Source organism: Paraburkholderia sp. GAS82 (genome assembly GCF_050436285.1).
Lineage (GTDB): Bacteria > Pseudomonadota > Gammaproteobacteria > Burkholderiales > Burkholderiaceae > Paraburkholderia > Paraburkholderia phenazinium_B.
Genome location: NZ_JBNDLX010000007.1, coordinates 1 through 57,671 on the forward strand (window position 1 = coordinate 1; position 57,671 = coordinate 57,671).

47 protein-coding genes (1 of these 47 running past the window's edge) are annotated in these 57,671 nt (G+C 60.9%); 16 read left to right on the forward strand and 31 right to left on the reverse strand.

Annotated features, from left to right (window positions below):
* Positions 1-202: 202 nt before the first annotated feature.
* Positions 203-673, reverse strand: coding sequence for a hypothetical protein (locus tag P3T17_RS21935; RefSeq protein WP_429408864.1), 471 nt, complete (start codon positions 671-673; stop codon positions 203-205).
* Positions 674-694: 21 nt separating this feature from the next.
* Here P3T17_RS21935 and P3T17_RS21940 point away from each other — a divergent pair, with 21 nt between their 5' ends.
* Complete coding sequence (locus P3T17_RS21940) at positions 695-1,201, forward strand: hypothetical protein (protein WP_429408865.1); 507 nt, start codon at positions 695-697, stop codon at positions 1,199-1,201.
* 176 nt (positions 1,202-1,377) lie between these two features.
* Here P3T17_RS21940 and P3T17_RS21945 read toward each other — a convergent pair whose 3' ends face one another.
* The 4 genes from P3T17_RS21945 to P3T17_RS21960 form a co-directional block, all read right to left on the reverse strand.
* Positions 1,378-2,070, reverse strand: coding sequence for a hypothetical protein (locus P3T17_RS21945; protein WP_429408866.1), 693 nt, complete (start codon positions 2,068-2,070; stop codon positions 1,378-1,380).
* A gap of 183 nt (positions 2,071-2,253) precedes the next feature.
* Positions 2,254-2,787 (reverse strand): N-acetyltransferase family protein, encoded by a 534-nt coding sequence (locus P3T17_RS21950; RefSeq protein ID WP_429408867.1) that lies wholly within the window; start codon positions 2,785-2,787, stop codon positions 2,254-2,256.
* 238 nt (positions 2,788-3,025) lie between these two features.
* Positions 3,026-3,610, reverse strand: coding sequence for a hypothetical protein (locus P3T17_RS21955; RefSeq protein ID WP_429408868.1), 585 nt, complete (start codon positions 3,608-3,610; stop codon positions 3,026-3,028).
* A 99-nt stretch (positions 3,611-3,709) separates the two neighbouring features.
* Entirely contained in the window at positions 3,710-4,165 is a 456-nt protein-coding gene (locus P3T17_RS21960; protein WP_144156119.1) for a GNAT family N-acetyltransferase, read from the reverse strand.
* Between the two features lie 588 nt (positions 4,166-4,753).
* Between P3T17_RS21960 and P3T17_RS21965 the strand changes: the two genes are divergently transcribed.
* A complete protein-coding gene (locus P3T17_RS21965; RefSeq protein ID WP_429408869.1) occupies positions 4,754-6,112 on the forward strand; it encodes a hypothetical protein in 1,359 nt (452 codons plus the stop codon).
* A gap of 901 nt (positions 6,113-7,013) precedes the next feature.
* On the opposite strand, the gene P3T17_RS21970 is transcribed toward P3T17_RS21965, so the two are convergent.
* From P3T17_RS21970 to P3T17_RS21980, 3 genes are all read right to left on the reverse strand, one after another.
* Positions 7,014-7,532 (reverse strand): hypothetical protein, encoded by a 519-nt coding sequence (locus tag P3T17_RS21970; RefSeq protein ID WP_429408870.1) that lies wholly within the window; start codon positions 7,530-7,532, stop codon positions 7,014-7,016.
* A gap of 131 nt (positions 7,533-7,663) precedes the next feature.
* Positions 7,664-8,566, reverse strand: a complete 903-nt coding sequence (locus P3T17_RS21975; RefSeq protein WP_429408871.1) for a GIY-YIG nuclease family protein — start codon at positions 8,564-8,566, stop codon at positions 7,664-7,666.
* Positions 8,567-9,043: 477 nt separating this feature from the next.
* Positions 9,044-9,550 (reverse strand): winged helix-turn-helix transcriptional regulator, encoded by a 507-nt coding sequence (locus P3T17_RS21980; RefSeq protein ID WP_429287847.1) that lies wholly within the window; start codon positions 9,548-9,550, stop codon positions 9,044-9,046.
* A gap of 230 nt (positions 9,551-9,780) precedes the next feature.
* On the opposite strand from P3T17_RS21980, the gene P3T17_RS21985 reads away from it, so the two are divergent.
* From P3T17_RS21985 to P3T17_RS21995, 3 genes are all read left to right on the forward strand, one after another.
* Complete coding sequence (locus tag P3T17_RS21985; protein ID WP_429408872.1) at positions 9,781-10,875, forward strand: NmrA family NAD(P)-binding protein; 1,095 nt, start codon at positions 9,781-9,783, stop codon at positions 10,873-10,875.
* A 70-nt stretch (positions 10,876-10,945) separates the two neighbouring features.
* Positions 10,946-11,554, forward strand: coding sequence for a hypothetical protein (locus P3T17_RS21990; protein WP_429408873.1), 609 nt, complete (start codon positions 10,946-10,948; stop codon positions 11,552-11,554).
* Between the two features lie 70 nt (positions 11,555-11,624).
* Positions 11,625-12,830, forward strand: coding sequence for an alpha/beta fold hydrolase (locus P3T17_RS21995; RefSeq protein ID WP_429408874.1), 1,206 nt, complete (start codon positions 11,625-11,627; stop codon positions 12,828-12,830).
* A gap of 40 nt (positions 12,831-12,870) precedes the next feature.
* On the opposite strand, the gene P3T17_RS22000 is transcribed toward P3T17_RS21995, so the two are convergent.
* The 7 genes from P3T17_RS22000 to P3T17_RS22030 all read right to left on the reverse strand — a co-directional run bounded on the left by P3T17_RS22000 (position 12,871) and on the right by P3T17_RS22030 (position 21,194).
* The gene (locus P3T17_RS22000) at positions 12,871-14,232 is read right to left on the reverse strand and encodes an MFS transporter (RefSeq protein WP_429408875.1); all 1,362 of its coding nucleotides are present in this window, start codon (positions 14,230-14,232) and stop codon (positions 12,871-12,873) included.
* A gap of 133 nt (positions 14,233-14,365) precedes the next feature.
* Positions 14,366-15,007: a DsbA family oxidoreductase gene (locus P3T17_RS22005; protein WP_429408876.1), complete on the reverse strand. Its 642-nt coding sequence runs from the start codon at positions 15,005-15,007 to the stop codon at positions 14,366-14,368.
* A gap of 213 nt (positions 15,008-15,220) precedes the next feature.
* The gene (locus P3T17_RS22010; RefSeq protein WP_429408877.1) at positions 15,221-16,483 is read right to left on the reverse strand and encodes an MFS transporter; all 1,263 of its coding nucleotides are present in this window, start codon (positions 16,481-16,483) and stop codon (positions 15,221-15,223) included.
* Between the two features lie 20 nt (positions 16,484-16,503).
* The gene (locus tag P3T17_RS22015; protein WP_074267905.1) at positions 16,504-18,018 is read right to left on the reverse strand and encodes an ATP-binding cassette domain-containing protein; all 1,515 of its coding nucleotides are present in this window, start codon (positions 18,016-18,018) and stop codon (positions 16,504-16,506) included.
* On the reverse strand, positions 18,015-18,941 hold the full coding sequence (locus P3T17_RS22020) for a branched-chain amino acid ABC transporter permease (RefSeq protein ID WP_429408878.1): 927 nt from the start codon (positions 18,939-18,941) through the stop codon (positions 18,015-18,017). The genes P3T17_RS22015 and P3T17_RS22020 overlap by 4 nt, the downstream gene beginning before the upstream one ends.
* Before the next feature lie 13 nt (positions 18,942-18,954).
* Positions 18,955-19,830 (reverse strand): branched-chain amino acid ABC transporter permease, encoded by an 876-nt coding sequence (locus P3T17_RS22025; protein WP_429408879.1) that lies wholly within the window; start codon positions 19,828-19,830, stop codon positions 18,955-18,957.
* Between the two features lie 98 nt (positions 19,831-19,928).
* Positions 19,929-21,194: an ABC transporter substrate-binding protein gene (locus P3T17_RS22030; RefSeq protein ID WP_429408880.1), complete on the reverse strand. Its 1,266-nt coding sequence runs from the start codon at positions 21,192-21,194 to the stop codon at positions 19,929-19,931.
* A 328-nt stretch (positions 21,195-21,522) separates the two neighbouring features.
* Between P3T17_RS22030 and P3T17_RS22035 the strand changes: the two genes are divergently transcribed.
* Positions 21,523-22,191, forward strand: a complete 669-nt coding sequence (locus P3T17_RS22035) for a glutathione S-transferase family protein (RefSeq protein WP_429408881.1) — start codon at positions 21,523-21,525, stop codon at positions 22,189-22,191.
* 27 nt (positions 22,192-22,218) lie between these two features.
* On the opposite strand, the gene P3T17_RS22040 is transcribed toward P3T17_RS22035, so the two are convergent.
* Positions 22,219-23,139 carry a LysR family transcriptional regulator gene (locus P3T17_RS22040; protein ID WP_429408882.1) on the reverse strand — a complete coding sequence of 307 codons (921 nt, stop codon included), beginning with the start codon at positions 23,137-23,139 and terminating at the stop codon, positions 22,219-22,221.
* A 143-nt stretch (positions 23,140-23,282) separates the two neighbouring features.
* On the opposite strand from P3T17_RS22040, the gene P3T17_RS22045 reads away from it, so the two are divergent.
* The 4 genes from P3T17_RS22045 (at position 23,283) to P3T17_RS22060 (ending at position 27,832) form a co-directional block, all read left to right on the forward strand.
* Positions 23,283-24,662 carry an MFS transporter gene (locus tag P3T17_RS22045; RefSeq protein ID WP_429408883.1) on the forward strand — a complete coding sequence of 460 codons (1,380 nt, stop codon included), beginning with the start codon at positions 23,283-23,285 and terminating at the stop codon, positions 24,660-24,662.
* 54 nt (positions 24,663-24,716) lie between these two features.
* Positions 24,717-26,096, forward strand: coding sequence for an MEDS domain-containing protein (locus tag P3T17_RS22050; RefSeq protein ID WP_429408884.1), 1,380 nt, complete (start codon positions 24,717-24,719; stop codon positions 26,094-26,096).
* A gap of 121 nt (positions 26,097-26,217) precedes the next feature.
* Positions 26,218-26,985: a class II aldolase/adducin family protein gene (locus tag P3T17_RS22055; RefSeq protein WP_429408885.1), complete on the forward strand. Its 768-nt coding sequence runs from the start codon at positions 26,218-26,220 to the stop codon at positions 26,983-26,985.
* A gap of 370 nt (positions 26,986-27,355) precedes the next feature.
* Positions 27,356-27,832: a DUF2844 domain-containing protein gene (locus P3T17_RS22060; RefSeq protein WP_429287856.1), complete on the forward strand. Its 477-nt coding sequence runs from the start codon at positions 27,356-27,358 to the stop codon at positions 27,830-27,832.
* Here P3T17_RS22060 and P3T17_RS22065 read toward each other — a convergent pair.
* Positions 27,790-28,170, reverse strand: coding sequence for a hypothetical protein (locus P3T17_RS22065; RefSeq protein ID WP_429288137.1), 381 nt, complete (start codon positions 28,168-28,170; stop codon positions 27,790-27,792). The genes P3T17_RS22060 and P3T17_RS22065 overlap by 43 nt on opposite strands.
* Between P3T17_RS22065 and P3T17_RS22070 the strand changes: the two genes are divergently transcribed.
* Positions 28,076-29,164, forward strand: coding sequence for a DUF3443 family protein (locus P3T17_RS22070; protein WP_429409143.1), 1,089 nt, complete (start codon positions 28,076-28,078; stop codon positions 29,162-29,164). The genes P3T17_RS22065 and P3T17_RS22070 overlap by 95 nt on opposite strands.
* A gap of 15 nt (positions 29,165-29,179) precedes the next feature.
* Here the strand turns inward: P3T17_RS22070 and P3T17_RS22075 are convergent, their stop codons facing one another.
* The 9 genes from P3T17_RS22075 to P3T17_RS22115 all read right to left on the reverse strand — a co-directional run bounded on the left by P3T17_RS22075 (position 29,180) and on the right by P3T17_RS22115 (position 43,712).
* Positions 29,180-30,406 carry an HlyD family efflux transporter periplasmic adaptor subunit gene (locus P3T17_RS22075; protein WP_429408886.1) on the reverse strand — a complete coding sequence of 409 codons (1,227 nt, stop codon included), beginning with the start codon at positions 30,404-30,406 and terminating at the stop codon, positions 29,180-29,182.
* 5 nt (positions 30,407-30,411) lie between these two features.
* Positions 30,412-32,007, reverse strand: coding sequence for an efflux transporter outer membrane subunit (locus P3T17_RS22080; RefSeq protein WP_429408887.1), 1,596 nt, complete (start codon positions 32,005-32,007; stop codon positions 30,412-30,414).
* A gap of 3 nt (positions 32,008-32,010) precedes the next feature.
* Positions 32,011-32,991: a glycosyltransferase family 2 protein gene (locus tag P3T17_RS22085; RefSeq protein WP_429408888.1), complete on the reverse strand. Its 981-nt coding sequence runs from the start codon at positions 32,989-32,991 to the stop codon at positions 32,011-32,013.
* A 22-nt stretch (positions 32,992-33,013) separates the two neighbouring features.
* Positions 33,014-34,582 carry a DHA2 family efflux MFS transporter permease subunit gene (locus P3T17_RS22090; protein ID WP_429408889.1) on the reverse strand — a complete coding sequence of 523 codons (1,569 nt, stop codon included), beginning with the start codon at positions 34,580-34,582 and terminating at the stop codon, positions 33,014-33,016.
* Positions 34,579-35,883, reverse strand: coding sequence for a glycosyltransferase (locus P3T17_RS22095; protein ID WP_429408890.1), 1,305 nt, complete (start codon positions 35,881-35,883; stop codon positions 34,579-34,581). The genes P3T17_RS22090 and P3T17_RS22095 overlap by 4 nt, the downstream gene beginning before the upstream one ends.
* A gap of 14 nt (positions 35,884-35,897) precedes the next feature.
* Positions 35,898-36,467, reverse strand: coding sequence for a methyltransferase family protein (locus tag P3T17_RS22100; RefSeq protein WP_429408891.1), 570 nt, complete (start codon positions 36,465-36,467; stop codon positions 35,898-35,900).
* A 2-nt stretch (positions 36,468-36,469) separates the two neighbouring features.
* Entirely contained in the window at positions 36,470-37,390 is a 921-nt protein-coding gene (locus tag P3T17_RS22105) for an alpha/beta fold hydrolase (protein WP_074267889.1), read from the reverse strand.
* Between the two features lie 492 nt (positions 37,391-37,882).
* Positions 37,883-40,555 (reverse strand): sensor domain-containing protein, encoded by a 2,673-nt coding sequence (locus P3T17_RS22110; RefSeq protein ID WP_429408892.1) that lies wholly within the window; start codon positions 40,553-40,555, stop codon positions 37,883-37,885.
* Positions 40,556-40,604: 49 nt separating this feature from the next.
* On the reverse strand, positions 40,605-43,712 hold the full coding sequence (locus tag P3T17_RS22115; protein ID WP_429408893.1) for a diguanylate cyclase domain-containing protein: 3,108 nt from the start codon (positions 43,710-43,712) through the stop codon (positions 40,605-40,607).
* Between the two features lie 417 nt (positions 43,713-44,129).
* Here P3T17_RS22115 and P3T17_RS22120 point away from each other — a divergent pair, with 417 nt between their 5' ends.
* Positions 44,130-44,975: a TraB/GumN family protein gene (locus P3T17_RS22120; protein WP_429408894.1), complete on the forward strand. Its 846-nt coding sequence runs from the start codon at positions 44,130-44,132 to the stop codon at positions 44,973-44,975.
* Here P3T17_RS22120 and P3T17_RS22125 read toward each other — a convergent pair.
* Positions 44,972-50,422 carry an AAA family ATPase gene (locus tag P3T17_RS22125; protein ID WP_429408895.1) on the reverse strand — a complete coding sequence of 1,817 codons (5,451 nt, stop codon included), beginning with the start codon at positions 50,420-50,422 and terminating at the stop codon, positions 44,972-44,974. The genes P3T17_RS22120 and P3T17_RS22125 overlap by 4 nt on opposite strands.
* Positions 50,423-50,837: 415 nt before the next feature.
* On the opposite strand from P3T17_RS22125, the gene P3T17_RS22130 reads away from it, so the two are divergent.
* Entirely contained in the window at positions 50,838-51,662 is an 825-nt protein-coding gene (locus P3T17_RS22130) for an isocitrate lyase/PEP mutase family protein (RefSeq protein ID WP_429408896.1), read from the forward strand.
* An 83-nt stretch (positions 51,663-51,745) separates the two neighbouring features.
* Here the strand turns inward: P3T17_RS22130 and P3T17_RS22135 are convergent, their stop codons facing one another.
* Positions 51,746-52,675 carry a LysR family transcriptional regulator gene (locus P3T17_RS22135; protein WP_429408897.1) on the reverse strand — a complete coding sequence of 310 codons (930 nt, stop codon included), beginning with the start codon at positions 52,673-52,675 and terminating at the stop codon, positions 51,746-51,748.
* 172 nt (positions 52,676-52,847) lie between these two features.
* On the opposite strand from P3T17_RS22135, the gene P3T17_RS22140 reads away from it, so the two are divergent.
* Positions 52,848-53,552 (forward strand): SDR family NAD(P)-dependent oxidoreductase, encoded by a 705-nt coding sequence (locus tag P3T17_RS22140; RefSeq protein ID WP_429408898.1) that lies wholly within the window; start codon positions 52,848-52,850, stop codon positions 53,550-53,552.
* A 28-nt stretch (positions 53,553-53,580) separates the two neighbouring features.
* Here the strand turns inward: P3T17_RS22140 and P3T17_RS22145 are convergent, their stop codons facing one another.
* The 3 genes from P3T17_RS22145 to P3T17_RS22155 are packed head-to-tail and all read right to left on the reverse strand — an operon-like array spanning position 53,581 to position 56,010.
* Entirely contained in the window at positions 53,581-54,261 is a 681-nt protein-coding gene (locus tag P3T17_RS22145) for a DUF1028 domain-containing protein (protein ID WP_429408899.1), read from the reverse strand.
* A 10-nt stretch (positions 54,262-54,271) separates the two neighbouring features.
* Positions 54,272-54,709 (reverse strand): RidA family protein, encoded by a 438-nt coding sequence (locus tag P3T17_RS22150; protein ID WP_074267881.1) that lies wholly within the window; start codon positions 54,707-54,709, stop codon positions 54,272-54,274.
* The gene (locus P3T17_RS22155; protein ID WP_429408900.1) at positions 54,709-56,010 is read right to left on the reverse strand and encodes a flavin-containing monooxygenase; all 1,302 of its coding nucleotides are present in this window, start codon (positions 56,008-56,010) and stop codon (positions 54,709-54,711) included. The genes P3T17_RS22150 and P3T17_RS22155 overlap by 1 nt, the downstream gene beginning before the upstream one ends.
* 208 nt (positions 56,011-56,218) lie before the next feature.
* Between P3T17_RS22155 and P3T17_RS22160 the strand changes: the two genes are divergently transcribed.
* Together P3T17_RS22160 and P3T17_RS22165 are read left to right on the forward strand one after the other, a co-directional pair.
* The gene (locus P3T17_RS22160) at positions 56,219-57,145 is read left to right on the forward strand and encodes a LysR family transcriptional regulator (RefSeq protein ID WP_429288116.1); all 927 of its coding nucleotides are present in this window, start codon (positions 56,219-56,221) and stop codon (positions 57,143-57,145) included.
* A 123-nt stretch (positions 57,146-57,268) separates the two neighbouring features.
* On the forward strand, positions 57,269-57,671 hold the 5' portion of the coding sequence (locus tag P3T17_RS22165; RefSeq protein ID WP_429408901.1) for an aromatic ring-hydroxylating oxygenase subunit alpha. Its footprint extends 749 nt past the window's final position; the window shows 403 of its 1,152 coding nt (coding positions 1-403); it begins with the start codon at positions 57,269-57,271; the stop codon falls past the right edge of the window.

Below are 57,671 nucleotides of genomic sequence, written 5' to 3' on the forward strand. Positions count from 1 at the left end.
AGTTCAGTCGTAGAAAGCACGAAGCTGCGAAGGCGCAGCCTCACCAGTCGCTCGACAGACTGCCGGCTCACGCGTTTTTACACGGCCTCGGCCGACCTGTGCCTTATTTGGCCGGTTCGAATCAACACTGAGGAACGACCGACAACAGGCATACGGCTAGACAGTCGACTATCAGCGGCAAGGCTCACTTCCTTCGCCTGCGTCACGATGACGTGTGTATTTGAACGCTCGTCCAGTCGAGCCGAAGAAACCCGACTGAGATAGCGGGACCAGCGATCGGGAGCAAACAATACTCGACACCACCTGGCGCATGGCCCAGCGAGCCCCAATCCAACGAGATAAGCGTCCCCCATGAATAGTGATCGATCTTCACGGCGCCTCGCACTATCTTCTCGGGCAATCCTGACGTATTCGATCTAGAGAGGAGATACGCCACGACTTCCTTCTCAACATAGAGATGCGGCGACAGAATTCCGATCAAATGAGGACCAATCTGCGCAAAGCGTCCCGTTGAGCCGAATACCGTGGCCGACTGTTCATCTTGGACGATTTCAATTTGCTGCTGTGTATCGATCCAGTCCTCGTTCATCCAGTCATAATCGCCATTGCGCGGCACCTCGATTATCGCTTTCTCGAAATCAAGCCTGACAAGTCCCAGATCGATGGAATACATGCGTTGTCGCGAAATGAGGTGATGGGGCCGATTGTCGACGATTCCTGTTTCGATGTCGACCGTCCGCTCATGGCCGACTGGCGTCTCTCTAGCAGGTTCACACACGGGTTAGCCGAATGCGAACACAGATACAGCAACGCCGAGCACCACAAGACCGGCAAGAATGAAAAGCGTGCGGACCCGATGAGCGTCACGCCAAGCCGCTCGGCTTGCCTGTCTATCGCTCAGGGATTGCCAGCCGGTAAGATGCCCGCCAGAAACAACCGGGTATTCATCGGGATGGATCTTCTGCTCGGTGAGATCGGTCCCATCCCGATCATAGTCGTGGCCAGCGATCCTGCCTCCTTCTTCCTGTGCAGTGACCACGCCCGGCAAGCGATTGCCTGCGCCGTCATGAAGTGCATCTGCCTCGCCGCGACGACCATAGCGGCCAAATCCAGCGTCCTCGCCCCCGAAATGCGCTCCTTCTCCACCGCGGCCGCCAATGGCCATTGCATTGGCGGAAAACCAGAAGGAGGCCAGCAGTAGTATTGTGAGCGTCCGTCCGTCAAGTAAGTGCTGTCGATCAGCCATTATTCTCATTGCGTTCGTCTTGGCATCGAATCTTGAGATTATCAACGATTCGTGTGGCGGCGTCGAACGTCTCAAGACGGCCGAACCCTGAATTTGCGGACAGCGGCGACTAGCCTATCGCTACAGCGCGCTTATTCAGAAGTTCCGATATCGTTGTGACGCTGCCAGATTACCTGATGGTCAATTGCGTAGAGGTCGCACGCTTCCTTGGCAGTACTCCGGCAAAGATACAAAGCACGCTCGGATGCAGCGTTCGCACTGCCTTCCAGATCGGGTTTATCCGACGACGCTCCCCAACTCCCATCGGCCGAAATCGCAAACGCGCGATGCTCGCCATAGGTCAGCCATCGCCGATATCCGTCCTGGCCATGGTCATCGAGGTAAGGCACCGCACTGCCCAAATCAATGGAAGCCTGACTTGAGTGATCCGGAAGTGCGCGGCTGAGGGCATCGAGGACGATCGCCTCCCAATTCGTCGCGGTTATGTTTGTAGCCAATGAACGCTTCGATACGACTTCGACCCTTGTGCTCGATAAGTCTGCGCCCGGATCGACAAATATAGCTACGTTCTCACCGTACGTGAAAAGCCCTAAGCCACGCTGCGCCAATGCGTAACCTTCCAGACGGTTTCCGTCGACGTAATCAAGGCCTACGCCCTGCACGATGCCTGGCAGATACTTCCATACAACGTCCTGCCCGACGGGGTAGATACGCGATTGACCCGTCCCACGTCCCAGTTTCGCGTCGGCCAGTGTTGTACATCCAGCCATGGCTGCGCAAATGATCAACAGTAAACATGCCACGACGGAACGGCTTGCCTTCATTATGTCTGGTCCGTTTCTTAGGTATCAGGTGTTGATGTCGGAAAAATTCTCTCGCCTCGCTTTGTCATATCGGCACCGTGAGCGCGGACTTGAGGAGATGCTACGACGTTGCCGATTATCAACGACCCAGACGATCTGTCATGGACGATCTTGCTGAGACACTCAATGTGGCCGTTGCACGACCTATAACTTTGGGGATCGAATATCGCTGCCGACGATCGCCATCTGCACGATGTCCAGGACCAAATCGCCCTTCTTTAAGGCATGGCGCTTGACGCCTTCAACGCTGAAACCGGCGCTCTCATAGAGATAGATAGCCCCCGGATTATTGGCGGTCACCTCGAGTTCGATCCGTTCGACAGCAGGTGCTGCGCTTGCCCATCGGAGCGTGTGTTGCAGCAGCGCCCGTCCGACCCCCTGGTTTCGATACTCCTTCGCAACGTTGAGGCCGAGCGAGAGTGAATGCTCACGATTTGGCTGCTCAATGCGGCCGACGCCACCCCCGCCGATAAGCCTTCCTTCGTGTTCAGCGATGAATAAGACGGAGTGCTCGCTCCTTCGGCGTTTGAAAAACTCTGACCATTGCTCGTCCGTAGGTCCGGTGCCCCTGTCTGGAAGCACCGACAGCCCCTCTGCGAAAAGAGCCGTCATAAATTGTTTGTATGGGCCTTCGTCGACGGGGCGGACTACGTGGTATTCGACATTAGCTACGGACATTTCCTCTCCACGCACTACGGCTGTTTTCGATTGACAAGCGATCTCTGGTTTTCAGGATCGCCTACCGACGGACCCGCGTATTCAATTGTTGTCGCTCTAGCTACTGGCGTCGAACGGAGGTTCCTGGCCGATCCGTGCCCCATGCGGCCGGCTCATCTCGACCTCTCGACCCACTGGGCAGGTGGCCGCGCGAATGAACGAGCATTCGAGCCACCTATCGCCATACCATAGTCCAAGCTTATCTGAGGTTAAGTTGGCCGAGACGTGCATCACCGGTCCGCCACGTGTACGACCGACTCGTTCCGCCTTCGCAAGAGCCCGTAGTCGATGTCATAAACGTTGGCAGGGTCAAAGTCAATGATCCATCGTCGCTGATGCCCGAGACGCGAATACGTCGCACATCAACAGCGCAGCCGTCGCCAACCTCGGTGAGACCTGACAGCGCATAGTACGGAAACGAGGACTTCGGCCCCGGATCCGCAGGCGGCCCGAAGACAGCAAGAAACTGATGAGCATTGTTTCCGTCGCCGAAGCCTTCGATGATAAAGGATGCAATCGCGATGGTCCCGTGCTTCGGCACGACAACAAACTGCAATTGCCTGCCATGCGGCTTTTCCGCTGCATACTCATCCTGAATTACGGCGACTAGACGGTCGAGTTGCGAGTTGATCTGGTGCGCACGAGACGAGCGAACGTCCTCTGTCGCGTGCTGTCTCGCTAACGCCGGGAATCCGATAAAAATGGCCGCCAAAATCAAGGTGACGAGACAAGCGCATTCCGAGACCACGCGCGTCATCGGCAACTTTGCCTTCCCCGTTTTCATAACCTCGATCTCTATTGTTGCGTGCATTGTCGCCAATTCAGGTGGCCGTGGCGAATGTCTCATTGTGGCCGTTATCGTGCGACCGCACGAAGCCAAATCTCAGGCTGCGATGTGTTTCTGCATGAACACGCTCAGTGGGTCGTTCGTGTAGTCGCCAAATGGTCCCCGACGCTCGTAGCCGGCTGATGCGTACAAAGCCAATGCCTCATGTTGGTACGGTCCGGTTTCGAGCTTAAGCAAGTGACAGCCAGAGTCTTTTGCCCGTGACTCAAGCAGAGCTAGGAGCTTCTTGGCGACGCCTTGCCCACGTCCGCGAGGACTTACATACATGCGTTTGACTTCACCGAACTCACGGTTGAGGACTATTGCCCCACAGCCAATCGCTTGGCCCTCACGGTCCCGCGCAACAGCAAACAAGACATTGAGTTGCTTCAACGACGCCAGGTCCAAGGCGTGACGGCTCTCGGGCGGATACAAGGTGTCCTGATAGGCATCCAGATCGGCAATGAGGGTGATCACCTCGGGTTGATCGGGCGATTCGAAGGCGATATTCATAGCAGTAAATCGAGGCGAAAGGGAGGCTCAAGTACCGAAGGATAAAAAAAGACAGGTTGCGGTCGCAATCTGGCGCTCATTTTTGGATTGTCGACGATTCGCACGAAGTTGTCGAAGGTCCATTCCTGGCCGAACCCGGAAGTTCGGACATCTCACGTCAAATCACCGACCCAACCTCGGCGTGAACTTCCCAAGTCGACCCGAAGCGGCCTATCGCTGCTCTGCAAAGCGGACCGTCAATCCCGGCAATTTCCCACAGCCCAGGGCGAGATGGGCGATGTCGCCAGCTGGCCAGATACTGCAAGAAACGTCGAATGCAAGCCGCTCGCGTCCTTGCTCCCTCCCACAAAACGGCCGCACTTTGCGTTGCCGTTATAAAGTCGAACAACAAAAAAAGCGCGAAAGGCGGCGCCATTCTAATGCTTTAAAGCACCCCGGAAAACGACCGCATCCCGCCTTCAAAAGAGAAGTTCGCGTCGCCATTTTCAACGCTAAAGGAATAACTGCGCGTAGCAATTTGTCCTTCACTAAAGTACATCGCATTTTACGCCGTTAACCCGTAACAACAATTCTTCGCGTTTAGCAATCTTGAATTTTTCGTTTCCAACTATCGCATTTGCCGCCGTGATCGGCGTAGCTGGTTGCGCCAACGGGCCTGACTCGACAAGTCACGCCCCCACTGAAGTCACAGTTGACGGTAATCCGACGCCGGTCGAAGCGATCCAGCAAAACCAGCTACGTCGGAAACTAGTAGCAGCGGGCGTAGACCCGGACTCTCAACAAGGTCAGATACTGGCGCGTTGGATGACAAAATTCGCGGCTGATCCTGCTTGGCCGGCCGCAATGCGCCGCAACCAGACGGACCGGAACGCCCTTTTTGCGGCGCCACTCGGATCGGACGACAGACTACGAATGTTGGGGTTATTCAAAGATATCGCGACCGGGTCAGCATACGATTGTCGTGCGCTGATGCAAGGAGCCGATTTCATTGCAATGACGAAGTCGGCGTCGCCACGCACCGTCGAAGATGTCATGGAGATTTTCCAGATTGTGGTGGACGGCCCCACGTCGGAACATGTGGAAGAGCACTACAGTGATGTGACATTACTTGACGCCGATGCACTTCTCAATGCAACACCTCCAAAGCACGGGGCGAAGGAATATCCAAAGAACCCTTGCGAAATGCTCGCGTTTTCGGTCGACGCGATCAACGCGCTCCCTCCCGACTTACGTGGTCCTGCATCCTATGAGTTTCTTCGCACGTTGAGCCATCGCAAGAACATGGTTCAAATGACGCTCGACAATCCTTATGCGTACTTTGACGAATCGTTTGACGAGCGCCGGCTACCAGAAGAAATCCGCCGCCGTCTTCCTTCTGACGGCAGCCGTCCTCTCCCGTACTCGCGCGTCACGTTCGACGCCCGTTGGGTCAACAAGACAACGCCAGGAGACGACGCATCGTTCAAGGACGTCTTCGTCAATCGACGGAACAATGGCGTAGTGGCCGAAATGGTCACGTCAACCGGCTGGACGGACTACACGCTGAGTCTTGGTCTTGCAGATCTGCGCAAGCAGACTGTTGGAACCGGAACTTCGCTGACGAGGCTGGCCACACTACCATCTGACGCTACGATTGCCACCTTCGCTCACGAGCCTGCCTCCGGAGAAACAGTCGACATCATCCTTCCACAACCATCGAGTAACGAGGCAAATTCGACGCAGTGCAGAGTCGAAGGGACAGTACCTGCGTCAAAGGTCTTTCAGAAGTTTAGGGGCACTGCGGTCTCGCTAATATGCACGCAGCAGCAGAAGACAGGTCTGAGTCGTCGCTGGCATACAACGTTGTTGTTGGACTACGGAATTACGTGGACGGATTGGATCGACGACGAGGATGGCCGCACTACAGCAATTGTTCGAAACGTCACGATCGATGATCCTGTGGAATGACCTCGGTATGTAGGCAACCAGATCGGCAATGAGGGCGATCACCTCGGGCTGATCGGGCGATTCGACGGCGATCGAGGCGAACGGGAGGCTCAAGTATTGAGGGATAGAAAAACGACCGGTTGCGGTCGCAATCTGGCGCTCATTTTCGGATTGTCGACGATTCGCACGTAGTTGTCGAAGGTCCGAAACTGGCCGAATTGGGTCTCATGCGATGAGGCATAAATCGACTCCCAAGGAACGGGCGCGACTTGGAACCGGCCGTCGCGCTGCCGACAGCACGGAGATCGGTTGCCGCGCGGCAGCTTGCCCATAGGCGATTTTCCGGCACACTACGGGCAACGATTTTCGCTTCAAGACTGTTGACGGCCGCCTGACGCTGGACGAGGACGAGATGCGCCTGCTTTACGTGGCCGTGACGCGCGCACAGCATGTGCTGGACATCTCCGAGCTACGCGAGGAGCTTTTACGGCTGTTCAACTCGCGTCGGTGACCGCATAGGCCTGCTCCGCACAAGTGTGACTCTCAACGGCGATGTTTTGTGCGGCCGGCGATGGGCGCCACCGCCATACCCCGTGGCTTACCGTGATGAACCGACATCTACTTGCGGCAGCTCTAGGACGCGGAAAACAAAGCACGGTATCGACAGATACGATCGTCCCAAATCGACCGAGGCCGTGTGAAAACGCAAGCTGAACGTGGCGTTCGAAAAAATCAACCCTTCAGATCGCGCCATATCGGCTTGGCAGCACCTCGGGAAGGGTAAAGCCACACCCGAAACCGAGTACTTTTGCGTTTTCACACCGCCTCGACCCACAGCAGACCTTCGAAGTTACCGAAAGCAGCAACTCATCGTTCCTAGCGTGTCCGACGATCTTGGCTGAGGCATTAGCCCGATTGGGCATCAATAGCCAATTACCAAGATCCCCCGGAGAGGCAACTTCATTCGGTTACTGGCGTACATCGTTTCAAAAAAGGTGACTACGCGCTCGAAGTCAGGGTTCCTAGTGCCGGCCGCTTCGTAAATGTTACGAACTGCTATGGCTAGGTAATCTATATCGTCCATCATGCAGGCTTGAAATAAGTCTTTGAGGAACTGATTGTTGACAACTGCTCGACCGGCCTCTACCTCAACGACAAGCTTACCTTCGATATGGTGAGCATCCGCTTCAAACGCTTTTGATATTCGGCCGTTGTTTCCGTAAAGAACCGGCACACGAATCTTCTCGGCTTTCTTCTTCCCGGTCTCGACGGAAAATCCCAACTGTGCGAGCCGAGGGGCTATGTGTGCAAGAACTGCGTTACTTGGTAGAGTGTGTTCCGCTGAAGTGAAGGAGGGGTGGCTCTCTTCGAATGCTTTTACGACTGCTTGTACAAGATCTGTTGGTTTGTCAGATCTCGGAAAATAGGCCCAGTTCAGCATATAGTCTCAGTAGGTATTGGACCAGCGGATCTCCATTAGCTTACATGCCATCCAGCTTAAGGAAGGTGCCGCGTTTGACGCCCCGAAGCAGAGGTAGCCGTATGCACGAAAACAGATGTTCAATGTTTGAGTTATGCATCTGGAAGCGACGCATCTTCAAGTTCCTTCAAGGTTTTTCCATTCGTAGTCTTCCAACTTTGTGGACCGCTTCTTGAAGTGCCGGCGACGATAGCGGCCGCATAGCTAGACGAACTTAGAAGGATGTCCGAAGTGGCGACGAGCCGATCATTTTCGGTGGCCAATGCACCTTCAGCGAGAAGGCGCTCTTTGATGGAGGCCAGTTTGCCAGGAATGCTATCTGTATTAGTGCGAGATAGTTGCGATCCCTTCTTTAGAACGAAACCTTCGTCTGTCAGCGCACCATAAGCGATTAAATTGTTCACGCGGAAGACAAGGTCCGTGGCCGGCGATACAGCATTCGCGTCCAGTGACGTTGCGTCGCCCGTATTCGACGTCGTGCTTGCTCGAAGAACTGGTTCGAGTATCTGATAACCCAAGATACCTAAAACCATCCTGATATTTTCGACGAACTCCGCCATCGTGTCCCGGTCCGCTCTTGGCAAGCTCGATTCCGGCGGCGTATTGCCGTTCTCGAGTTGATAGCGATCGGCCTGCTTAGACAACCACACCAAGGACGATTCAAGGTACTTGATATGCGCCTTCGTGAGGTTCTCATCCTTACTTGTGAAGATCACTACCTCGTTCCAGAACTCTTTGTTTCGGTCGTGATTCGTTAAGCGTTGCGAGACATTTTCTGACTCGCCTACATACGCGGCAGGCTTGCTATCGCCGAAACGGCCCTCAAAGAGGAAGTAGACTCCAGGCTTTGCTGCTTCAGGCCAGTTTGCCAGCTCGCTGAGCCGATTGCGAGGACATGCGATCGCGTGGCCTGTCCAATTCACCAGTTCGGCATACCGGATTCCAGTAACAGTCGCATCGGCGAGATAGACGCGTATTGATTTGCCGAGGGGCACAGGGCCTCCATAAAAATGTATAAGGTACAGAGCGGCGGCAATTCGCCAGCAACATACTCAAGTCAATTTGTCGTGTCGTTGACGGCGAAAGTCATATAAGCTCTAGTCGATTCCGCGCCCACGATTGACCGATGGACAACGATTTTCGTCGACCCAAGTTTGTATAGCAACTTCAATTTCGAACTAGCAAAAGATGGCCGCGACCCTCCGTTCATGGCCGTACCTTGCCAGTCGCGGCCGGCGCCTGGCGACCCTCAGCCGCTCGTACTGGCCGAACCCGGTCCAACGACGCTCGGCTCAGATCGACCCGAGCCACCGTTCGGACCTCATTTGCGCAACGCGCAATCGTAAAGGCCGGTCCCGCAGGTGTAACTGCCGTTGAGCCACCTAGTCTCTGACTGGCGCGGACCTGAGTGCACTCATTCAAAGATCAGTCGACAAAGGCGCTACGTATCGCGAGAGATCTCGTTGTCCTCATCATTCTTTCTGATGGCGGCGCTCACCTTGCGACAAACGCCAGCGGAGCAGATCGTCTGCCCCGGGGCCTTCCTTGATAGCCACGTCTGCGGCGCTGAGCTGCTCACCTGTCTTTTGATCGATAAAGCTCCACCGCACCTCAGCCCCGGTATTCCGATTCACAAACTTCATCGGCGGCGCCGACGCCCCGGAGACCCCCAGCCTATCCCCTATCTCGGCGAGTACCGGCATCACTGGGGCGACCTGCCAACCCTTGCGGGTCAACAGATATTCAAATCGATCCGGATTGACCTGATAGCGTCTGCGCTCGACCAGACCGTTGGCCTCCAGGTGCTTGAGTCGATCGCTGAGCGTCGCATTGGTTATGCCCGACGACTGGCGAAACTCGTCATATCGGCTGAGGCCAAAGACGAGATCGCGCAGGATCAGTAAACCCCATCGGTCGCCGATCACCGCCATCACGCCAGCGATCGAGCACACCATTCCGTCGAAACCTTTCGAGCGCATGCACTGTGTCCCTAGTAGCCCGACGATCGTCGCCGGGTAAGTCTCATTATAAGAGTGGCCGTGATCAGGCAGAACGATTCCACGAGGCACCGCGGCCCCGTCATGGACCAAAGAACTGGAAAGTACTTGCCGGGCAGGCCACTAACTCTTATTATAAGAGTTAGTGGCCTGCCCCGGTGATGAGTGCTGCCGGTCCGGATGCCCGTTCAATCAAACTTGAGGAATCGATCATGACCTCCCACGCCACTTCCAGGATTTTCGTCGTTGGCGGCACTGGCGCGCAGGGCCTGCCCGTCATTAGCGCGCTCGTCGCCGATGGCAAATATTCTGTCCGGACTTTGAGCCGGGATCCAGATTCCCGGCGGGCCAAGGCGTTGCTCGCACTCGGCAACGTATCAATCCTGAAAGGCACATTCGCCGACGAAGCCGTCCTTCGGGAAGGCTTCCGTGGTTGCGACGGGGCATACATCAATCTCGACGGATTCAACACCGGCGAGAAAACGGAGATCTATTGGGCGATCCGTTGCTACGAAATCGCGCTGGAAGAAGGCATCAAGTTCTTCGTGTACGGCAACCTCGACTACGCACTCAAGAAAGCCGGCTACGACTCCCGCTTCCGCGCCGGCCACTATGATGGCAAAGGCCGCGTAGGCGAATGGATCCTGTTCCAGAACCAGACGAACCGGGACCGCATGGGCGCGGCCGTGTTCACCACAGGGCCGTACATGGAGATGGCGATTTCGGCCATGACGCCAATGATGCCGATCGTGGAGAACGGCGTGCTGACCTGGCGCGTGCCACTCGGCAACGGCTCGGTACCCCACGTCGCATTGGACGATTGCGGCTATTACGCACGCTGGCTGTTCGACCATCCCGAGCGCTCGAACGGCATGGATCTCGAAGTCGCGATCGAGCAGGTCGAGTACCACAAACTAGCCGAGGCGTTCGAGCAGGTGACCGGGCATCCGGCGCGCTATATCGACACGGATCTGGACACGTACTGGAACGGCCCGCTCAAGATGACCGCGAGCCTGCCTGCCGGATACAACGCGGATCCGAACGACAAGAGCACGATGAGCTTCCGCGACAATTTCACCGGGTTCTGGAACATCTGGAAGCACGGCGTGATCCAGCGTGACTACGCGCTGCTCGATGAAATCCATCCGAACCGCATCCGGACCGTCGAACAGTGGCTCCGTCGTGAAGACGAACGCGGCCGGCAGCAAGGTAAGGGAAGCCTATGGGAGCGTATGCAGCCGGACAACCTGTTCAAGTCGACGCCGCTTCTGAAGCTATCCGAAGACGGTAGAAAGGGCGAACTGTAACTCTCCGGCGTCGCCTCCAGAAGGTGCTGGAAGCGGATCCACAATTTAGTTTAACTAATGGATATTTACGATGAATCAGATAGTTGAAATCGGAAAGAGCAGCGGGCCGCGCGTTTTGCTGGGAGTACTGATCGTCTGGGGACTGGCTGTTGCCGCCGCCGCCGAAGCGGGCGTCTATCGTGCCGTCTACCCGCTGTCGCTCGCGGGCCTCATCGCTTTGGGAATCGTGGCGCCGGTCGTTGTATACGCACTGTCCAGAAGGTTTCGCGCATACATCGAGACCATCGGGTTGCGGACGCTGACAGCATTCCACATCTGGCGCATCGCGGCCGCGCTGGTCTTCTTCTGGTACGGGGCGCATGACCTCCTGCCGGAGGCCTTCGTGCGGAACGCGGGATGGGGCGACCTCATCGCAGGATTGCTGGCCCTCGGCGTCACGCTGCTGCCGAAGAAGACGCGCAACCGGTATCTGGTCTTCCACCTGTTCGGGTTTGCCGATTTCGTCGTGGCGGTTGGTACCGGGTTGACCTACTTCCTGCTCAACGATCCCCGCATGTCCGGCATCCAAACGCTGCCGATGGCCTTGATCCCATTCTACGGCGTCGGAATTTCGGGGGCGAGCCACATCATGGCGTTCGACCTGCTGCGTCGCCGCCCAGGTCTGTCTAACGCCAGGTAAGCATGCCGCTGTAACGGCATGAGCCGAATCGAGGCTCACACGCCTTCCTCAACCAAGCAAGGAAATCATCATGAAGTCTCGTCGTACCCGTGCCGCAGCCAGCGCGCTGTTTGGCTTGCTGGCGTTCGGCCCCATGTTCGCGGGTATCGCATCGGCCCAGTCCAATGCACCGTCCGCCGCTTCCGCCAGTGGAGCTGCGCCGTGGGACCAGCGCGTGAATCCGGCGGCCGTTCAGGCCGATGTCTGGTTCGACAATTACAAATTCCGGGACGGCGAGACGCTGGCCCGGTTGAAGCTTCACTATGCAACGCTCGGCACGCCGCATCGCAATGCCCAGGGGGCCGTCGACAACGCCGTCCTGGTCTTGCACTGGACGGGCGCGGACAGCCGCACGCTGCTGAGTCCCACTTACACGAAGGCGCTGTTCGACCCGGGTCGTCCGCTCGACGCGAACCGCTACTATCTGATCTTTCCCGACAACGTAGGCCACGGCCAGTCGAGCAAACCTAGCGACGGACTGAAGGCGAAATTTCCGAACTATGATTACGGCGATATCGTCGATCTCCAGCACAAGCTGGTGACCGAAACGTTGGGCATCGGGCATCTGCATGCGATTCTGGGTATGTCGATGGGCGCCATGAACGCATGGCAATGGGCCGAGATGTATCCCGACATGATGGACGGCGTGATGCCGGTGGTCTCGCTGCCGATTACAGTCTCGGGCCGCAATTTGCTCTGGCGGCGTATGGTGATCGACGCGATCCGCTCCGATCCTGACTGGAAGAACGGGGACTACACGCAAACGCCGCGCGGCTGGATCGAAGGTTTCAGGGTACTGCGGATGATGATCGACAGCGCGCCCGCGCTGCAGCAGGAAATTCCCGATGGCGCGGCGGCGGACAAGTTCCTCGCGACCACTCGCTTTCAGGCCGAGCACGTCGATCCGAACGACATCCTGTATTCACTCAAGTCGTCATTCAGCTACGATCCCGAACCAGCGCTTCCCAGAATCAAGGCCAAACTCTTCGCCCTGAATTTTTCCGACGACGAGTTCAATCCCGACTCGCTGCAGGTCCTCGAGAGACTTGTTCCGACGCTTCAGCAAGGCAGGTACGCGGTGCAGAAGGGCACGCCATCGTCGCCGGGCCATTTCACCATGACGCGTCCCGACCTGTGGGCGCAGCATGTGGGCGAATTCTTGCAGTGGCTAGGCGATGCGCCCTCACAAACAGGCAGTAGCGATCCCCGATTGATACCAGATTCATCCAGGTCATGATGATGTGATCCACGGAGTATGGGGCTGCGGCAGCTGTCGCTCAGTGTCCGAGCGACTCGCCCTTCAATGGTTTCGATGTCCCGTGACCCGGATGAGCCGCCTGCTTGACCAACAACGCGACGCACGAAATCAGAGCGGCCACCGCGACAACCGCGAAGATCCCTTCGAACGAGAAGTGTTCACGCGTCAGTTCCGCGACCAGAAAAGAGCCGGCAATGCCGCCGAACCGGCCAATGCCGAGCATCCATGCAACACCTGTTCCGCGACCTTGGGTCGGATAGAACGCAGCCGCGAGCGCCGGCAGCGACGACTGCGCCGTATTCATCAACACTCCGGCGACGAACACCACCAGCACGAGCAACCCGACATTGCCCACCGCCTGACCGATGCAGTACACGCTGATCGCCGTCAGCGCATAGCAGACCGCGATCACACGATTCGCGTTGAAGCGGTCCATCAGGACACCGCACAGCACGGCACCCACGCCGCCAAGCGGGAACAGCGCCGAGATCAGGGTGGCGCGTTGCGGCGGGAGTCCCGCCTCTTTCAGCAGAACCGGCATCCAGTTGATGGAGGCATAGAAAATCACCAGACCCATGAAATAGGCAAGCCACAGCATGACGGAGCCGATTATGTACTGACGCGACAGCACCACCCGCAAGCCCTGCTTACCCGCCACTGCCGGCGCCAACTCCGTCATCACGAACGAACCGGCTTCCTGGGCCGCGCTGGAGATCCGGCCCAGCGTCGCACGGATCCGTTCGACCGCGTGTTGCTTCGCCACCAGATAGCGCACCGACTCGGGCATCGCGATCAGCAGCAACACAGCCAACAGCAGCGGCGTGGTGCCGCCGAGCAGCAGCACGCTGCGCCAGCCGAAGTGCGGAATCAGCCAGGCCGCAAGAAAGCCGCCAAACGCCGCGCCAAGAGGGAAGCCGCAGAACATCAGATTGATGAGCGTCGCCCGGCGGCGATCGGGACAGAATTCACTCATCAGCGTGACCGCATTCGGCATGGCGGCGCCGAGTCCGATACCGGTGACAAAGCGCAGGACGGTCAAATTCCCGATGTCGCCGGAAAACGCCGAGGCGAAACACGCCACGCCGAACAGCGTGACGGAGCCAAGCAGTAATACACGCCGTCCGATCCGGTCGGAAAGCGGACCCGACACCAGCGCACCACAAGCGAGGCCGAACAGCGCCGCGCTCAAAACGGGCGCGAGATCCGGCTTGCTGATGCCCCACTCGGTCACTAGCGACGGCGCAATGAACCCTATCGCCGCAGTATCGAAGCCGTCGAGCAGGACGATAACGAAACACATCGCGAAGACGAGCCACTGGAACCCCGAAAACGGGTGTTCATTGATAAATGTCTGTACGTTGACGGCCTCACTCTGACGCACGCTTTGTCTCCTTGTTATGGGCTGTGCACTCCGCGCGGCCCATGCATGGGCTTCCGGGTCCGGTTAGAACCTGTGAACGATGCCGCTCACCTCCGTTCGACCTCGTCAATCAAGATTTCGGTTCAACCAGACACTACCCCTCGGCCAGAACCTGCTGAATGGTTTTCTCGAACACGTCAGCGGGTTGTGCGCCCGTCAGCAGGTATCGATTATTGAAAATGATCGACGGCACAGAATGAATGCCCATTGCCTGGTACTGCTCTTCTTCTACACGAACCTCATTGGCATAATCGCCGCCATCCAGCACAGCACGCGCCTCGGCACCATCAAGTCCCACGGATTCCGCCGCTTCCACCAGAACGTCATGGTCACTCGTGGGCTTGCCCTCGCCATGATAAGCCTGCAGTAGCGCCTGTTTAAGCTGTAACTGTTTGCCTTTCATGCCGGCCCAATGGATCAGACGGTGTGCATCGAAGGTGTTGTAGATGCGCGTACGCGTTCCGAAGGTAAAGCCGACATCAGCGCCGCGCTGGCGAAGCGCGGCCTGCGCCTCGCTCACTTGTTGCGGAGTGCGCCCATATTTCTTTGCGATATGTTCGACGAGGTCTTCACCCTCCTCGACCATCTGCGGATTCAGCTCGAAGGGGTGCATGACTATTTCGGCGTCGACCGTATCACCAAGTCGCGACAACGCGAGTTGCAGCGAGGATAAACCGACGGCACACCAGGGGCACGCTACGTCGGAGACAAAATCGATTCTGATTGGCTGTTTCATTGCTTTCGCACCCAGAAGTTTCGGTCGTGATCGAGATAACCCCTATTCTGGACGAGTTTCGACACGAAATCATCATGGTCCGCGGTAATTCAGTTGTTACCTGAAGTAACGTCGAACCGTGCAAACGGTGCCTGCTCATGGCGATCGATCTGCCAACGTCAATTGGCCGCCGTCGTCACATGGACTTCGCGCAAGCCATGATTGGACCGCGGTTCAATACTGAAGCGATACGGAACTGCCCGGCTTGCGGTGCGTAACAATCCAACCCGACGCCAACAGCGCAATACCGCCGAAAATCACGATGCCGCCGAGCATAGTGAAGCCCAACATATAGCTGCCGCTCGCGCGATACAGCAGCCCGACCATGAAACCGGCTATCGTACCGCCGCCCCCCGCCCCGACGCCGTTCATGATTCCGGATGCCGAGCCGATCGCCGACGGCCGCGCGGTCAGTTGCAAGATCGACCAGATATTGGGTGTATAGCTACTGGCGTATAGCCCGAGTGCAAGCGTGATAAGGCCAAGCTTCGCATAGCCGCTGTGCAACTCGGGTAGCAGCAGCAACATCGCACCCGGGATCATTAGCCCAAGTCCGGCGATCAACACGCGCTTGTTGGTGCGGTCGCTGATCATCGACATCGGAATGGCAAACAGGATGGCGGCCACGAACGGGACAGAACTGGCCAGCGCTTGAGCGACGCCGCTAAAACCGATCGACTTGACCGCCATCGGCACCCACAACGTGATACCCCAGAACAGCATGCCCTGAGTGATATAGCTGATAACGAGCAACACGAATGCCCAACCGCCAACCGCATTGAACGTCAGTGGCACGACGGCGGCGACGTTTTCCGGCTCGGCAAATGGCGCTTCGCTTCGAGGCCGCAGACATTTTGCATACATCGGCACGATCAACACCAGACCGATAGCGCCGGTCAGGAAGAACAGCGTACGCCAGCCGAACGCATCGTAAATCGGCGTAAGCAACAGAAATCCCGTCGCGAGCGCAAGGTATTGACCGTAGTACTGAATGATCGAATTTGCCTTGCTGAGTTCGTCAGGCGCGAACCAGTCACGCACGAAACGCGACATCTGTGGCCAATAGACGCCTTCAGCGATCCCCAGGATCAGGCGGCATATCAACATCACCGCAACGCCATTCGCAAAGCCGGCGAACAAAGTCGCCGTGGACCATATCGCAAAGCTGGCCATCACCACTGTCTTCGGTTCGAGCTTGCGCGTGGCCACACCTCCGACGACGTTGGCCAATGCATAGCCGATCAAAAAGATGGTCAACACCCAGCTGGACATCAACGGAAACCGTGCGCCAGAAAAACCAAGGTCCTGTGCGACCGATGGCAAAGCGACCGACAGATTCGTGCGATCCAGATAGGCGACAAACAAACCAGTCAGCAATGCCCCGCCAATACGCCACCACCGCGAACCCGTCGCCTGCCTCATCGCTGCCTGCTGCATGTGCGCCTATCCTCCCGCATCTACGCCTGCGCCGGAAACCCCGGAGGATCGCCCACCGGCACAATTTCCAGGTACCCCCGCCCCATCTCGCGCTCGAAGCTGGACGGATCACCTTCCCACACAATCCGGCCATGCTCCAGAACATACACCCGATCGGCATGCGGCAACGCGAAGGTGACATTCTGCTCGCCCAGCAACACCGTAATCGGCGTGGTCCGCTGCAGTAACTCCAGCGCCTTCGACAATTGCTCGAGAATCACCGGTGCGAGCCCCAGGGTCGGCTCATCGAGAATCAACAGTTTCGGTTGCATCATCAGCGCGCGGGCAATGGCCAGCATCTGCTGTTCACCACCCGACAACGTGCGCGCCGTCTGACGTTGCCGCGACTTCAGGATCGGGAACAGTTCGAAGAGCCACGCCAACTGCTCAGAGCGCGCAGTTTCGGCAAGATGGTATCCACCGAGGTCCAGGTTCTCACGCACAGTCATGTCGCTAAAGAGCTCACGAGTCTCCGGACATTGCACCACGCCCGCCCGCGCGATCGCTGCACCGCTCATGCCGCGCAAATCCTGTCCGCCGAAACGGATCGTGCCCTGGTACGGCACAAAACCCGAAATGGCGTTGAACAGCGTCGTCTTGCCGGCGCCATTCAGTCCTACCACCGAGACGAACTCCCCTTCGCGCACATGAAGACTCGCGCCGTCGAGCGCCCGTGCCTTGCCGTACAGTACGCCAAGATCCTCCACATCGAGCAGCGTCGGCTTGCTGACCACCTCGTCGCGCGTCCGCTCTCTCGTCTCGATCTTGCCGCCCAGATACACGCGCCGCACGGTCTCGTTCTGCATCACCTGTTCGGCCGTGCCTTCCGCGATCTGCTCGCCCAGATACATCGCAAGTGCGCGGTCGACCAGCGCAGCGAGACTCTTGACGTTGTGGTCCACCAGCAGCACAGCGCGACCCTCGGCGCGAAAACTGCGAATCAGCGCCGCGAACGACTCCGACTCCGCCATCGTCAGTCCTGCGAACGGTTCATCGACCAATACGACCTTCGGATCGCGCGCAATCGCCTTCGCCATCTCCATACGTCGCAGATCGGCGAACGGCAAGGTCGCGGGATGCCGGTGCATCACGGCACCGAGCTCGACACGCTCGGCGATTTCGCGGGCACGGCGGTTGACATGCGGATCGGCGACGAGCTTGATCAATGAGTCAGGCAAGAGCGCCAGCTTGATGTGCTCGAGCACCGTCTGCCGATGCAGCGGCCGCGAGTGCTGAAAGACGATGCCCACGCCGGCGCGGGCAATCCGGTGCGGCGCCCAGCCCGCCATCTCCGTGCCGTCCATCTTGACCGACCCGGCATTGGGCCGCTCGATGCCCATGATCAGCTTCATCACGGTCGACTTGCCGGACCCATTCGGACCGATGAGCCCGAGGATCTCGCCGGCCTCGATGTCAAAGCCGATGTCCTTCACCGCGACCAGGCCGCCGAAGCGCTTGGTCAGGCCACGTACCGAGAGGCGAGAGGCTTCGCTCATTCTCGCTCTCTCACGCGCAGCAGGTTGCCGAGCAGGCCGTCCGGAAAGAACAGGATGACCGCGAGCGCCAGCGCTGCGACTACGAAGGTATTGATCTGGCCCAACGGCCTGAGAAACTCACCAGCCACGATCAGGAACACCGCGCCGAGCACCGCGCCCAGGATAGTTCGGCGCCCGCCCAGCACAGCGGCAATGATGATCTGCACGCCCACTCCCAGATCCACTACCGTGCTGACGGAAGCGGTGCCCTGGTAGAACACGAGCATCGCACCAGCCACGCCGGAGAACACCGCGCTGATGCAAAAGGCCGCGAGCTTGTGCTTGGTCACGTTGAAGCCAAGCGCCTGCGCACCGATGGCGTCCTGACCGCTCGCCTGCAGGATGAGGCCCATCGCCGAGCGCGACAAGCCGAACAGGATGATCGCGCACACCACGAGAAACGCGAGCGCATACCAGTAGTTTTGCTCCGCACTGACGGACATGACATCGGGCACGGTCATGCCGATCTCGCCGCCGGTGATACCCGCGAAGATCACGATCGAGTTTTGCAGCAACAGCACGGCAACCAGCGTGATCAGACCGAAATACGGGCCGCGCAAGCGCAACGCAGGCACCGCCAATAACAGCCCGCCAATCAGCGCGACAAGACCGCCTGCAACGATGCACACGGGAATCGGCAGCCCCCACCGCGCATCGAGTATCGCGGCCGAGTAGGCGCCGAGACCAATCAGAAACGTGGGACCGAAGTTGACCTCGCCGGCGAAGCCGAACAGCAGGTCCCAGGCCATCGAAAACACGCTGAAGTAATAGGCGACGGTGAGGATGCCGAGAATATAGCCGGACACCCACCAGGGCAGCGTGGCCGCCGCGACCGCCAGCACGACGGCGGACCACAGCATCCGCGAGCGAACAAGATTGGTCACGTACCCTCCTTGGCTAGCGCCGCCCCAGAAAGCCCTGCGGCCGCAGGTACACCACCAGCACCAGCAGCACGAGCGCAGGCATGGGGCGCAGCGTCGGTGCGATCAGGTAGGCGGTAATGGTCTCGAGATAGCCGACCACATACGCGGCCATCAGCGAACCCGACACGCTGCCAAGACCGCCTAGCACCACGATCGAAAAAGCACTGGCCGTGAGCTGGCCCGTGTTGTTGGAACTGACACCGAGGAACGACGCCAGCAGCACGCCTGCAACGCCGGCGAGCACGCCGTAAAGGGTCCACGCGAGCAGATACACACGGGACAATTCGAACCCGAGCAACGTCAGCCCACGCGGGTTCATCGAGGCCGCAAGCAGCGCCTTGCCGGCCCGCGTGCGATTGACAAAGAACCACAGCAGCCCGATGACGACCCAGCAAACGACCGCGATCATCACCTCGTTGATCGGCGTGCGCACGCCCGCAATGACCACGACGCCTGGAAACAGCGGGCGCATCGTCACCGGGTTGTCAGTGAACAGATAGGCCATGCCCTGCTGGATCATGATGCCCCACAGCAAGGTGCCGGTCAGCACGAAAATCTCTTTCTCCTCGTGCGGAATCGCGGCGGAGCGTTGAATCGGCCGCACCACCATCAGATAGGTGATGTACGCCGCAACGAGGCCGGAGAGCACGCCGAGCAGCGTGCCAAGCCAGGTGCCGAGGCCGGCCTCGCCGGCCAGCATCCAGCCCATCAACGCGGCAATCAGCATCACGCCGCCGTGGGCGAGGTTGAGGACACCGGACACGCCGAAAATCAGCGTAAAGCCGATCGCGCCCAATGCGTAAAGCGAACTGATAGCAAAACCGTCGATGAGAATTTGCAGCCAGACCATACGCTACCCTCTGGTTCGGCCAACGGCGGAATCCGTCGCCTGCGATGACGCCGGGATGCCGGATAACCCCGGCGCCCGGCCACCTCCGCGTTGCGCGACTAGTTGGCGTTTGCCTGCTGCAGCTTGATGAAGGACGGGAACTTCACGGTTCCATTGGCGAGCGCTTTCGGCCAGATCGCGACCTGCTTGCCGTCCTGCCATTGCAGGTTGATACCCGTGATGTAACCCGGACCATATTTCAGCGCATGGGTGAACTGATCGTTGCGGCCATAGAACTGCCAGCGGCCGATCGTCCCGACGTAGTCCGTCTTCTCGAGCGCATCGACCATCTTGTCGGGATCTGTTGCGCCGTTATTGCGCTTGATCGCGTCCGCGAGGATATAAACGAGGTCGTAGCTCGTGAAGCCGCAATAGGCTGGCGATACGCCAAACTGTTTGGTGTACGCATCGACGAAGGGCACGGTCTTGGGCGTGATCGCCACGCCTGGCGCGGCGGCAGACGCCGTGATGACGCCTTCGGTCGCGCCGTTGGTGTCCTTCCAGAAGCTGGTGGTCGTAGCCTGCGAACTCTGCCCGGTCAGCGGGATAGGCACCTGCTGGTCATGCCACTGCACCGTAGGTTGCACCCCAACATGGCTGATGCCGGTGGTGATCGTATCGGGATGCTTGCTTTCGATCTGGTTGTAGATCGGCGTGAAGTCCGTCGTATCCGGATTGAAGCGGATGTGATCGAGCACCTTGAGTCCCGCCTTCGGCAGACACTCGAGGTAACGTTCGTCAAGCGGCTTGGTCCAGGCGGCATCCTCGCTCATCACGACCGTCGTCTTCATCTTGAACTGGCCGACCAGGATGTCATGCGAGAAGTCGCAGATCGACTGGGCAATGAAGGCCGAGGTCATCCAGCCGTGGAAGGTGTATTTGTAGTGATCGTAGTCGTCGTGGACCTGCTTCGAGATGTCGTTGCTCGCCGCGCCTGGCGTGATAAACGGCATCTTGAGGCGTGCTGACCAGGGCTCCATCGCGAGCGCCACCTCGCTGATGTAGCTGCCGATCACGGCCACGACCTTGTCCTGGCTGGCGGCGCGCTGGAATGCGCGCACGCCTTCGGAGGCCGACGAGTGGTCGTCGTAAGCAATGATCTGGATTTGCCGGCCGTCGACGCCACCGTGCGCGTTGATCTCGTCCGCTGCGAGCTGGGCGGCCTTTGTGATAGACGCGCCGGCTACCGCCGACTCCTCGCCGATCACCCCGATCTTGATGGGGTCGCCCGCCGCGTAGGCCGAAACTGCGAGCCCGAGCGCCGCGATTGTCACACCGGTGCGGATGACGCGGTACAGGCTCCGCCGCGTATTGCTGTTGGACATTGTCTGTTCTCCGATGCGTGGTGCGATCGTGGAGCAACATTTGCCAGCTACAGTGCATCTATTAAGAATGCGCAGGGAACAATAGCATCCGTTCGGGGCGACCTATATCGGTAGTAACGATGACGAGACCGTTGGTATCCTGCATCGCTATTGGATTCGCCGGCGGGCAGACATGAAGCCCACCCGTGGCCGTTTTTGTGCGGCGCGAAAATACCAGCAGGAGTTTGCGGATGGGATGTCGATTTAGCCCTGTCTCCAACGTCTAGCAGGTAAGCACCCGGATTGCGTGTCGCCCACTCAACGAGACATACAGCAAAGGAGAAACACCATGCCCCCTTCACTGCCCCCCGTTATCACGTGTTTTGAACAGTCACCCGATCGCGGCAGGGGACTGGCGCGTGACATGCGTGTTCGCTGGGCGTTCGAAGAAGTAGGCCAACCCTACGAGGTTCGTCTTGTTTCGTTCGGTGCAATGAAGGAGCCGGCGCATCGGGCGCTGCATCCTTTTGGGCAGATTCCGACCTATGAGGAAGGCCCTCTTGCCCTGTTCGAGTCAGGCGCAATTGTGTTCCATCTCGCACAGCACCATGCGGGCCTGCTACCTGAGGACCCGGATGCGCGGGCTCGTGCGATCACATGGATGTTCGCCGCGCTCAACACGGTTGAGCCGCCGATCCTCGATCTTCAGACCATCAGGTTTCAGGAGCGCGACAAGTCCTGGTACGAGGAACGCCTGCCTCTCGTCGAGGATCGCATCCGTGACCGGCTGGGCGACCTTTCCGATCGCCTTGGCAACGCCGAATGGCTCGATGGTGCGTTCAGCGCAGGCGACCTTATGATGGTGGCGGTGCTACTCAGGTTGAGAGCATCGGGTCTGCTGGACGAATATCCGAACCTTGCCGCCTATGTCGCCCGCGGCGAAGCGCGGCCCGCATACCAGCGCGCCTTCGCCGCTCAATTGGCGGTCTTCGTCGCTAGCCAGGCACCGGCCAGCTGATTAAGCTCGGCTCCGGGTTCCACGTCGTCAACCCTGCGAATCGGAGCCGCTCCCAAACCGCTCCACCACAAACTCGACAAAGCTACGAAGCTTCGGCGACATCTGCCGGTCGCGCAAATAGAGCAGGTTGATCTGCCGCATGGGCGCGGCATAGTCAGGCAACACTTCGATCAACCTGCCCGCCTCGATATCCGCGTCGACCAGAATGCCCGGCAACATCGCGATCCCCATGCCGGCCAGCAAGGCCCTGCGCAGCGCTTCTGAATTGTCGATTCTCAAGCGGCCTCTCACCGGAACGCTCACCGTTCCATTCGTGCCGGACAGCGTCCACTCCGGTTGCGCCGCGTGCATTTCGGAGCGCAGCGGATAAGCGTAGGTCAGACATTGGTGCGCACGAAGATCCTCCGGCGTCGCCGGTACGCCGCTCGCATCCAGATACGCGGACGACGCGCATAGTACGAGGCGATACGCCCGCAACGGACGCGCAACGAGGTCAGGGTTGCCCGGCGTACCGATACGAATGGCCGCTTCGAAACCGTCCTCAATCAGATCCGACAAGCCATCGGTGGCGACGACATCCAACTGCACCTCGGGGTAGCGCTGGCAATAATCCGCGATGGCTGGAACCAGGCACTCGTTGCTGAAAATCACGGGGGCGGTAATCCGCAGGCGTCCACGCGGCGTCCCGAGATGATCGAGCGCCAATCGCTCGGTATCGCTGACGAGACCCAGAATCTCGACACAGCGCTCGTAATAGGCTTGCCCGAACGCGCTGATCTGCTGCTTGCGAGTGGTGCGGTGGATAAGCCGCGTGCCGAGTCTGTCCTCCAGCGCCTGGAGGTGATTGCCGACCATGGTGGGCGACAGATCGCAGGCGAAACCGGCCGCCGTCAAGCTACCGGTCTCAACTACGCGCACAAACACCGTCATCGCTTTGAGAAGGTCCATTCCCCAATATTAGTGGGTTCTGTGCCAATTTGCAGGCGGTTTATCAAGCCCGACTGGGGGATTAGAGTGGGGCATGGCTATCGGTCAGGCGAACCCGCCTGACCCGCTTGAGTCCCTGACCGGGCTCTACCCCACCGACCATCATGCACAGACAATCGACCCGATCTCCGCGTCTCGCCCTGCTCGCCGCCAGTCTTGGCTTCGTCATCATCTGCCTCGACGTGACGGTCGTGAACGTCGCTCTCGGGCGGATTCAGGAAACTTTATCCGTCAGCTCCACGGAGCTCGAATGGGTGCTCAACGCCTATACGCTCGCCTTCGCCGCCCTGCTGCTCAGCGCCGGCGCACTCGGCGACCGGTTGGGCGCGCGGCGCGTTTTCGTCGGCGGCTTTGCGATCTTCACGTTGGCGTCGGTGGCATGCGGCTTCGCACCCGGAGCGCTCACGCTTGTCGCGGCGCGCACCGTGCAAGGCGTCGGGGCGGCGCTGTGTGTGCCGTCGTCGCTATCGCTGCTGAGCGCGGCCTTTCCCGACCCGCGGGCGCGCGCCAAAGCCGTGAGTATCTGGGCCGGAACCGCCGCGCTGGCGCTGGGTGCCGGCCCGCTCGTGGGCGGCTTGCTGATCGACCGTTTCGGCTGGCCGAGCATCTTTCTGATCAACGTGCCGTTCGGCATTGCCGGCATCTGGCTGACGCTCGCCCATGCGCCCGATACCCTCCGTCACGCGGCACGCCGTATCGATCTGACCGGCCAGATGCTAGCGGTGGTTGCGCTGGTGGCGTTGATGTTCGCCGTCGTCGAAAGTGGCAGGTTGGGCTGGGGTAGCCCGGCTGTGATGACGGGTATCGTTTGTTTCGTCGTGTTCGGCGCGTTGTTCGTGCTGGCGGAAGCGCGGCAAAAGGAACCGATGCTGCCGCTGTCGCTGTTCCGTATACCGGCGGTCAGCGTAAGTTCGTTGATCGGACTGTCGCTCAACTTTGGCTATTACGGGCTGATGTTCGCCATGAGCCTCTTCTTCCAGCATGTCCGGCACTACACGCCGCTCGAGACTGGTCTGGCTTTCCTGCCGATGACCGCCGTTGTCACCGTAGCGAACCTCGCATCCGGCGCGCTCACCTCACGATTCGGCTACCGTCTTCCGATGGTCGTCGGGCAGGCCGTGGCGGGGCTCGGTTTTCTGTCGCTGGCGCTGCTCGAGGTCAACAGCAGTGACCTGATAATCACCGCTCCGTTGCTGGCAATCGGTGTTGGCGTCGCGCTGGCCGTACCGTCGATCAACACCGCCCTCCTCGCGCATGTCGAGCCCCGTTCCGTCGGTATCGCTTCAGGTTTGCTGAACACGGCGCGTCAAATTGGAGGCGCACTCGGCGTGGGCATCTTCGGTTCGCTCATCGCCAGAACGGCAGGCAATCCCGTCACCGGACTGCACACCGCCGTCCTACTGGCAGGTGTATTGATGATGGCAGGCGTGGTGATCGCGATTGCGGGGTTGAAGACATCCGGCGGAGTACCAGCCGCAGCATAGCGGCATTAGCGGACGCATCATTCCAAATGAATGCGCATCTGCTAAATTACACGGATGCAAGAAGATTCCGCGGACTACCACGCGCCATCCGGCATCGCGGCGCTGCCTTCCCTCGCTTGGGGAAGCCATATCGGTCAACTTTACGGTTCGGCCGCAGATTTGCGCGACCTTATTATTCCCTTCTTTCGGGCGGGTCTTGAGAACAACGAGCGTTGCCTGTGGGTAACCGGTACACCGCTCGACGCGGACGAGGCGCGCTCCGCACTGCGCGCGGTCGTCCCCGACCTCGACGCACGCGAGCAAAGCGGTCAGATCGAGATCCAGGACACGAGTGCCTTCTACAAGCAGGGCGAACCGCTGCGGCCACAGGCGCTCGTCGCAGGTCTCGTGCAACGCGAGCAGGAGGCACTTGCCGCCGGCTACCGCGGTCTGCGCACCAACGGCAATTGCGCGTGGGTCGACAAAGCGAACTGGAGTGGCTTTCTCGATTATGAATCCGGCGTTGACGAGGCGGTCCATGGGCGGCGTCTCATCTGCATGTGCAGTTACCAGCATGACCGCATCGAAGCGGGGCAAGTCAGAGACGTCCTCGAAAGACACGGCCTCGTGCTGCATAGCCCGCGCCCGAACAGCACGGAACCGGGCCAGCTCGATGGCGGTGCGGCGTGCACATTGCCAGGCACGGCCGCCATGCACGACGCCCAGCACGATGCCGAGGAAGCTGGCATGCGGCTGGCGGAAACCGAAGCACGACTTTCCGACGCCCTTGCGCTGAACGCGCTGCACCATCAGTCGATCGCGGTGCTTGGTCACGATCTTCGCAATCCGCTCGTCGCCATCAGCGCGGGTGCAACATTCTTGCTCCGCAGCAAGCTGGACGACAAGGCACGCGCAATTTCGGAAGCCATCGCCCGAAGCGCGGATCATATGGCCGCCCTGATTGACGATCTCTCGGACATGTCGCGCGGCCGGCTCGGCAACGGCATCTCCCTGCGCCTCAGCCGCGAAGGGCTGGAGCCGGCCTTGCGTCACGCCGTCGAAGAGTTGCGCCTCGCTCATCCGGGGCGCCAGATCGAAGTCACCCTGTCACTGCGGCACCCGGTCGAAACGGACCCGGTCTACATGGCGCGGCTCCTGTCCAATCTCCTCAAGAATGCGCTGATTTACGGTTCGCAAACAGATCCGGTCGAGGTCAACGTATCCGCGGATACCGACTTCATCCTCTCGGTCAGCAACAAGGGGCCGCAAATTCCGCACGAAAGCCAAAAGCTGCTGTTCGCGCCGTTCACGCGCGGCGCGCTCGCCGCCGATCAGCAAGGACTGGGACTCGGGCTCTACATCGTCGCCGAGATCGCGCGTGCCCACGGCGGCACGATCGAAGTCGCTTCGACGGAAGACGAAACGCGCTTCAGCTTTCGCATGCCGATCAGATAAAAAGAAGGCTCGGACAAACACGTCCAGGGGCCGCCGGCGCCGACACGTCTCGTCAAAAAGTGCTACGTTGCAAGGGTTCCCGCCGCTCAGCGGCCAACGTTAAACCTGCAACGGAGAAACGATGAACAACCGTTCCCGACGTGTACAAGATATTGTTTCTGAAGCCGAGTGGAATACGCGCATCAACCTTGCTGCGTCGTACCGTCTCATCGCCCATTTCGGCATGTCGGATCTCATCTATAACCACATCACCGCGAGAGTCCCGGGCAGCCATACAGAATTCCTCATCAACCCTTACGGGATGATGTACGAAGAAATTACAGCGTCGAGCCTCGTCAAAGTCGATCTCGACGGCAATGTCCTCTTCAATGTCGACGACAACTTCAGCGTCAATCGCGCCGGCTACGTGATCCATAGCGCGATACACGCCGCTCGCCACGACGTGGAATGTGTCATTCACACGCACACACGCGCGGGCATGGCCGTCTCCGTGCTGGAGTGCGGTCTCCTGCCGCTTACCCAGATGGCGATGCGCTTCGATTCCATTGCCTATCACGAGTACGAAGGTGTCGCGGTGGATCTGGACGAGCAGAGCCGGCTGGTAAACGACCTCGGCGAGCGCGACGTGATGATCTTGCGCAACCACGGACTATTGTCGGTAGGGAAAAGTATCGCCGAGGCCTTTAACGCGATGTACTGGCTCGAGATGGCGTGTCGCGCTCAGGTCGACGCAATGGCATGCAATACGCCGCTGCATGTGCCGCCGCAAGCGGTGGTTGAAAAAACGAACCATCTATATCGACCGCAGGTTCGGCGGCCGTTTGGCGTGATGGAATGGCCGGCGATGTTGCGTCTTCTTGATCGGCGTGACGAGTCTTACAAGAGCTGACAAACCGGCTGGCAGCATTCAAGTATCCACACAACCTCCCGGGGCCGGCGCTCGCCGTTCCCGTCGACGGCATCCCGAAATAGCCAATGATCTATCGACGAGCATTGGCACGCCATTTTCAATTCAGGTTTGTCTGAATGGCGCGTAGGGAAATACCGAACAACGCGTTTAAAACCCTGAATTATTTATCCGAATTTATCTTTCGTAAGAAAGTATAAAGTTATCGGATTATTTTCCGATATTCAGTCAGCTTCGACTCGATATGAGCGCGACGCGGGATTCGTCGTGTGTCTTCGTCTTTCACCTTCTACTCGCTGTGCATAAACCCAATAAGGACGCCCGGGCCGTCCTCAAAAAACAAAGGAAACCAATGCGTACCAGTCAGCTCTGCGTCGCAATAGCTATTGCAATGGCGACGTTTGAAACCGCGACACCCGCATACGCGGAACTCGGGGGGCCGCCGACATGGTCGTCGAGCGGCACCAACAACGTGACGATCCTCGCGCAACGCCAGAGCACCGCCTCGGTCACGTACAGCGTGAACCAAACCACCCTTACGTCCGGCACGGTCGTCAGTGAGTACGTGGCGCAAAGCGGCACCGTCTTTGCCATCACATGGCACGGTCCAAAGATCGCACCGCTCAATACCTTGCTAGGCACTTACTTCTCCGCGTATCTGCAGGGCTTGTCCACCGCACGCGCGACGATGGGTGGAGGCTCCGGCCCGCTATCGGTTCAGCAGTCCGGGCTCGTGGTAGAGACGGGCGGCCACATGGGGGCCTACACCGGTCGTGCGTACCTGCCTCAGGCATTCCCGCAAGGGTTCAGTGCCGACGACATCCAATAAACGGGAAACAGAACAATGCGAGCAATTTTCGGGGTTATGGTCGCGGCATTGACGATTGGCCTCGCCGCATGTGGCGGCGGAGGCAGTTCGAATTCGACGACTTCCAGCACAACGAGTTCCGGTACTTCCAGTAGTACGAGCAGCAGCACCACCACCACTTCCTCGACCAGCACGTCGACGCTCGCCACCGATGCGTCGGCCACGCCGACGTCCAGCAGCGCGACCAACACGGTTCCCATCACGATTTCGTCTGCACCGTACGGCAACAAAAACCGCCCGATGGTAAGCGTGACGGTTTGCACGCCAGGAAGCAACGCTGCGTCGAACTGTTCGACCATCGACAACGTCCTTCTCGATACCGGTTCGTACGGACTGCGTTTGTATGCGTCCGTCGTACCGAGCACGACGCTCTCGACGCTGACGACGCAAACGCAATCCTCAACCAGCGACACGATCGCCGAATGCGCGATCTTCGGTAGCGGCTACACGTGGGGCACGGTTCGCAGCGCAGACATCAAGATGTCCAGCGAGATTGCGGAAAACGTGCCGATCCACATCATGACCGACTCGACGCTCGCCGAGTCGGCTCCGTCGGACTGTCAGGTCAGTACTGCGCTCAGCACGCCGGCGCTGCTCGGCGCGAACGGTATCCTCGGCGTAGGCGTGCGGCCCCAGGACTGTGGCTCGAGTTGCGTGAGCGGCTCACAAAGCGCCGCCTACTATGCTTGCGGCAGCTCGACGTGCACGGCCACCACAGAGGCTCTCGCATCGCAGGTGGGCAACCCGGTCCAGTATTTCACGACCGACAACAACGGCGTGATCGTCGAGATCTCACAGGTCTCCGATAGCGGAGGGAGCACGGCGTCCGGAACACTGGTGTTTGGCATCGATACCGAGACCAACAATGTGCTATCCGGCACGAGCGCGACCGTCTTCACCACAGACGAGTATGGCGACGTAACGGCAACGTTTAACGGCACCACCTATACGGACAACGCGTTCTTCGACACAGGCTCAAACGGTCTGTTCTTCGCGGACTCAAGTATTTCCCAGAGCAGCAGCACGTGGTACACACCGTCGAGCACGTTGGGTCTGTCGGCTACGGTCACGGGTTCCAATTCATCGAGCGCGAGCATTGGTTTCAACATTGCCAACGCGACCACGCTGTTTGCAACGGGCAACTACGCATTCAACGATCTCGGTGCGTATCTGTCCGGCAGCTTTGACTTCGGGTTGCCGTTCTTCTACGGGCGGCATGTGTACTTCGGCATTACCGGTACATCGTCGGCCGGCGGCGGAAGCGGGCCATACGTGTCGTACGTATCGAGCTGATCGTCGGTTGTGACACTAAAGGCCTGCGCCTTCAAGGCGCAGGCCGTTTGCATCATGGGAACCGGAAACATCGTTTTCCTCAATAAGTTTCCGCGCCAAGGCGTCGGCCTGTTCTGTCTCATCGTTGGCGACAGGCGCAATGCTTCCCCCTGCGGGATCGGTGGCACTGGCCAACGCTCCGTCACGTTGATGCGTGTCGACCGACACGACCATCGACAACCCAACCCGCAGCGGATGCGCAACCAGTTCCGCCGGGTCGAGAGAAACGATCACCGGTACGCGCTGCACGACCTTGATCCAGTTGCCGGCCGCGTTTTGCGGCGGCAACATCGAAAACGCACTGCCCGTTCCGGGCGACAGTCCACCGATGCGGCCATGGAATACCATCCCCGAACCATACAGGTCGGAGACTGCGGAAACCGGCTGGCCGATGCGCAGGTTGCGGACTTGCCCTTCCTTGAAGTTCGCCTCGATCCAGAGTTGCCTGACCGGCACCACCGTCATCAGCTGGGCGCCGGGCGCAACGGGTTGACCAATCTGCACGGCGCGCTGAGCCACGGCGCCTTCGACGGGCGCCACGAGCGTCGTGCGCGCGAGCCTGACATACGCAAGCTTCAGTTGCTGCACCGCCAGCGACACGGCTGGATCGTCCTCCACGTTCCCCGAACCACTCGCCGCGAGTCCGCTGGCAAGCTGGCTGCGCGCCGCGGCCAGATTGGCCTGCGCAACGGCAACGGCCTCTCGCGCGCGCTCGTACTCTTCGCCGGACACCACCTGCACGGTGGCACCCGAGCGCGCCTTCAGTGCCTGCTCGGCCTGTGCGAGTTCCGCCGCACGGGCGTCGACCGCAGCACGGTACATTGCATTGGCGAACTGGGCGCTGCGCGTCTGCCGCACTGCGCGGATGAGATCCCCCTCGGCTTGCCCAAGCGCAATACGCGCTTCTGTATCGTCGAGCCGCACCAGCGGCTGTCCGGCCTTGACGTACTGCGTATTGCCCACCAGCACCTCCCGCGCGGTGCCCGCCACCTGCGCGGCGATCGGCACCACGTTGCCGGCGACATACGCGTTATCCGTTTCCTCGAAGAAACGGCCGGAGACAAACCAGTTCACACCTACCGCGGCGGCCGCAACCGCCGCTACGCCGAACAGCAGCATAAACAGACGGTTTCGGCGCGAAATCTTCCTTGGATCGCGATGCGCAAATGCCATGCGTTCGCCGGGCAGGTTTTCTGTACTCATGCGATTCAGCTAGAGGAAGGATTGTTGGATGAGCGATTATCACTCTGGCTTGCGGGTGAGTCCTGCATCGCGGGCTGGCGGGTCGCGGCGGGTGAAGCCGCAGCGGTACCCGTCTGGCTTGCCCCGTCGAAACCGCCGCCCAGCGCGCGGATCAACGCAATGTCCGCATCCCGCCGTTGTGCCTCGAGTTCGAGAAGCCGCTGTTGCTCGTCGAGTTTCATATCGTGTTGCGCGAGAACATCCGCCTGTGGAATCAGGCCGCGGCGCTGCCGTTCAGTCGCGACCGCGATCATCTGTTCACGCGCGGCGAGGACGCGTTGCTGCTCGTCGATGAGTGTCGTAAGGCTGCGCATCGTCGCAATCGATCTGGACACCTCGGCAAGAGCCCCATCGAGTGTCTTGTTGTACAGCGCGATCGTCTCGTCTGCTTGTGCAAAGTCGCCATGCAGTTGCGAGCGCAACTGACCGCGTTCAAAAATCGGCAGGGACACGGCAGGACCGATAGCAAAGAATGCCGACGCACTCGAGAACAGCGAGCCGAGACTCAACGACGACAGGCCACCCCCAGCAGACAGATTGATGTTCGGGTAGAACTCCGCGCGGGTAGCATCGATCTTTGCGGTTGCGGCCTGCACACGCAGCCTGGCCGCGACAATATCGGGGCGCCGTCCGAGCAGTTCGAGCGGCAGATTCGCGGGCACGGACAAGGCGTCGCTATCGGTGAGCGTCGGCCGTTGCAACGAGAGCCCGCGTTCCGGTCCCGCGCCGGTCAGCGCTCCAATCTGCAACTGCGTCTGCGTGATCGAATCGTCGATCGTCTGCAACTGCATGCGAAGCGCCGCCTGCTCGATCTGTTCCTGCTGCGCGCTGTAAGTGTTGTCGATGCCCCTCGCCTCGCGCGTGCGCCGGATCGCATCGAGTTGCTCGGCGTCATGGCGGCGCGCCTCCATCAGGTCGCGCCTCGCATACGCGTAGGCCAGTTGGCCGTAGAGGGTGACAAGCGAAGTGGTGAGGGTCAGGCGAGCCTGCTGCGCATCGACGCGCGCAGCATCGCGTGCCGACACCAGCGCCTGGGTGAGCGCGCGGTTCTTGCCCCACAGATCCAGTTCGTAGTTGGCGCCGACGATCACGCTCCCCGGCGACACCCACGGGTCGCTAAAGAGATCGATCGGTACCGTGGTGCCATCGAAATTCACGCTCGCCGCCCCGTCGACGGCAGGAAAGCGCGCCTTGTAGGCTGCCGCCGTCGCCGTCCCCGTCAGACCCGTGCCCGAGGCGAACCGTTCGAGTTGCGACTGCGCCTCGGCGATCCGCGCGCCGGCAATCTGAATGTCCGGATTGCCGGCAAGCGCTTCTGCGACCAGCGCGTCGAGTTGCCGGTCATGAAACGATGCGAACCATTGCGCCTCCGGCCACGCGCCGCCTGCGTCTTTCGTGGTCTGCGCCAGTTCCTGCGGACCCGGCGAGCGCATGGCAAGCGGCTGATAGGGGGTGTGGTCCGCGCAACCGCTCAGTACACACAAACCGCTCAGCAAAGTAGCCGATGTTAAAGCCCATAAGCGCTTTAACGCGTGCTGGACATGGCAGAGTTCGATCGCCATCGGTCAGCCGCGCGCCAGACGGGCGGCGAGCCGCGGACGCGCGGTTTCGAGCGGACCCAGCCTGCCAAACATGCCGTCGACAATCCCGCAGGCGATGCCGGAAAGCTTCGCCAGCTTGCCGGACTCGAAGAGCAACACCTGCCACACCTGCATGAGAGTGATGAAGTTAGGGATAAGCGCGACCGGAAGCGATAGCGTGTATTGCAGACACAGATGCATGCCGTTGCGTGCCATGTAATAGCGGCGAAACGCCGGATGGTTCATCGAAGTGAGGCGTATCGGACCGAACCGGTGCTGCCGTTTTTCGCCGATGCGATGTGACAGGATGAGCCGCGGCTCCACATAAAAAGGTACGCCACGCTGCAACGCGCGCAATGAATATTCCGTGTCGACGTGGTCGATAAACAACGGTTCATCGAACGCACCCAACCTCTCATAAGCGAGGCGCGAAATGACGCAACCGGAAGACAGGAGAAAGGAGCACGGCTGCAACGATGCTCCCGCTTCGAAGGCCAGCGTGCGGATCGAAAAGCCGTTGCTGTACATCTGCGGCAGGAAGCGGCCGATGTTCTCGTCATAGATACGCGGCCCGATAGCGAAGGCTCGTGCGCCGAGCGCCGCGCAGGACTCGCGCATCACGCGAAAGTAATCGGCACTCGCCAGCGAATCCTGATCGAACAACGCCACCGCACCGATACCGCGTTCGAACAGGTGCGCGAGGCCCCGGTTGTAGGCGCCGGCAATCCCGCCACGATTAGCATTACGAAGATATGCAATACCATGCGCGGCCAGTCCATCGGCAATCGAGGCAGCAGGCACCGGCGAATTGTCGACGACCAGCACCGGCACGCCAGGTTCGCACAGTTCGAGAAGATGCGTAAGCTGCTCGGGGGTCGGACGATACAACACCACCAGCGCGCCGAGCAACGGCGCGGCGCTATCGGTGGCGCCCGCGCTGCCCGCAGAGGTGATCGTTTCGCTCATGATCGTTATCTCCCCATACGCGTCAATGTCCGGCGCGCGCCGCGGAGATGCCGCGCCACGGCCTGGTGGCCCACATCAGCACGGCGAGTGCGAGGCACACGAGGCTCGCCATATAGAACAGGTCGTTGGTCGCCATCATGTAGGCCTGTTGCTCGACCACACTGCGCACGGCGGCCAGCTGATTGGGGCCCAGTCCAAGCGTTTGCAGCGATCGCATGAACAGGCTCGTGCCGGTGGACGCATGCGTCACCGACTGCGCAAGATTGCCATAGTGATGCGCGGCGCGGTTGTCCCACCAGGTGACACTGAGCGCGGTGCCGAAAGCGGCCGAAAGCGTGCGCAAAAAATTCGACAGACCCGAGGCCGCCGCCAGTTTTTCGTTGGGGATACGCGACAGGATGGCCGCGCTCAACGGGATAAAAAAGCACGGCAGGCCGATGCCTTGAATGAAGGTCGGCGTGACGATCTGCCAGAACGACATCGTCAGGGTGAAGTGCGCGTCCCACGACAGCACGGCAAAAAACACCAGAAAACCAAACGACGTGACGACGCGCGCATCGAAGCGGTCCAGAAACATGCCGACCAGCATGGAAAAAACCAGCGCAAGGATGCCGAGCGGCGCAACTGTCAATCCCGCCTGGAATGCGGTGTACCCCATCACGGTTTGCAGCCAGAGCGGAAAGATGACACCGATCACCGAGAAGCTCACCATCCCGAGCGAAATGATCGTCACGCCGAACGAAAACGTGCGGTCGCGAAACAGGCTGAGGTCGATCACCGGATAGGGCTCGGCCGATTCCCAGATCAGCAGCGAGACCAGGGCGAGCGCGGCGATCAGCGAAAGCCCGACGATCAGGGACGAGTCGAACCAGCCGTGATCGCGCCCGAGGTCGAGCACGCCCTGCAGCGCCCCCACACCGACTACGAGCAGCACGATACCCATCACGTCCATCGGCGGCTGATGCGGATCGGGTGGCTCGCGCCGCAGCAGCGCGGCGCATGCCGCGAAGGCAAACAAACCGATTGGCAGATTGATAAAGAAAATCCACGGCCAGGAAAACTGGTCGATGATCCAGCCGCCCAGCACCGGCCCGAAGATCGGCGCGAGCAGAACCGTCATGGCCCACAACGCCAACGCCAGCACACGCCTTTCCGGTGGAAACGCACGCAGCAGGATGGCCTGTGAAAGCGGCACCATTGGGCCTGAACAGAGTCCCTGCATCGCACGGCATACCACCAGCAGTTCCAGGTTGCCCGCCATCCCGCATAGCAGCGAAGTCAGCGTGAATAGCAGCACGGACCAGACGAACAGGCGCGCCTCGCCGATCCGTTGCGACAGCCAGCCGGTCAGCGGCACGGCAATCGCCGCCGCAACCGAATACGAACTGATGACCCAGGTCGCCTGTGAATTCGACACGGCGAGACTGCCCGCGATGGACGGCACGGCGACGTTCGTCACGGTCGAATCGAGCACCTCGATGAAGGTGGCGAGTGAAAGCGCAAACGTCAGCAAGGCGAGCATCGCGCCGCGCAAAGGCGGCGCCTCGCGAGCGCTGAGATCCGGTATGGCTACGTCGCTTGAAGTACTCATATGGACCGTGCTGTTCCCAGGGTCTTGCGGTCTGCGGGACGCGTGCCGGCAGCGGCACGTCGCTCGGCCAGACGCTCGATGTATTGCGCGGCGGCTTCGCAGGCGTCGGGGGCGGTGCCAATCCGTTGTCTGGCGATCGTGCAGCGCGCCGCGACCCATGGGTCCGTGGCGATGCGCGAGAGTGCGGACGCCAGCGCCTTACCGCTCGCCGGGCTGTCGATCCGGATGCCGCAACCGCTCTGCGCGACGCGCTGCGCGTTGTCGAACTGATCGTGCGCAAACGGCGTGACCACCTGCGCAACGCCTGCTTCGAATGCCAATGCAGCCGTGCCGATCCCGCCGTGATGAACCAGCGCCGCGCAGTGAGGCAGAAGCTTGCGCATCGGCACAAAGTCGCGCACCAGCACGTCGGCGCGCGCATGCCACCGGTCTCCCACGTTGCGGGCGAGGACGATAGCGCGTGCGCCGGTACGGCGCAGCGCTTCGTCGACGGCGCCGAAATACGCCCGCTCGTCGATCAGCGTGGAGCCCGGTGTGAAGACCACCGGCCGTTTGCCCGACGAAAGGAAAGCACTCAGCTCGTCGTCGAACGCGCCGGGCGACACATCGTTGAAAAGCGGGAAACCCGCCATGAAATGATTACGCGGCCAGTCTGGCTGCGCGGCCGCAAACCAGTCCGGAAACAGACACAGCACGCCGTCCGGCGAGTGCAGCCAGCGGCCGAGGATGCGGCTCGCCGGTGGCAGTCCCAGGCCCTGCCGGACGTCGTTCAGCGCGGGGCCGCAAGCCCTGTCGATAATGCCTGTCTCGATCATCTCCATGCACTTTGCCCTGAGCGGAAGCGGCAGCCACATGGGCACGGTCATACGCTTGTGGGTCGGCGGCGCGCTGGCGGACAGCAGCGTCGAAGGCGACACCTGAACAGATAGGTATGGCGTGCCGTGAACTTCCTGCATCAGGCGGGCGGCGAACGCCCACAGCGAGCCAACCAGTACCGTGTCGGAGGTCGTAAGCGCGGCAAGCTCATCGAAGTGCGGCCGGATCGACGGCGCGACGATGCTCCACAGCGTGCGAAACGACGTCCGCGGGTTCCAGAGCGCGGGGCTGGCCATCGCCCGCGCATACTCGTCCCACGTGCCGATCGGCACGAACGCAAAACCGTGCCGCTCGGCCAGCGGCGCGAATTGCGGATGCGTGCAAAGCACGATCCGGTGCCGCCGTTGCGCCAAAGCCCGGCCAATCCCGATGAATGGATGAACGTCGCCGGCCGAACCGATCGCGGTAATAACGATGTGAGCCATGGGTCGTGCGCCGCTCAATAGACCCAGGGCACAAGCGCCCTCACTTCGCGGCGATAGGTGCGGTAGGGGTCGCCGAAATGCTCCGACAACCACTGCTCCTCGACGCGGACCTTATAGGCCAGCGAAGCAAAGATGAGCGCGAAGCCGGCCACTCCGCGCCACTCCTCCGTAACCAGAGCGGCGCCGGCGATGGCGAACAGACAGCCGGTGTAGATCGGATGACGCACGAGCGCATAAGGTCCGCTGCGGACCAACTCGTGATCCGCCTTCAGGGTGACCGATACACTCCAGTTCGAGCCGAGATGGCGCCGCCCCCAGACCGAGAAACTCAGCCCGGCCACGATAATCGCCAGCCCGATCCATTGTTGCGAATCGAAGTGCGCGTCCGCAAGACTCCAGGCGCCGGCCAGCCGGTCCGGTAATACCACCAGCGCACAGCCCACGATCAACGGAATCGACTGGATCGTGCGCGACAAACGATCCTCGCGCCTGACGGTTTTCTTCGCCCACGAGGAGGCCTTCATCCAGTAGGCGAGCCACACGGCCCACAGGCCGAGAACGGCAATCGAATGATAGATCGTCATTTTCAACCTCCGAAATCCACGTTCATTCCGGGGGTCGCAAACGTTTGCGCGACGGACAGAGAAGACGGCACCTCAGGTCGTGAACGACCGAACTCTTGAGCTACACCGAAGAAACCGAGGATTTCCTCACGGATGGCGGCCGCCTGGGTTCGCCCTTCCAGTTCGAGGAAATGCCCCGTGTTCGGCACCGCAGCGAACTGCGCGTGCATGACGTAGCGGGCGAGGACACGAATGTCCTCCGCGGTGGTGTATTCGTCGAGCTCGCCGTTGAGGAACTTGAGCCGGCAGCGAATCTCGGCCAGCTTGCCGAGGTAGCTTTCCGGCTTCAGCGCCAGAATCTGTTCGGCATGGAACGAGACGCGGCGCTGATCTTCCTTCGGCAGGCCGGTGAGATAACGGTAGTTCAGCAGCTTCAGGATACGCGGCAGGTGCTTGCCTACGGTGTCGTTCAATAGCTGGGCGGCCTGCAGGTGCTCGCCGGCCTCGAGCATGTCCCGCGCCTGACTGACGTAGGCGATCATCGCATCGTTGAGAAACGGCGAGAACGAGCCGATTACCGCGCCTTCGATACTGGCGGGCCGCCGCGCCAGGGCTAGCAGCGCCGCAAGGCCGCCCCAAGACACGGAATACAGGTAGCTCGGCTCGAAGTGATTGATCAGATGCAGCAGAATCTCCGCCTCGTCGTCCTTGGTCAGCAGGAACTCGCTGCGGTTGTGCTGCCGGGATTCGCCGGCATAAGGCAGGTCGAAACAGATAACGTTATATCGTTCGCCAAGGTATTTGATTGTTTGCCCAAATGAAGCTGATGTTGCGAGGGCCCCATTCACGAGAATTACGCTTTTCCGGTCAGCCTCGAAGATATGCCGCTCAGCCTGTACGCAAAGAGAATTGGGTAGACGAACGATTGTTTTTTCAACCGGCATAGAACCCCCTTCATTCTTAATTGAATGAAAAATTGATTTGCACTTTATCGAATGCAGTGCAACAGGCAGCGCATTGGCATACAGCCACATCCATATAGGACAATGGCTTCCAGGATTTTGCGATGCAGTGATACTGCGAACAAATATTGTCTGAACAATTGTGAAAAATCAAGCACGTCTATATTTTATTTTTGGAATGAAAATTACTTATGTAAGGTTGGATAATATGCTTATTGAATTGCATATTAGAGAAATAATTCCCGAATGATATTTGTGTTGATTTTATGTCGGTAAATTATTCATCACCCGATTTATATTGTTATAACTCACGCAAAACCGGACAGCCGCATATCACGCTTCGTCCGAAGCCCCGCTCTCCCCCACGGGGATATGAAGTTGTACCGACGTGCCGTGGCCACGCTTGCTGAAAACGACCGGTTGCGCCAACGGGCAGCGCCCGTTCCCGGATGCCCAGCAAGCCTGCTGACGGGATCAAGGCTCCGTGGCCGCGTCCAGTTCAAGCAGCCGTGGCAGCGTGGCCATATCGGACTTCGCCAGCGGCTTGCTATACCGAAACCCCTGCGCGACCTGACACCCATTCGCCAGCAGGAAGTCTGCCTGTTCCGCCGTTTCGACGCCTTCCGCAACGACTTGCTGGCCGAGACACCGTGCGATAGACAGGATCGCCTTGACGAGCTCCGCGTGGCGCCGGTCCGTGGTCACCTTCTGGACAAACGACCGGTCGATCTTCAGCGTATCGATCGGAAACCGTGCGAGATAGCTCAACGCCGAATAGCCGGTGCCGAAATCGTCGATGGCGATCGAGAGCCCCATGGCCTTGAGCGCCGAAAGCGTATCCAGGATCGTGTCGTCTTCCTCGAGCAGCAGGCTCTCCGTGATCTCGAGCTCCAGCCATTCGGGACGACAGCCGGTTTCTTCGAGCAACTCGCCGACCATCGGGACGAGATCGCGAAACTGAAACTGCCTCGCCGACAGATTGACCGCGACCGTGTGGCACGCTGTGCGACCGGCGTTCCATTCCGCTGCGGCGAGGCAAGCCTCGCGCAGGACCCACTTGCCCAGATCCGCGATCAGGCCCGTCTCCTCGGCAAGGGGAATGAACTGGTTGGGAGGAACGAGGCCGACGCCCGGGCGCCGCCACCGCAGCAAGGCTTCTGAACCGATCACCTGATTGCCGTCGAGCAGTACCTTCGGCTGATAGTGCAACTCCAGTTCGTCACGCTCGACGGCGCGGCGCAGCTCCGATTCCAGTAGCAGGTACGCGGTCGCATCGACCGTCAGTTCTTTCGAGTAGAAGCGAAAGCTCCGGCCGCCGGCACGCTTGGCCGCGTACATGGCCAGATCCGCGTATTTCACGAGGTCGTCCGCTACGACGCTATCGGGCGGATACAGGGCAAGTCCAACGCTGCAGGAAACGTACACCTCTCTCCCGTTCAGGTAGAAAGGCTCGCCGAACTTGCCGAGAATCATCGCCGAGATGTCCTCCAGAACGGCACGATCGCAAATGTCCGGAAGAAGAATCGCAAATTCATCGCCCCCGAAGCGGGCCACGGTATCGCAAGGACGCACGCAGAGGTTCAGACGCGCAGCCGCCTCGCGCAGCAACTGGTCGCCCACGGCGTGCCCCATGGTGTCGTTGATACCCTTGAAGCGATCCATGTCGATCATCATCACGCTGGCAAACTTGCGCTGGCCGCCAGCCTCGCTGGTAATCCGCACCAAACGCTCGTTGAACTCGGTACGGTTCGGCAATCCGGTGAGCGGATCGAAGAAGGCCATCTGGTGGATTTTCTGACGTGAAACCTGCAACTCGGAAATGTCGCGGCCCACGGTCAGGACATGTTCAACCGTACCGTGCACGCCGAATTCCGGAGCCAGCTTGATCAGATGGCAACATTGCGCGTCATCCTTTTCTGTCCAGCTCAACTCGAATTCGGCGGCTTTGCCGCTAGCGAATACTTCCGTCAGCTTCTCCTCGTAAATCAGGGCATTGGGGCCGCCGGGACATTCGGACGGTTTCTTGCCGATCAGCGCGGCTAAACCGCCCTCGACGAGCGCGGCGGAAATCGGATTGACATAGACACGTCTAAGCTCTTTGTCATAGCGCACGATCGTGTCTGGCGAGTTTTCCACCAGCGTCCGGAATTCCCGCTCGCGGCCGGCAAGCACCTCTTCGATACGTTTGCGCTCCGTAACATCGCGGGACAAGATGAGGAACGTGTCGGTCGCGGGCGTTTCGCCCAGCTTCTTCGCCAGCGAATACTCGAACCACCGGCGGCTGCCATCCGGCAGGTCGATCATAAGCGTCTCGCCAACGGTCACCCCTTGCCTGTCGGCCATCCCGATGGAGCGCATCGCGGCGCTCGCCTGCTGCGCGGGCAACACTTCGTCGAGCGTTTTGCCGAGCAGCTCTTCCTTGGGCATGGCGAGCAATTCCGGATTCTTGGTCCAGACGTTCAGATATCGGCCATCACGGTCCAGTTCGAACAGAATATCGGGGATCGCGGCAATGACCCCTTCGGCGAAATCGAGCGCATGCTTGAGATCCTGCTCTGCCCGGCGCCGCTCGGTAATGTCGCCTCCAATAACCAGTACGGACACGATGACGTCCGTTTCATCGCGTTCCGGGACCAACTGGACGTGGTGGATGCGGGGCTCTCCCTCCTGCGTCGTGAAGCGCAATTCCAGTTGCCCTTCTTCTCCTGTGCGGGCTGCCTCGAGAATGGCGCTTTCGTAACCTTCGAACCGCCCGTCGGGAAAAAGCTGGCTTGGCGCCTTCCCGACAACCTCGTCGATCCCGAGACCGAAGATGGCTTCGAGCCGCGGATTCAGATAGACGATCTCAGCGCCGGTGGCATGACGCGCAAGGTAGTTCGGCAGATTTTCGGCCAGGGTCCGGAACTGACGCTCGCTGGCTGCAAGCGTCTCGCGCATCCGGCTGTGCCCGTCGTTCTGGACAGCGATGTCTGCGGCAAGCTGCGCGCCTAGTGCCCGCAGACACTGCGAAAGTGTCTGCAGGCGCCTTGCCATGCGGCGGTTGCGAACCTCGCCCTCCCCGGGCGTCCGGAGCTCCATCACAACCGCGTCGATACCTCTGACGATGTTCAGAAACTGTTCAGTCCGCTGCGTAACGTCGAATCTCACCGAAGCCTCCAGAAGTCAGCTCTCACCGGGCAAGAGGACAGGTTGATTGTCATTGTGGGGTTGCCTCGTCTGTGTGCGATGTCTCGGCCCAGCGCAAGGCGCCGCGGCCGGCTTCTTTTGCCGCGTAGAGCGCCATGTCGGCGGACTTGTAGAGCGTCTGGGCATCGAGTGCGTCCTGCGGACACCGCGCGACACCGATGCTCGCGCCGACCGCTAACGAAAGGTGGTGGTACGGAACTGGCTGGGCGAACGTGGCCATGATGCGTTCGCACACGGCGGCCACGGCCTCGCGCTCGCCTGGCTGCCTGAGCAGCACGGCGAACTCGTCGCCGCCAAGGCGCGCGACGAGATCGACCTCGCGCGTCGCCTGGCGCAGGCGCGCGCCAACGGCCTTCAACACCTCGTCGCCAGCATCGTGGCCGTAAGTGTCGTTGATCGGCTTGAAGCGGTCGAGATCGACCAGCACCAGCGCGAATTCGGCGCCCCGGCGTGCCTGCCCCACGAGGAGATGCAGGTCGTCGTTGAAATGCCGCCGGTTCGCAAGGCCGGTCAAACCGTCGAAGTAGGCCAGCTGTTCGAGCCGCTGTTCACTGGCCTGCAATTCCGCCGTACGGCGCACGAGTTCGTCGGAGCGTTGCTGGAGCTCATTGGTGCGTTGCTGAAGTTCCTGCGTGCGTTGCGCGACCAGCGCCTCCAGTGCCCCAGCACGCCGGCGTAGCAGGCGCGTGCGTACCTGTATCAGTACACCGAAGAGCACCAGCAAGAACAGCACCGCGAACAGACGAAAGGAAATCGTCTCGTACCACGCTGGCACAACGCGCACCGGCAAGCTCGCCCACTCCGTCCACTCGCCGCCGGCACGATTCGACGCGCGCACTTGCAGCACGTAGTTTCCAGGCGGCACGTTCGTATAGTGAGCGATCCGAAGGTTGGCAGGCGAGTCGGTCCATGCGTCCTCGAGACCCGAGAGGCGGTAGGCGTATCGCGTGCGCTCGGGGGCCGAGTAATCGAGCAGCGCGAAGGTGATCTGTATTGCGCGTTGCGAAGGGCCGAGCGTGATTCCGGACGACGGTATCGATCGGCCATCGGCATCCGTGAGCCTGATAGGAGCCTTGAAACGCGAGGGTTGAAACTCGCCGGGATGCACGATCGTCAAGCCATTGCCGCCGAACAGCAGATCTCCCTGCAGCGTGGTACCGGCCGAAGAGGCCCAATAGGGCAGCAGGCCAACCCCGTCGGCCTGTTGCAGCCGTGTCGTGGCCAGCGTGTCGTGGTCGATGTGCACGATGCCGCTATCGGTGCTCACCCAGACATTGTCCTTCGCATCGAGCAGCAGCGCGTTCGCGGCGTTGTTCTCCACACCATCCTCGTGACCGATACGGTGCACGTGCAAGACCGCACCTCGCGGACCGGGCTCAAGCGCACGCACGCCGCCGCCGTAGAACGCGATCCATAGCCAGCCGCGCCTGTCGCGCACGATGGAAGTCACGCAGCTACTGGGCAAACCGATCCGCTCCGGCGTCTCCGGCCAGGGCCGGTCAGTGTGGCCGGTTGCCGGCCAGTAGCGCGCGAGTCCCGTCTGCGTACCGACCCACAGCGCCTCGTTGTCGCGGCAGTTAAGGCTCGTAATGTCTGCGCCCCGCAGACTCGGGACGCTTTGCGCCGCCGCACCCTGGACAGACAGGTCGACCTGCGCCAGTCCACTCGGGCCGCCGATCCAGAGCCTGTTGCCGTCGACGCACAGCGCCCTGACCAGTGCCGTGGGCGGCAAACCTGGGAACGCTGCCCGCTCGACGCTGCGGCCGCCATCGCGGGTGCGGTACAGCCCCTTGGCGGTACCGATGTAGACGCTGCCGTCCGGCGCATCGACCATCGAAAGTGCGGAGCTCCTCGGGAGCGCGGTGTCCGGTCGACCGTCCTCGGGCGCGAGGCGCCGGCTGTGTCCGTGTTCCGCTGAGACGATGTCGATGCCGCCGTTGTCGCTGCCGAGCCAGACGCTGCCGTCGGACCGTGCGAACACCGAGGTGACCTGCGCGTGCTTGCCGCCGAGCAGGTGGCCATCGCTGCCATACCACGTTGTAATCGCCCGCTGCGCCGGATCGATCGAATCGAACAGACTCGGCCCACCGGCCCAGATAAGTCCGCTGTGATCGCGCAGCAGCGCGACCACGTCATCCTCGGCGAGGCTGCCGGGCAGCCCTGCATCGTGGCGCAGGCGCCGGGTCGTCCAGTTCCGCGTGTCGACCTGGACGATGCCCTGAGACCATGTACCGAGCCACACCCGGCCGTCGCCGACATCGACGATCGCGACAACCCAGTCCGTCTCGACACCCTTTCCGCCACCGCTTTCACTATCGTGCAACTGCCGGGCCATCGTGGCGCCAGGTTCGATTACGAAGGCGCCGTCCGCACGCGTGCCGACCCAGACACGTCCGTCCTTGTCCTGCGCCAGTTGCCAGACCTCGATAGCAGCGCGGGTCATGCTTTCGGTCGGCACCGGCACGAAAGCCGGCGTGCCCGCGCGCAGGACGAACAGGCCGTCGTGCGTGCCGGCCCACAGGTTGCCGCTGCGATCAGCGAGCAAAGCGCTGATCCGGCGAGCCGGCAGGCCGGGCGGGTTGCCTCCCTCGGCCGCCCGCCGCACCTTGCCGGTGCTCAGATCCAGCCGGTCCAGTCCGGCTTCCGTACCCACCCACAACCCATCCGGGCCGTCAGCGGCAAGCGCGAAGACGCGGGCGCTGCTCAGGCCCTGGGGGCCCGCACCGAGCGTCCAGAAGGTACCGGTCGAGTTGTCGAAACGTGCAAGCCCGCCGCTATCCGTGCCTACCCAGAGGCGCCCCTGGCGGTCCTCATGCAGGGCATTGATGTAAGAGGAAGGCAAGCTGCCGGGCTTGCCGGCATCGCCAATGTAAACGCGAAAGCGGTACCCGTCCCAGCTGGCAAGGCCAGTCTGCGAAGCGATCCAGATCAGACCGTCCCGGTCCTGCAGCATCGCGGTGGGCGTGATGCTGCTAGGTGCTTCGACATGGCGAAAAACCGGCGTCGAGCCATCGTACCAGGCACCCGCCGTGGCGGCGGGTGAAACAGTCGCGAGCACCATCAAAGGTGCGAAAAAGCAGCACAGCATCTGCGACCAAAGAAACTTCCATTTCTGCATCGAACTCTGGTCCCCGGTAAGTCGTTCGGCGCGATCGCCAGTCCGATGCACAGAAGGGCTGCATACAGTCATCCGAACGGGTCACGCCAACGCGATGGATCGGCCACTTCTAAGGCGGCCACGTCACCCGCCGCGGATCCGCCCAAAAGGCACCCACGTCTCTTTAAGTTACGGCAGACGGGCGCGACTTCTGAAGCAGTTCCTCAGTAGGGATTGGCTGAATTTTTTGTAGGTCTCGCGAACCGGAAACCTGAGAAAATACGCTGCGCCGGGTATTCGCCAGGCGCCGTCGAGTGTCCCGCACCGGCCAGTTACGAGCGGCGGCCAGGCGACTTGTTTCGCATTAGAATCTGAGCATCAGAATGAGAATCGCCGGGTTTCATGGAAGCCCGGCCGCCCGCCGTAAGGGATATCGCAATGCTATGGAAGATTGAAGGCTCCGAGACACATATTCTGGGTTCGGTTCACGTCACCAACCTCGAGCCGTTTCGCTTGCCGCGCCATGTTCTGGAGGTGTTTAGCACCGCCAGTCACCTCGTGCTGGAAGCAGACCTGTCGGAACCGCCCGACTCGGCTCCCCTATTGCTGCCGCCCGGCACCACGCTCAAGGATTGCGTGACACCGCTTACGTATGCGAAAGCGCATTCGCACTGGTTGCGGCTCGGACTTCCCGGGCAGAATCTGCCGCGCTTCAAGCCCGGCGCCGCGGCGCTGATCCTTCACCTGAACGAGGCGGCGAGGAGCGGCTATGTGATGGAGCGCGGCGTCGACCGGCTTCTCTGGGATCGCGCCGTCCACGATGCAAAACACCGTGGGGCGCTCGAAACGGTCGAGGCCCAAACCATCGCCCTGACGTCGGCGCCGATTGCCGAACAGACCTCCATGCTGGAATATTTCGTGAACGGCGATCTCGGTGTTGCAGAGCTGTCCACGATGGTGCGCGCCTGGACTCACGGAAATACCATCCGTTTCGATGCTGCGCTCACGGATCGCCGCCGGCGCTGGCCGGCCATGTTCGATATCCTGATCAATCAACGCAACAGGAACTGGGTGCCCTCGATTGTCCGGATGGCGGCGGATCGCAGGTCGCGACTGATCGTCGTGGGCGCCATGCATACGGTCGGCCCGGCTGGACTTCCGCGTCTGCTGTCGATGCACGGGCTGCGTTTGCGCAGCCAAAGCTGGTGCCTGCCGGCCACTCCTTTGACGCGATACCGGCATCACGCACGCCGTGAAGCGCACGGCCGGGTCCAGCCCGACTAGTCCGGCGCCGCCTGACGATCAGGAAGACGAACCTTGATCGCAGTGCCGGCGCCGGGCGCACTGAGCACTTCGATCTCCCCGCCCAGCATCAGGACACGCTCTTCCATCCCGGCCAGACCGAACGAGGTTTTTCTGATCGCCTGCGCATCGAACCCTTGGCCGTCGTCGCGAACTTCGAGCACGTAGGCGCCAGGCGTTCGTTCGAGCGTGATGATCACTTCGGTGGCCGCCGAATGCCGGGCGACATTCGTCAACGCCTCCTGGACGAGCCGAAACAGCACCACGGCGTGGTCTTCGCTCATGACGATGTTCTCGTCCTGCACGCGAAGCTGGCATACCGTGCGGCCATTGCGGTCGAACTCGGCAGCCAGCCATTCGAGCGCCGCCACGATACCGGCATCGAGAGCCGGCGGACGCAGCGACGTGATGACGCCCCGCACCACCTCCATGGTGTTGTCCACCAGCGCAATCAGTGCCCGGGTTTCGTCGAACAGCTCCGGGTGGTCATTGCCGAACTGCATGCGCAACGTCGACGCGCGCATGCGTAGCGCGGTGAGATATTGCCCGAGCTCGTCGTGCATTTCCCGTGCGATATGTTTGCGCTCTTCTTCGCGTGCAGTTTCGCGGCGCGAGGTGAGTTCGCGCAACATCTCGTAAGACTCCAGCAAGCGGTGCTCTGCTTCCTTGCGCTCGGTCAGATCGACCACGAAGGCGACACCTTCCTTCCCACTAGCTTCGAAAGCGACCCTGCCGATCATGACGGGCACACGGCTGCCGTCTTTCCTGAGGTACTCCTTCTCCGTCGGCTGTGAGCGCCCCACTGTCCTTAGCTCTTCCAAAGCCAGTGCGGCGCTTTCGCGCCATTCCGGCGGCGTCAGGTCCGTCCAGCGCACGCGCCCCGAGACGAGGTCGTCGCGCTCGTATCCCACCATGCGCAGAAACGCGTCGTTCGCCTCGAGGATGTCACCATCCTCTCTCCAGACGATGATGCCGATGATGTTGGCATCGACGAGCCGCCGAATCCTCGATTCGCGCTCCGCAAGGTCACGGTACAGGCGGGTATTTTCGAGCGAGGTCGCGGCCTGCGAGGCAAGCAGCCTCAGCGCGGCAATCCGCGCAGGCGCGAATACGCGGGTGAGCAGATCGTTTTCGAGGTACAGCGCGCCGATGAGTTTGGCCCGGTTCATCAAGGGCATGCAGAGCATCGAACGGGTGCGGTGCTGAACAATGTACGGGTCCGTGGCAAATGTGGGATCGCTCGCTGCATTGTCGAGAATCACGCTCTCGCGCGTGCGCAGGACGTGGTACAGAACCGACTCGGGTAGCATCGCCGCGCTCACCGGCACATCGCGCAGCTCGACAAGCGGCATGTCGCCATCGGTCGTGACCTCAGCGGCGATCCGTTGCTCATCGCCGTCCGGAAGAATCAGCAAGCCGCGTCCGGCGCCGGCCTGTTCGATCGCCGTACGCATCACCGTATCGATCAGCTTGTCGAGAACGATCTCTCCCGAGACCGCTTGCGACACCTTGATCACCGTCGCGAGATCGAGGTGTTCGACCGGCGCCCCGATCGTGCTGGTGGGTCTGAGCGCCTGGTCACCTTCTCTGAGGTATGGGTGCATTTCGTCGAGCTGCCGCACCTTGCCATCTGCGCCCCAGCGCCGATACCCTTGCCGGGCGTCCTGCAGATACATGCGGGCAATCTTGTCGAATCCGCGCGCCGCGTAGAAGCGCGACGCGAGTTCGCCGGCAAGCGCTTCGTTTTGCACGAAGCCGTTTGCACGCGCCGAGCGGATCGCCGTTTCGTAGAGGCGCATCGCCTCGGCGTCGCGCCCTTCCAGGCGAGCGATCTCGGCACCGACCAGCGCCGCGCGATCCTCGAAGTTTTCGGGGCAACTCTGCGCCCGCAATTGCAATTGCCTTTCGTGAATAGCTATCGCTTCGAGAGACTCCCGCGCTTCGGGGCCGGGGCTGGCAACAGGACCGCAGCAGGCAGCCAGCGAGAGCGCGCTGTAGAAATGATATTCCGCCTCTTCCAGGTACGATGCCGCGGTCCACAAAAGACGTTGCGCCCGCATCGAAGCGTCTGCCGCCGCCGCGTAGTCGCCGGCAAAAAAGCGCGCCTGCAACTTGCGGATCCAGTACCAGCTGTGCGCAATCACGAGGTCCGGATTTTCGAGGAAGTGACGCTCGATCCGCATCTCGTCGAACTGCCCGTCGTTGAAAGAGCCAAAGGCCAGCGTCAGGCCTCGCAGCGTTCGTACCAGTCCAAGCTGCGTCGCGCTGACGTCGGTGGCGAAACCGAAATGCGCTTTTTGCGCGAACATCAGGCTCGCTTCGGCTTCGCGCTGCACGTCGGCGAGTGGATCTCCCGCGATGAGCAGATTGGTGATCATATGGGTGTAGCAATACCCTTCGCAAACGAGGTCACCCGTATTCCTTGCAGCCTCGAACGCGCGGTTCATCAGTTCGCGGCCAGCCCGCAGATGTTTGGCCATCGGCAGGATGACGTTGCCGAAATGCATGTAGGTTCTTGCACGGAAACGCATCAGGCGGCGTCGTTCGACAAGGTCGTAACCCAGCTGACCGAATTGAAATCCGACCTCGTAGTGGCCAAAACGCGCTCCGGCCATCATGCCGAGCCGGACGTAGGCAGAGCTGGATCCGTCGCAATTGCCGCGTTCAAGGCTCAGATTGACGGCCCTGGAGACGACCAGCGACCATAGATTCGTATCGGTAAACAGTGCGGCGGGCATGACCTTGACGAGGACGTCCATGGTCGCGAGCGATTCCGGGTCGGTCATCAGCCGCAGATCGATGAGCTCCTCGATCTTGCGGTCTCCAAGCTGGGACCAGATTCGTTCGTATTCCTCACGCGCTTTCTCTTCCGCGGTATGCGGCGACCAGTCGATGCCCAGATGTTCCAGGTAGTCCAGAGCAACCGCAACGGCGCGGCTCGCCTGATCGAGCGTCATGTACAGATCGACGCGCAAACATGTCACGTTGGCACGCTCGGGCACAGTCGCGGCACGCTGAATAAGCACACTCAAACGCTCTTCCGCGGCCGACAGGCGGCCCGTCAAAAACTCGCATTCGGCCCGCTCCAGCTCCAGCGCGAAGATCAGGTCGTGCCGGCGCGCCCAGCAATCGTCCCTCAGGAATTCGGCGCCGGCGCTCAGGTAGGTGAGCGCCGACTCATAGGCTGACGACGCCTTCGCACGCTGGCCGGCAATCAGATTGAGCCCGGCCAGTTGCTCGCGCTCTTCCTGCAGCGTGACGAGGGCTGCACCACGGTTGAGCTGGTTGACGATTTCGAAGACCGCCTCTTGCCGTTTCTCAGGTAGCGTCTGCGCCGCGAGCAAACGTCCGACGCGCAAATGGGCCTGCGCACGCAACGCCTCGGGGATCATCGAGTAGGCCGCCTCCTGCACCCGGTCGTGGACAAACCGGCAGGATTCCTCAAGTTGCTCGATGAGCTCCTGTTCGACCGCCGGCAGCAGCAGTGCCCGGATCTCGTCCCTCGAACGCTCAAGAACGTTCGCGAGCATCGCCGTCGTGGCGGTATTGCCGAGACAGGCAAACTGTTGCAGCGCCTGCTGCGTGTCGACGGGCAAGCGGGCCAGCTTCGCGACCATCAGGTCGGCGACGTTGTCGGTATAGCCCTTGCCATGAATGTTCGGCAGATCCCAGTGCCAGCAGGCTGCGTCGTGGTCGAAACCGAGCAGGCCCTCGTCGACGAGTGCGTGCAGAAACTGGATGACGAAGAACGGATTGCCAGCGGTCCTTTCGTGGACGAGCTGCGCGAGCGGTGCCGCGTGTTCCGGCGCGTCGCGAAGCGCCTCTGCGATCAACTGTTCGACGTGCCCGCGCGCAAGCGGCACCAGCGCCACTTCATCGAACGTTGCGCCGGCGTTGCGCACGGCCTGCAGCTTGCGCATCAGCGGATGCGAGGCGTCCACCTCATTGTTGCGATAGGCGCCGATCAACATCAGATGGCGCAGATCCGGACCGGTAAGCAGGTCCTCCAGCAGATCGAGCGTCGCGGCGTCGAGCCATTGCAGATCGTCGAGAAACAGCGCCAGCGGATGTTCCTGCGTGGCGAATACGCCGATGAAGCGCCGGAAAACGAGCTGAAAGCGGCGTTGCGCCTGATGCGGATCGAGCTCCGGGACCGGCGGCGGATCGCCGATGATCAGCGTCAGTTCGGGGATCAGCTCGGTCATGAGCCGGGCGTTCGGCCCAAGGGCTTCGATCAGTGCGTCACGCCAGCTTGCGAGTTCCGTCTCGCGTTTGCCGAGCAGCGGTCGCACGAGCCCCCTGAAGGCTTGCACCAGGGTCGAATAGGGTATGTCGCGCTTGTACTGGTCGAACTTGCCCGAGGCAAAGAGCCCGCGCGGGGGCACCAGCACCTTGTGCAACTCGTTGACGACCGCGGATTTGCCGATGCCCGAATAGCCGGAAACCAGCACCAGTTCCGGCGCGCCGCTGCTGATGACGCGGTAGAAGGCGGCCACCAGCGTGCCGACCTCGCGCTCCCGCCCGTAGAGTTTCTCGGGGATCAGCAGCCGGTCGGGCGTGTCGTGCGCGCCCAGCCGGAAGACATCGACGCGACGCTGGCGCGTCCATTCGGCCAGACAGTACCGCAAATCCCACTCGACGCCGGCCGCGGTCTGATAACGCTCTTCGGGGGTCTTCGCGAGCAGCTTCATCACGACCGCCGAGACGCCAGGCGGAACCGCCCCCACCCGCGCGCTGGGCGGCAGCGGCTTGCGGGCGACGTGACAGTGCACCCATTCCATCGGATCGAGAGCCGTGAACGGCAATGTGCCCGTGAGCATCTGGTAGATCGCGACGCCGAATGCGTAGAGGTCGCTGCGCGAGTCGATCGAACGGTTCATCCGTCCGGTCTGCTCGGGTGCCATGTAGGCGAGCGTGCCGGCAATGGTCTCCGGCGGCTCGGGACGTTGCCGCTCACGCGGCAGCCGCGAGGCAATGCCGAATCCGGTGAGCCGCACGTGCCCGTCCACACAGTTCACGAGGATATGGGCTGGCTTGAGATCCTTGTGGACGAGGCCGCACTGGTGGAGCTTACCCAGCGCCACCGCGACTCCCGTAGCGAGGCGCAGGACACTTTCCATTTCCATGGGTGCGCCGGTCAACCGCTCGAGCGGCTCGCCGCCTGGATCCTCGAGCACCAGCACGGCGCGGCCTTCTGCCTGCAGCAGTTCCCTGGGTCGCACTGCCCATGCGCTGCCGAGTTGACCCCGCAGCGCAAATTCATGAGCAATACGCGCGAGGCTGGCCGGCGATGGATGCTCGCTGGCCGTGCGCGCCACCAGCACGCTCTCGCTACCGTCCTGAGACCGCTCCCGGCAGAACACGCGCTCGCCATCCTCCCAGAGAAGCTGGGGGCTGCTGCCCGCATCGAATCCGTGTGTGGCGTCCATCTGCACTGGCTGGCTGGTGTGCGGGCTTTGCCCGTCGTGTCTCTAGAGGGCGCACGCCCTGTTTATCTGTTTCATCGGCGTCCTGTGCATGTGAATGCATGACACAAAGCGGCGTATTGTGACCGGCAATTCTTACGCCTTACGATCAGAAACGTTTACAAATGACCGCATCACGCCACGATACACCTTGACGACCGCCGCAACATATTCGCGTCGACCCTTGACGTGCCTGGACGATGGCTTCGCTTGCACCATGCCGGGCGCGAGCCACTCGCGTATGGTCTGATGAAAAGATTGGAATCGCGCACGGCGGGACGTCTAATAAGAAGAGTAAGGTTGCAGGCTTCTCAAGATTAAAGAGCGTCTGGTGGTATCCGTGGTTGCGCTGCCACATCCCACACAAAGGAGAATGATCATGACCCGCACCATTTCCGAAAAACGCCAGGCATTCCGCGCGTTGCACGAAGACGGATGTTTCGTGTTGCCGAATCCGTGGGACGTAGGCAGCGCCCGTTACCTGGCATCCATGGGCTTCAAGGCACTCGCGACCACCAGTTCGGGCTTCGCGTGGTCGATCGGCCGGCCCGACAACGGAGTCTCGCGCGACGCGGTCATCGCTCACCTGCGCGAGATGGTCCAAGCGACGGATCTGCCGGTGAACGCCGACTTCGAAAGCGGCTTTGGCAGCAATCCCGCCGAAGTGGCGCAAAGCGTCCGGATGGCGGTGGACGCGGGCGTCGCCGGCCTGTCTGTCGAGGACTCGACGGGCGATGCGAAGTCGCCGTTACTTCCGGTCACCGTGGCCGTGGAACGGCTCGCTGCAGCACGACGCGCGATCGACGAGACAGGCGGCGATACGCTGCTCGTCGGACGTGCGGAGAATTTCGTTGCCGGCGTGCCCGATCTCGAAGACGTGATTACGCGTTTGCGCGCGTATGCGCAAGCCGGGGCCGATTGTCTGTACGCGCCCGGCATCCAGACGCGCGAGCAGATCGAAGCGGTGGTCGCCGCGGTCAGGCCGAAGCCGGTCAATCTGCTGATCGGCGGCCCCTCTGCGTTCACGCTCGACGAACTGGCGAAGCTCGGCGTACGGCGTGTGAGTGTCGGCGGTGCATTAGCCCGTGCGGCGTGGGGCGGCCTCGTGGCCAGCGTTCAGTCGCTTGCGGAGGGTCGCTTCGACAGCTTGTCGAAGGAGCCCTCAGGTGGATGGTTGAACAGCGTGTTTAAGGATCCGGCATAGCGTCCTGATCGATCGCCAAGCGGCTGTTGCACAGAGCGACCCACGCAATGAATGGAGCCTCGCGTGGACGCGAGGCTCCCGTTTCACTGACCCAGCCGTTCCCGACACACCGTTAGCGTCAGTTGACGGAGCCAGCGGTGAACAGGATCCACCTCCAGGCGCGGGTGCCACATCTGCGACACGGTAATCTCGCCGGTTGTCACGGGAAGCTCAAAGGCGTGAGTGCCGGCGGATGCGGGCAATTCCTGCTGTGCGGACTGATTGTCCAGAACGGAAGCAGGCACCAGCGCGACCAGGTCGGAGGCTCGCGCCACCGCGAGCGCAGCGGGAAAACTCGGAACGACGGCGACAATCGTTCGTTCCAGTCCTAAAGCGGCCAGCGCCTCATCAACCGGTCCGATGGTGCGGCCGTGACGGGAGGCGACGACATGGCCGAAGGCGGTGTACCGTTGCGTCGTCACCTCAGGCTCCATCGCGAGCGGATGGCCTTGCCTGACAACGCCTATAAAGCGGTCGCGGAACAATGCCTGCACGCGGACTTCCGGTCCCATTTCGCTCAACACACCGATCTCGAGATCTGCCGAACCGTCTCGCAAGTACGCTGCCGTCTTCTCAAGCTTGGGTGCAAAACGCAAACACACACGCGGCGCAACCGCTGTCGCCGCGGCGATCAGCGAAGCACCAAAGGCTTCGACGAAACCATCGTTGGAACGAATGGTAAAGGTGCGCTGCAACGTCGAGAAATCAAGCTCCGTCATTGCGGGACCCAGTACAGCACGTGCCTCGTGAACCGCATTCTGTGTGCGTTGACGCAGTGCCTCTGCATGGGGTGTCAAAACCATCTGGCGCCCGGCCCGAACCAGCAGCGGGTCACCGGTCGCCTCTCGAAGCCGGGTCAGGGTTCGGCTCATTGCCGAAGCGCTCAATCCCAGCCGACGCGCAGCACCGGCCACGCTGCCATCGGCAAGCAATGCGTCGAGCGCAATGAGCAAATTCAGGTCGGCTTCTGGCATGCCTGATCCTAGCACGCGCCGTTCAGACATGGCGTTTGATGCAGGTTATAAGTGCAACGGCTGCGCCTTCCGCCATGTCTTGTGGATCGATATATTCGCTGTACCGACTTATGACCCAAACACGTGGCACCTCAAAGCATGTTGTATCGGGTCTCGCTCATAGGAGTTACCAATGCAAGACACCTCTGCGCAGAAAACCGTCCTTCTCATCGGTGCATCCCGCGGCCTCGGATTCGCAATGGTCGAGGAATACCTCAAGCGTGGCTGGCAAGTGATTGCCACCGGGAGGGAGGGCTCAATACAACGCCTGCACCGACTCGCGCAAAGCACTCAGGGTACACTGGAAGTTGAAGCCGTCGATATCACGATCCCCGATCAGGTCGCCGCGTTACACGATCGCCTCAAGGATCGACGGCTGGATATACTTTTCGTGAACGCTGGCGTCAAAAACGACGATCGCGAAACGATAGCCGACGTCTCGACAGAGGAATTCGTGCGCGTCATGGTGACGAACTCGTTGAGTCCAATGAGGGTAATCGAGGCGTTTCAGGATCTTGTGCAGCCGGCCGGAACAATCGGTGTCATGTCGTCCGGGCAAGGCAGCCTCACCAACAACACGAACGGCCATTACGAGGTCTACCGTGGCAGCAAGGCTGCCCTCAACATGTTCATGCGCAGCTTTGCCGCGCGTCACCAGAACGACCCGAAAACGTTGCTATTGATGGCGCCTGGATGGGTAAAGACGGACATGGGCGGCCCCGACGCGCGTCTGACTATCGAAGAAAGCATCCCGAACCTGGTGAACACGATCGAGGCTTACGAAGGGCGCTCCGGTTTGCATTATCTGGACTACCAGGGAAAGGTCGTTCCCTGGTGAGCAGGGACGAAAGCTTCAGGCAGACACTTCACTCGTCGCCCGGCACGCCGTAGCTCGGCGCTGCGGTCGGGTTCAACGCGCGCGTCAGATAGTCCTGCATTTGCGGTCGATAGGCGCGCCACAGCGCTTCCAGTTGCCCGATCGGGTCGACCTCCGCCCAGTCGACCCGCAGATCGACGATCGGCCAGATCACGTCGCCCATCACCTTGAGCGCCGCCGAATGCACGGGTCCGGCTTCACCACCCGCCGCTATCGCGGCACGCATCGACGACAGCAGGCGCTCGGCCAACAGGCCGGCCGTTGTCTCGAACGCCTGAACCATCGCCTCGATGACCTGCACGTCCGCCAGCATGTTGCCGGCGGCGACGCATTGCTCACCCGCCACAGCGTGGTGCAGGCCCAGCGCTTCCTTGCCTGTGAAAAACGCCGTACGGCCCTGGCCGTCGATCACCGTCACCTGGCGATACTGGCTCCATCCGTCGCCGGCGAGCGCACGGTCGAGCGCTGCGGAAGGGTCGAGACGCCCTTCGTCTTCGAGGAGATCCAGAATCCGCGGGCCGAGAGCTGGCAGCGTGACATTCTGGGTCGCTACCGCGCCCACGCCCGCGCGCACCCACGGGCATCGGGCTCCCACCGAAATACTGGACGAGCTGATGGCGATCCCAAGCTGGCCCGTTTCCGCACAACGCCCAACGATGGAGAATGTCATGTGCCGCTCCTTAGTCCTGATTCGGCTTCCAGTTATCGGGAATCACCGCGATTACGTCGATCTCCATCAGCCATTGAGGCTGACCCAGGGCGCTGACCACGAGGCCGGTGGAAATCGGATAAACCCCCTTCAACCATTTACCGACTTCCTGATACACCGGCTCGCGATAACGCGGGTCGATCAGGTACGTGGTGGTCTTGACGATATGCGACAGGTCGCTGCCCGCTTCCTCGAGCAGTTGCTTGACGTTCTTCATCGCCTGCTCGGCCTGAGCTTGCGGATCGCCGAGCCCGATCAGATTGCCATCGAAATCCGTGCCCACCTGCCCGCGCACATAAACGGTGTTGCCGGCCCGCACGGCCTGGCAGAGGTCGTTATCCAGCGCCTGGTTGGGGTACGTATCCTTCGTGTTGAACATGCGGATGCGGGTGTGCGTAGGTTGGTTCATCATGCGCCTTCAGCGTAGTGAAAAAAATCCTGTGTTTGACGTTGCGACGCATCGCGATACGAGAGATACCCGCGCTGCGTGGCGATATGGTCGGCAATGTGCATGGCGTCGTGCCACACACCCCAGATGAAACTGGAGCCACGCCGCGACAGCCACGGTAGACCCAGAAAATAAACGCCGGGTTCGGACGACACGCCTCGTTGATGTTGCGGTTTTCCGTTCGCGGCGAAGGCGTTGACATGCAGCCAGCTGTAGTCGGCCGTGTAGCCAGTCGCCCAGACAATGGAAGTCACGCCAGCCTCCGCGAGATCGAGCTCGAGAAGCGGATGGGTCACGCATTCGGGATCGGCGAGCATTTTGCGCGCCTCCGGTTCTTCCGGAAGGTCCAGGCCATTTCGAGCGATATACGCGTCGGCCGTGTCGAGCAGCGCCAGATAGTTTTCGTCACCGCGGGCGAGGTTGGCTGCAAGGTCCGGCTGGAAGGCGACGATGCCGCGCTCGAACGATTTCGTCAGACCGGCGAGTACGATGCCTTGCTGGGCAAGCGCCCGGAAGTCGACGGTATGGCCGCCACGGGCACCGCTCACCGCAATGGTGACGTGCTCCCTGCCCGGTGTCGCGACCTCCTTGTCCCACTCGCCCAGCACGCCTAACCACCAGCAGTAATCGCGGTTGCGATAGGCGCGCGGCGGACGATCGTGCGGCCCCACTGAGAGATATACCTGCCTGCCCGAGCGCTGCAGTTCATCGGCAATCTGCACCCCTGACGACCCGGCTCCCACTACCAGAACGGCGCCCTGGGGTAACTGGCCTGGATTGCGGTAGTCGGCGGAATGAATCTGCGTGAGCCGCTCGTCGTGCGGCGCAACAGGCGGAATCAGGGGACGCTGGAACGCGCCGGTCGCGACCACCACACGATTGGCCTCGACAATGCCCTCCGACGTCTCAATCGTGAAGCCAGGCCGGCCCGCGCTACGCTCCACTTTCGTCACCTCGACGCCAGTGCGGATAGGCGCATTGAATTGCCTCGCATACGCTTCGAAATAGTCCGCGACCCGGTCTTTGGACGGAAAGGCGTCGGGATCGAGATCGTCGAATTCCAGACCCGGAAACCGGTCATGCCATGCCGGGCCGTTGGCCACCAGAGAGTCCCAACGTCCCGTGCGCCAGCGCTCGGCAATGCGGCTGCGTTCCAGCACGAGATGCGGCACCCCCTGCCTGCTCAGATGTTCGCTCATGGCCACCCCGGCCTGACCGGCGCCCACCACAAGCGTATCGATTGACGTTTTTTCAGCTGTCATGGCTGTTCCCTTCCGAAAGGCAGCTTGAGTGCGGACATGGTCCGTGGCAGCGCTGCAGGCACGCCGCGCCGGATTCGATGAATGCAATCTACGCCCGCCTCAAGCATCCGAAAAACATATTTCAAAAATGCAATACATCGCTTTTCCCTATGCAAACGGATTTCTTTCGACGCACAATCGCGACAGATAAAACGTCGAGGAGCAGGCGATGGAAGTGGGTCAATTGCACTATTCGCTACGGCAGTTGCGGTATTTCGTGGTCACCGCGGAAGCGCTGTCGTTCACCGCGGCGGCGAAGAAACTGCACATCTCGCAGCCGTCGATCTCGACGGCGCTTGCCGACCTGGAAGCGTCGTTCGGCGTACAGCTGTTCATCCGCCATCATGCGAGCGGCCTGTCGCTGACGCAGGCCGGGCGCGACATGCTCGGACAGGCGCGCAATCTTCTGAAGAACGCGGAGGAGCTGCAGTCCGCCGCACGCGAGATGGACGGCGGCATGTCAGGCGTAATCGCGCTCGGCTGCATGGTCTCGCTCGCGCCGCCGGTCATGCCGGCACTCATCAGCCGCTTCATTGCCAGCCACTCGGGCGTCACCTTCCGCACCGAGGAAGCCCATCAGGACGACCTGCTGCACGGCCTGCGCGACGGCACGCTCGATCTCGCGCTCACCTACAGCCTCGACCTCACCGACGAGGTCGCCTTCACGCCCCTCGTTTCGCTGCCGCCCTACGTGATTCTGCCGAAGCTGCACCGGCTCGCCCGCGCACGCGCCGTCTCGCTCACGGATCTGCTCAACGTACCGTATGTGATGCTCGATCTGCCGCACAGCCGCGAATACTTCGCAGGACTGTTCGACGCGGTCGGAACGCGGCCTGTGCCCGCGTTCCGTTCGTCGCAGCCGGAAGTGGTGCGCGGGATGGTCGCAAACGGCCTCGGTTACAGCCTCCTCAACTTCCCGCTGAAGTCGCTGCGAACCGTGGACGGCGCGGACTTCGTCATCAAGCAGTTCAAGGACGACGTGACGGCGACCACGCTTGGCATCGCACAATCGCGCGAACTGAAACCACGCCAGTTAGTGAAGCGATTCGCGGACTTCTGCGAGACGCACATCCGCGAACTGCATCGCAGTGACTGAGCCGGGCAGCCCGAAGCCTGCATAGGAAAAAACTGGCTTTTACATCCGAAAACAATATTTTGGCTGGCAATTTGACTTGGTAGATTGGTGTCCATCGCAACGCAATGCCGAACCGGAGGCCATATGGCTGCCCTTGCAACGTCGCCGGATGCCGGACCCGAGATCGCCCGCGAGTTGCTGGCGAACTGCGAGCGCCCGTTCGACCATGCGCGCGCCATGCCGCCGCGAGTCTATACGTCTGACGCATTTCTCGCGCTCGAACAACGCGAGATCTTTCACAAGCAATGGCTTTGCGTAGGACGCGCCAGCACGCTCAGCAATCCTGGTGATTACCTGAGCGCGCAGATCGACGGCCAGCCCATCGTGGTACTGCGTAACGAACAGGGCGAGCTGCGCGGCCTGTCGAACGTGTGCCTGCATCGCATGTCGGTACTGCTCGAAGGACGCGGCAACGTCAGACGTATCGTGTGCCCGTATCACGCATGGAACTACACGCTCGATGGCGTCCTTGCCGGCGCACCGATGA

Coding starts and splice junctions, on each gene's coding strand:
- P3T17_RS21935 (WP_429408864.1), bottom strand. CDS start 673: ATGTATTCCATCGATCTGGGACTTGTCAGGCTTGATTTCGAGAAAGCG.
- P3T17_RS21940 (WP_429408865.1), top strand. CDS start 695: ATGGGGCCGATTGTCGACGATTCCTGTTTCGATGTCGACCGTCCGCTC.
- P3T17_RS21945 (WP_429408866.1), bottom strand. CDS start 2,070: ATGAAGGCAAGCCGTTCCGTCGTGGCATGTTTACTGTTGATCATTTGC.
- P3T17_RS21950 (WP_429408867.1), bottom strand. CDS start 2,787: ATGTCCGTAGCTAATGTCGAATACCACGTAGTCCGCCCCGTCGACGAA.
- P3T17_RS21955 (WP_429408868.1), bottom strand. CDS start 3,610: ATGAAAACGGGGAAGGCAAAGTTGCCGATGACGCGCGTGGTCTCGGAA.
- P3T17_RS21960 (WP_144156119.1), bottom strand. CDS start 4,165: ATGAATATCGCCTTCGAATCGCCCGATCAACCCGAGGTGATCACCCTC.
- P3T17_RS21970 (WP_429408870.1), bottom strand. CDS start 7,532: ATGCTGAACTGGGCCTATTTTCCGAGATCTGACAAACCAACAGATCTT.
- P3T17_RS21980 (WP_429287847.1), bottom strand. CDS start 9,550: ATGCGCTCGAAAGGTTTCGACGGAATGGTGTGCTCGATCGCTGGCGTG.
- P3T17_RS21985 (WP_429408872.1), top strand. CDS start 9,781: ATGACCTCCCACGCCACTTCCAGGATTTTCGTCGTTGGCGGCACTGGC.
- P3T17_RS21990 (WP_429408873.1), top strand. CDS start 10,946: ATGAATCAGATAGTTGAAATCGGAAAGAGCAGCGGGCCGCGCGTTTTG.
- P3T17_RS21995 (WP_429408874.1), top strand. CDS start 11,625: ATGAAGTCTCGTCGTACCCGTGCCGCAGCCAGCGCGCTGTTTGGCTTG.
- P3T17_RS22005 (WP_429408876.1), bottom strand. CDS start 15,007: ATGAAACAGCCAATCAGAATCGATTTTGTCTCCGACGTAGCGTGCCCC.
- P3T17_RS22010 (WP_429408877.1), bottom strand. CDS start 16,483: ATGCAGCAGGCAGCGATGAGGCAGGCGACGGGTTCGCGGTGGTGGCGT.
- P3T17_RS22015 (WP_074267905.1), bottom strand. CDS start 18,018: ATGAGCGAAGCCTCTCGCCTCTCGGTACGTGGCCTGACCAAGCGCTTC.
- P3T17_RS22025 (WP_429408879.1), bottom strand. CDS start 19,830: ATGGTCTGGCTGCAAATTCTCATCGACGGTTTTGCTATCAGTTCGCTT.
- P3T17_RS22030 (WP_429408880.1), bottom strand. CDS start 21,194: ATGTCCAACAGCAATACGCGGCGGAGCCTGTACCGCGTCATCCGCACC.
- P3T17_RS22035 (WP_429408881.1), top strand. CDS start 21,523: ATGCCCCCTTCACTGCCCCCCGTTATCACGTGTTTTGAACAGTCACCC.
- P3T17_RS22040 (WP_429408882.1), bottom strand. CDS start 23,139: ATGGACCTTCTCAAAGCGATGACGGTGTTTGTGCGCGTAGTTGAGACC.
- P3T17_RS22045 (WP_429408883.1), top strand. CDS start 23,283: ATGCACAGACAATCGACCCGATCTCCGCGTCTCGCCCTGCTCGCCGCC.
- P3T17_RS22050 (WP_429408884.1), top strand. CDS start 24,717: ATGCAAGAAGATTCCGCGGACTACCACGCGCCATCCGGCATCGCGGCG.
- P3T17_RS22055 (WP_429408885.1), top strand. CDS start 26,218: ATGAACAACCGTTCCCGACGTGTACAAGATATTGTTTCTGAAGCCGAG.
- P3T17_RS22060 (WP_429287856.1), top strand. CDS start 27,356: ATGCGTACCAGTCAGCTCTGCGTCGCAATAGCTATTGCAATGGCGACG.
- P3T17_RS22065 (WP_429288137.1), bottom strand. CDS start 28,170: ATGGTCGAACAGTTCGACGCAGCGTTGCTTCCTGGCGTGCAAACCGTC.
- P3T17_RS22075 (WP_429408886.1), bottom strand. CDS start 30,406: ATGAGTACAGAAAACCTGCCCGGCGAACGCATGGCATTTGCGCATCGC.
- P3T17_RS22080 (WP_429408887.1), bottom strand. CDS start 32,007: ATGGCGATCGAACTCTGCCATGTCCAGCACGCGTTAAAGCGCTTATGG.
- P3T17_RS22085 (WP_429408888.1), bottom strand. CDS start 32,991: ATGAGCGAAACGATCACCTCTGCGGGCAGCGCGGGCGCCACCGATAGC.
- P3T17_RS22090 (WP_429408889.1), bottom strand. CDS start 34,582: ATGAGTACTTCAAGCGACGTAGCCATACCGGATCTCAGCGCTCGCGAG.
- P3T17_RS22095 (WP_429408890.1), bottom strand. CDS start 35,883: ATGGCTCACATCGTTATTACCGCGATCGGTTCGGCCGGCGACGTTCAT.
- P3T17_RS22100 (WP_429408891.1), bottom strand. CDS start 36,467: ATGACGATCTATCATTCGATTGCCGTTCTCGGCCTGTGGGCCGTGTGG.
- P3T17_RS22105 (WP_074267889.1), bottom strand. CDS start 37,390: ATGCCGGTTGAAAAAACAATCGTTCGTCTACCCAATTCTCTTTGCGTA.
- P3T17_RS22115 (WP_429408893.1), bottom strand. CDS start 43,712: ATGCAGAAATGGAAGTTTCTTTGGTCGCAGATGCTGTGCTGCTTTTTC.
- P3T17_RS22120 (WP_429408894.1), top strand. CDS start 44,130: ATGCTATGGAAGATTGAAGGCTCCGAGACACATATTCTGGGTTCGGTT.
- P3T17_RS22125 (WP_429408895.1), bottom strand. CDS start 50,422: ATGGACGCCACACACGGATTCGATGCGGGCAGCAGCCCCCAGCTTCTC.
- P3T17_RS22130 (WP_429408896.1), top strand. CDS start 50,838: ATGACCCGCACCATTTCCGAAAAACGCCAGGCATTCCGCGCGTTGCAC.
- P3T17_RS22135 (WP_429408897.1), bottom strand. CDS start 52,675: ATGCCAGAAGCCGACCTGAATTTGCTCATTGCGCTCGACGCATTGCTT.
- P3T17_RS22140 (WP_429408898.1), top strand. CDS start 52,848: ATGCAAGACACCTCTGCGCAGAAAACCGTCCTTCTCATCGGTGCATCC.
- P3T17_RS22145 (WP_429408899.1), bottom strand. CDS start 54,261: ATGACATTCTCCATCGTTGGGCGTTGTGCGGAAACGGGCCAGCTTGGG.
- P3T17_RS22150 (WP_074267881.1), bottom strand. CDS start 54,709: ATGAACCAACCTACGCACACCCGCATCCGCATGTTCAACACGAAGGAT.
- P3T17_RS22155 (WP_429408900.1), bottom strand. CDS start 56,010: ATGACAGCTGAAAAAACGTCAATCGATACGCTTGTGGTGGGCGCCGGT.
- P3T17_RS22160 (WP_429288116.1), top strand. CDS start 56,219: ATGGAAGTGGGTCAATTGCACTATTCGCTACGGCAGTTGCGGTATTTC.